At 65.4% G+C, this 45798-nt stretch carries 40 protein-coding genes, 1 tRNA gene and 1 pseudogene; 20 read left to right on the top strand and 22 right to left on the bottom strand.

Features of this window, described 5'->3' with window-relative positions:
• Both BHE01S_RS37245 and maiA read left to right on the top strand, forming a co-directional pair.
• Positions 1–103, top strand: a pseudogene (locus BHE01S_RS37245) (fumarylacetoacetate hydrolase family protein); the annotation flags it as partial.
• A gap of 44 nt (positions 104–147) precedes the next feature.
• On the top strand, positions 148–795 hold the full coding sequence (gene maiA, locus BHE01S_RS28965; protein WP_042270017.1) for a maleylacetoacetate isomerase: 648 nt from the start codon (positions 148–150) through the stop codon (positions 793–795).
• 98 nt (positions 796–893) lie between these two features.
• Here the strand turns inward: maiA and ftsY are convergent, their stop codons facing one another.
• A complete protein-coding gene (gene ftsY / locus BHE01S_RS28960; protein WP_042270015.1) occupies positions 894–2066 on the bottom strand; it encodes a signal recognition particle-docking protein FtsY in 1173 nt (390 codons plus the stop codon).
• 285 nt (positions 2067–2351) lie between these two features.
• Here ftsY and rsmD point away from each other — a divergent pair, with 285 nt between their 5' ends.
• The 3 genes from rsmD to BHE01S_RS28945 all read left to right on the top strand — a co-directional run bounded on the left by rsmD (position 2352) and on the right by BHE01S_RS28945 (position 3946).
• Positions 2352–2993 (top strand): 16S rRNA (guanine(966)-N(2))-methyltransferase RsmD, encoded by a 642-nt coding sequence (gene rsmD, locus BHE01S_RS28955; RefSeq protein WP_042270013.1) that lies wholly within the window; start codon positions 2352–2354, stop codon positions 2991–2993.
• Between the two features lie 108 nt (positions 2994–3101).
• Positions 3102–3605: a pantetheine-phosphate adenylyltransferase gene (gene coaD, locus BHE01S_RS28950; protein ID WP_042270011.1), complete on the top strand. Its 504-nt coding sequence runs from the start codon at positions 3102–3104 to the stop codon at positions 3603–3605.
• Positions 3606–3685: 80 nt separating this feature from the next.
• A complete protein-coding gene (locus BHE01S_RS28945; protein ID WP_042270009.1) occupies positions 3686–3946 on the top strand; it encodes a YfhL family 4Fe-4S dicluster ferredoxin in 261 nt (86 codons plus the stop codon).
• A 69-nt stretch (positions 3947–4015) separates the two neighbouring features.
• On the opposite strand, the gene hisC is transcribed toward BHE01S_RS28945, so the two are convergent.
• The 8 genes from hisC to BHE01S_RS28905 form a co-directional block, all read right to left on the bottom strand.
• Positions 4016–5083: a histidinol-phosphate transaminase gene (gene hisC / locus BHE01S_RS28940; RefSeq protein ID WP_042270007.1), complete on the bottom strand. Its 1068-nt coding sequence runs from the start codon at positions 5081–5083 to the stop codon at positions 4016–4018.
• Between the two features lie 15 nt (positions 5084–5098).
• Positions 5099–5701, bottom strand: a complete 603-nt coding sequence (gene pth / locus BHE01S_RS28935) for an aminoacyl-tRNA hydrolase (protein ID WP_042270005.1) — start codon at positions 5699–5701, stop codon at positions 5099–5101.
• A gap of 149 nt (positions 5702–5850) precedes the next feature.
• A complete protein-coding gene (locus BHE01S_RS28930; RefSeq protein ID WP_042270004.1) occupies positions 5851–6459 on the bottom strand; it encodes a 50S ribosomal protein L25/general stress protein Ctc in 609 nt (202 codons plus the stop codon).
• Positions 6460–6628: 169 nt separating this feature from the next.
• Positions 6629–7585: a ribose-phosphate pyrophosphokinase gene (locus BHE01S_RS28925; RefSeq protein ID WP_042270022.1), complete on the bottom strand. Its 957-nt coding sequence runs from the start codon at positions 7583–7585 to the stop codon at positions 6629–6631.
• Between the two features lie 90 nt (positions 7586–7675).
• A tRNA-Gln gene (locus BHE01S_RS28920) sits at positions 7676–7752 on the bottom strand.
• A 50-nt stretch (positions 7753–7802) separates the two neighbouring features.
• Positions 7803–8705, bottom strand: coding sequence for a 4-(cytidine 5'-diphospho)-2-C-methyl-D-erythritol kinase (gene ispE, locus BHE01S_RS28915; protein WP_042270001.1), 903 nt, complete (start codon positions 8703–8705; stop codon positions 7803–7805).
• Positions 8706–8797: 92 nt separating this feature from the next.
• Positions 8798–9457, bottom strand: coding sequence for a lipoprotein insertase outer membrane protein LolB (gene lolB / locus BHE01S_RS28910; RefSeq protein WP_042269998.1), 660 nt, complete (start codon positions 9455–9457; stop codon positions 8798–8800).
• A complete protein-coding gene (locus BHE01S_RS28905; RefSeq protein WP_042269996.1) occupies positions 9457–11292 on the bottom strand; it encodes a tetratricopeptide repeat protein in 1836 nt (611 codons plus the stop codon). The genes lolB and BHE01S_RS28905 overlap by 1 nt, the downstream gene beginning before the upstream one ends.
• Positions 11293–11413: 121 nt before the next feature.
• On the opposite strand from BHE01S_RS28905, the gene mutM reads away from it, so the two are divergent.
• Positions 11414–12244: a bifunctional DNA-formamidopyrimidine glycosylase/DNA-(apurinic or apyrimidinic site) lyase gene (gene mutM, locus BHE01S_RS28900; protein WP_042269994.1), complete on the top strand. Its 831-nt coding sequence runs from the start codon at positions 11414–11416 to the stop codon at positions 12242–12244.
• 15 nt (positions 12245–12259) lie between these two features.
• Entirely contained in the window at positions 12260–13393 is a 1134-nt protein-coding gene (gene mutY, locus BHE01S_RS28895) for an A/G-specific adenine glycosylase (protein WP_052406177.1), read from the top strand.
• A 29-nt stretch (positions 13394–13422) separates the two neighbouring features.
• Here mutY and BHE01S_RS28890 read toward each other — a convergent pair whose 3' ends face one another.
• From BHE01S_RS28890 to kdsD, 11 genes are all read right to left on the bottom strand, one after another.
• Complete coding sequence (locus tag BHE01S_RS28890; RefSeq protein WP_042269992.1) at positions 13423–14061, bottom strand: LON peptidase substrate-binding domain-containing protein; 639 nt, start codon at positions 14059–14061, stop codon at positions 13423–13425.
• 42 nt (positions 14062–14103) lie between these two features.
• On the bottom strand, positions 14104–14997 hold the full coding sequence (gene rapZ, locus BHE01S_RS28885) for an RNase adapter RapZ (RefSeq protein WP_042269990.1): 894 nt from the start codon (positions 14995–14997) through the stop codon (positions 14104–14106).
• 152 nt (positions 14998–15149) lie between these two features.
• The gene (gene hprK, locus BHE01S_RS28880; protein WP_028201859.1) at positions 15150–16118 is read right to left on the bottom strand and encodes an HPr(Ser) kinase/phosphatase; all 969 of its coding nucleotides are present in this window, start codon (positions 16116–16118) and stop codon (positions 15150–15152) included.
• A 182-nt stretch (positions 16119–16300) separates the two neighbouring features.
• Entirely contained in the window at positions 16301–16756 is a 456-nt protein-coding gene (gene ptsN, locus BHE01S_RS28875) for a PTS IIA-like nitrogen regulatory protein PtsN (protein WP_028201860.1), read from the bottom strand.
• Between the two features lie 353 nt (positions 16757–17109).
• The gene (gene hpf / locus BHE01S_RS28870) at positions 17110–17466 is read right to left on the bottom strand and encodes a ribosome hibernation-promoting factor, HPF/YfiA family (protein WP_028201861.1); all 357 of its coding nucleotides are present in this window, start codon (positions 17464–17466) and stop codon (positions 17110–17112) included.
• A 174-nt stretch (positions 17467–17640) separates the two neighbouring features.
• Positions 17641–19158: an RNA polymerase factor sigma-54 gene (locus BHE01S_RS28865; RefSeq protein ID WP_042269986.1), complete on the bottom strand. Its 1518-nt coding sequence runs from the start codon at positions 19156–19158 to the stop codon at positions 17641–17643.
• Between the two features lie 280 nt (positions 19159–19438).
• Positions 19439–20230, bottom strand: coding sequence for an LPS export ABC transporter ATP-binding protein (gene lptB, locus BHE01S_RS28860; protein WP_042269983.1), 792 nt, complete (start codon positions 20228–20230; stop codon positions 19439–19441).
• The gene (lptA, locus tag BHE01S_RS28855; RefSeq protein ID WP_042269981.1) at positions 20227–20919 is read right to left on the bottom strand and encodes a lipopolysaccharide transport periplasmic protein LptA; all 693 of its coding nucleotides are present in this window, start codon (positions 20917–20919) and stop codon (positions 20227–20229) included. The genes lptB and lptA overlap by 4 nt, the downstream gene beginning before the upstream one ends.
• A 31-nt stretch (positions 20920–20950) precedes the next feature.
• Complete coding sequence (gene lptC, locus BHE01S_RS28850; RefSeq protein ID WP_042269979.1) at positions 20951–21550, bottom strand: LPS export ABC transporter periplasmic protein LptC; 600 nt, start codon at positions 21548–21550, stop codon at positions 20951–20953.
• Positions 21547–22101: a KdsC family phosphatase gene (locus BHE01S_RS28845; RefSeq protein WP_042269977.1), complete on the bottom strand. Its 555-nt coding sequence runs from the start codon at positions 22099–22101 to the stop codon at positions 21547–21549. Before BHE01S_RS28845 ends, lptC begins: the two co-directional genes overlap by 4 nt.
• Positions 22101–23087, bottom strand: a complete 987-nt coding sequence (kdsD, locus tag BHE01S_RS28840; protein ID WP_042269975.1) for an arabinose 5-phosphate isomerase KdsD — start codon at positions 23085–23087, stop codon at positions 22101–22103. The genes BHE01S_RS28845 and kdsD overlap by 1 nt, the downstream gene beginning before the upstream one ends.
• A 234-nt stretch (positions 23088–23321) precedes the next feature.
• Here kdsD and BHE01S_RS28835 point away from each other — a divergent pair, with 234 nt between their 5' ends.
• The 13 genes from BHE01S_RS28835 to BHE01S_RS28775 all read left to right on the top strand — a co-directional run bounded on the left by BHE01S_RS28835 (position 23322) and on the right by BHE01S_RS28775 (position 41462).
• Complete coding sequence (locus BHE01S_RS28835) at positions 23322–25337, top strand: cation:proton antiporter domain-containing protein (RefSeq protein WP_042269973.1); 2016 nt, start codon at positions 23322–23324, stop codon at positions 25335–25337.
• Positions 25338–25448: 111 nt separating this feature from the next.
• On the top strand, positions 25449–26015 hold the full coding sequence (locus BHE01S_RS28830) for an adenine phosphoribosyltransferase (protein ID WP_042269971.1): 567 nt from the start codon (positions 25449–25451) through the stop codon (positions 26013–26015).
• 33 nt (positions 26016–26048) lie between these two features.
• Complete coding sequence (locus BHE01S_RS28825; RefSeq protein ID WP_042269969.1) at positions 26049–26663, top strand: LysE family translocator; 615 nt, start codon at positions 26049–26051, stop codon at positions 26661–26663.
• Positions 26664–26681: 18 nt separating this feature from the next.
• Entirely contained in the window at positions 26682–27551 is an 870-nt protein-coding gene (locus BHE01S_RS28820) for an NUDIX hydrolase (protein WP_042269967.1), read from the top strand.
• 74 nt (positions 27552–27625) lie between these two features.
• The gene (gene purU / locus BHE01S_RS28815) at positions 27626–28495 is read left to right on the top strand and encodes a formyltetrahydrofolate deformylase (RefSeq protein WP_042269966.1); all 870 of its coding nucleotides are present in this window, start codon (positions 27626–27628) and stop codon (positions 28493–28495) included.
• A 245-nt stretch (positions 28496–28740) separates the two neighbouring features.
• Positions 28741–30066 (top strand): MFS transporter, encoded by a 1326-nt coding sequence (locus BHE01S_RS28810; RefSeq protein WP_042269964.1) that lies wholly within the window; start codon positions 28741–28743, stop codon positions 30064–30066.
• A 45-nt stretch (positions 30067–30111) separates the two neighbouring features.
• Complete coding sequence (locus BHE01S_RS28805) at positions 30112–31506, top strand: NarK family nitrate/nitrite MFS transporter (protein ID WP_042269962.1); 1395 nt, start codon at positions 30112–30114, stop codon at positions 31504–31506.
• A 169-nt stretch (positions 31507–31675) separates the two neighbouring features.
• Positions 31676–35401 (top strand): nitrate reductase subunit alpha, encoded by a 3726-nt coding sequence (locus BHE01S_RS28800; protein WP_042269960.1) that lies wholly within the window; start codon positions 31676–31678, stop codon positions 35399–35401.
• Positions 35398–36951, top strand: a complete 1554-nt coding sequence (gene narH / locus BHE01S_RS28795) for a nitrate reductase subunit beta (protein WP_042269958.1) — start codon at positions 35398–35400, stop codon at positions 36949–36951. Before BHE01S_RS28800 ends, narH begins: the two co-directional genes overlap by 4 nt.
• 16 nt (positions 36952–36967) lie before the next feature.
• Positions 36968–37717: a nitrate reductase molybdenum cofactor assembly chaperone gene (gene narJ / locus BHE01S_RS28790; RefSeq protein WP_063769111.1), complete on the top strand. Its 750-nt coding sequence runs from the start codon at positions 36968–36970 to the stop codon at positions 37715–37717.
• Positions 37714–38397, top strand: a complete 684-nt coding sequence (gene narI / locus BHE01S_RS28785) for a respiratory nitrate reductase subunit gamma (protein ID WP_042269956.1) — start codon at positions 37714–37716, stop codon at positions 38395–38397. The genes narJ and narI overlap by 4 nt, the downstream gene beginning before the upstream one ends.
• 293 nt (positions 38398–38690) lie before the next feature.
• Positions 38691–40694 carry a type IV pili methyl-accepting chemotaxis transducer N-terminal domain-containing protein gene (locus BHE01S_RS28780; RefSeq protein WP_042269954.1) on the top strand — a complete coding sequence of 668 codons (2004 nt, stop codon included), beginning with the start codon at positions 38691–38693 and terminating at the stop codon, positions 40692–40694.
• Between the two features lie 72 nt (positions 40695–40766).
• Positions 40767–41462 (top strand): response regulator, encoded by a 696-nt coding sequence (locus BHE01S_RS28775; RefSeq protein WP_042269952.1) that lies wholly within the window; start codon positions 40767–40769, stop codon positions 41460–41462.
• 30 nt (positions 41463–41492) lie between these two features.
• On the opposite strand, the gene BHE01S_RS28770 is transcribed toward BHE01S_RS28775, so the two are convergent.
• Positions 41493–42578, bottom strand: a complete 1086-nt coding sequence (locus tag BHE01S_RS28770; RefSeq protein WP_042269950.1) for an AI-2E family transporter — start codon at positions 42576–42578, stop codon at positions 41493–41495.
• Positions 42579–42691: 113 nt separating this feature from the next.
• Entirely contained in the window at positions 42692–45583 is a 2892-nt protein-coding gene (gene uvrA, locus BHE01S_RS28765) for an excinuclease ABC subunit UvrA (RefSeq protein ID WP_042269948.1), read from the bottom strand.
• Between the last annotated feature and the right edge of the window lie 215 nt (positions 45584–45798).

Raw genomic sequence — 45798 nt, 5'->3', positions numbered from 1 at the left:
GATCTACACGGGCACGCCCGAAGGCGTGGGCGCCGTGGTCAAGGGCGACCTGATGACGGGCGGCGTGGCGGGGATCGGCGAATTCGCCGTGCGGGTCGTCTGAGCGGCGCGCGCCGCATCACGATTCAAGAGGAGCAAGAGAGGAGCATGAAGCTTTACAGTTATTTCCGCAGTTCGGCGTCGTATCGGGTGCGAATTGCGCTGAATCTGAAGAACCTGTCGTACGAGTATGTTCCGGTCCACCTCGTGCGCGACGGCGGCGAGCAGCTCAAGCCCGCCTACCGTCAGGTGAATCCCGACGCGATCGTGCCGTCGTTCGTCGATGACGAAGGGCACACGCTTCAGCAGTCGCTCGCGATCATCGAGTATCTGGAAGAGACGCATCCCGAGCCGCCGCTGCTGCCGACGTCGCCCGTCGATCGCGCTCACGTGCGCTCGCTCGCGTTGCAGGTGGCTTGCGAGATCCACCCGGTGGACAACCTGCGCGTGCTCAAATACCTCAAGCACACCGTGGGCGCGGACGACGCGACGAAAGACGCGTGGTATCACCACTGGATCGAGACGGGGTTCGCGACGCTCGAACAGCGGCTCGCCAGCGATCCGCGCACCGGCAAGCTCGCTTTCGGCGACACGCCGACCGTCGCCGATCTTTGCATCGTGCCGCAGGTCTACAACGCGAACCGCTTCAAGATCGACACGTCGCGTTATCCGACCATTCAGCGCATCAACGACTACGCGCTCACGCTCGACGCGTTCGCGCGCGCCGCACCGGGCGTGCAGCCGGATACGGAGTGAGCGTCTGATCGGCCAACGCCGGCCGCGCCAATGAAAAAAGGGCGTCGTTCGCGAGAACGACGCCCTTCGTGCATCCAGGTCCTGTTAAAAGCTGGCTTTCAGCTGCCGAGCAGCGCGTCGGCGAATTCTTCGGCCACGAACGGCTGCAGATCTTCGACCTTTTCACCGACACCGATGAAATAGACGGGAATCGGGCGCTGCCGCGCGATGGCGGCGAGAATGCCGCCCTTGGCGGTGCCGTCGAGCTTCGTGACGATCAGGCCGGTGAGGCCGAGCGCGTCGTCGAAGGCCTTGACTTGCGCGAGCGCGTTCTGGCCCGTGTTCGCGTCGATCACGAGCAGCACCTCGTGCGGCGCGCCGTCGAACGCCTTGCCGATCACGCGCTTGACCTTCTTCAACTCGTCCATCAGGTGCAATTGCGTGGGCAGGCGGCCCGCGGTGTCGGCCATCACCACGTCGATACGGCGCGCGCGCGCGGCGCTCACGGCGTCGAAGATCACCGCTGCCGGGTCGCCGCTTTCCTGCTGGACGACCGTCACGTTGTTGCGCTGACCCCAGATGGCGAGCTGTTCGCGCGCGGCGGCGCGGAACGTGTCGCCGGCGGCGAGCAGCACGCTTTGGTCGAAGCTTTGCAGATGCTTGGCGAGCTTGCCGATGCTCGTGGTCTTGCCCGCGCCATTCACGCCGGCGATCATCATCACGAGCGGCTGCGCACGGCCGAGCATGAGCGACTTCTCGAGCGGCTTGAGCAGGCCGATGAGCAGCTCGCGCAGGGCGTTCTTGACCTGCTGCGCGTCGGTCAGGCGCTCGGCGCGCACCTTCTGGCGCAGCGTTTCGAGCAGATATTCGGTCGCGTCGACGCCCGCATCCGACATCAGCAGCGCGGTTTCGAGCTCTTCGTAGAGGTCGTCGTCGATCTTTGCATTGACGAAGATGCTCTGGATGTTCGAGCCGGTTTTCGAAAGCCCCGACCTCAGACGCTTGAGCCACGACTGCTTTGCGGCGGGCTCGAGCGCCGGCGGCGGGACGATTTCGACGGCTTCCGGTTCGTCGTCGCTGTTGGCGGCGTCGGCCTGCTGCGGCTTGACCGGTGCAGTCGCGGCCAGTGGAGCGGACGGCGCGGGTGACGCAGGCGACGGTTCGTGCGCCGCGCCGGCGGGCGCTTCAACGGCCTCGTCGGGCGCCTCGAGGGTGGCTTCGTTCTGCGCGTTCTCGGCCGGCGCGTTCTCGGCGTCCTTCGAGCCGCGGAATCGTTTGAAGAAACTGAACATGGTCTGGGGTGGGTCAGGCGCGCTGCGGGTCGGACCGAGGGGCGGTCAACGACAGCATGGGAAGCGGTAACGCGCGGAAAACATGGCATTTTATCAGGCGCGCCCCCTGGAGTCGCTGCGGCATCGCCGTAGGGGCGTGGCGGCGCGCGCGAGGCACCTGCGCGCCCCTGTGGTAACGTGCGCGCATTGGAGGGGCGCGATGCGAAAGCGTCGAGTTCCCCAGTCGAGTTCCGCCGGCAAGTTGACTGCCGACGGTCAAATGCACGCAGCCGTACGACCCAACGCATGACCCGTTCCTCACCTTCACGTGGCCAAGGCGGCCGCGCCCATCAGTCCGATCCGCGCGCACGCAGCGGTGGCGGCGCACACACGATCCGCATCATTGGCGGCGACTGGAAGCGCACGCCGCTGCCGGTGCTCGACCTCGACGGTCTGCGCCCGACCCCAGACCGCGTGCGCGAAACGCTCTTCAACTGGCTCGGCCAGCGTCTCGACGGCCTGCGCTGCCTCGACCTCTTCGCGGGCAGCGGCGGTCTCGGCTTCGAGGCGGCCTCGCGCGGCGCCGCGCGCGTCGTGATGGTGGAGCGCAGCGCGCGCGCGGCCGCGCAGCTGCGCGCGAACCAGGCGCGCCTTGGCGCACGCATGGTCGAAATCGCGGAAGCCGATGCACTGCGCCTCGCGGCCAATCTCGCGCCAGGCTCGTTCGATGTGGTGTTCCTCGATCCCCCGTTCGGCGACACTGCGTTGCTCGAGCGTTCGCTCGAACTGGCCGCGCCGCTCGTCGCCCGGGACGGCCGGCTTTACGTGGAGTCGGGCGAGCCCGTCGATCCGGCCGCGCGGCCCGCGCTGGCAGGCTGGAGCGTGGTGCGCGAGGGCCGGGCGGGTGCGGTTCACTATCATTTGCTGCAGCGCGAAAATGAGGAATAATGCGCGTTCGATAAGAAGCGGCGGGCGGCCTGGCCGTCACGCACGCACGTGTGCATGCGTCGCCACGGGACTGCATTGCGCCCCATTTCCGTTGAGAGGAGAAGCCTCATGGTAGTCGCCGTGTACCCCGGTACCTTCGATCCGCTCACGCGCGGCCACGAAGATCTCGTGCGGCGCGCGTCGAGCATTTTCGACACGCTGGTAGTCGGCGTTGCGGACAGCCGCAACAAGAAGCCTTTCTTCTCGCTCACCGAGCGGCTCGAGATTGCCCACGAGGTGCTCGGCCACTATCCGAACGTGCAGGTCATGAGCTTCAAGGGGCTGCTGAAAGACTTCGTGCGCACCAACAACGCACGCGTGATCGTGCGGGGCCTGCGCGCCGTGTCGGACTTCGAGTACGAATTTCAGATGGCCGGCATGAACCGCTACCTGCTGCCCGACGTCGAGACGATGTTCATGACGCCTTCGGACCAGTATCAGTTCATTTCGGGCACCATCGTGCGCGAAATTGCCCAATTGGGCGGCGATGTGAGCAAGTTCGTGTTTCCGTCCGTGGAGAAGCGCCTGCAGGACAAGGTCACCTCGATGGGCGGCCCGGTTACGAACGTGTGAAGGCGCGGCGAAAGCAGCGTAAACTATGAGGCTCAGCAACGTATGAGCCGGCCTTCGCGCCGGCAGGAAGTGAGAACAGCATGGCCCTGATGATTACCGACGAGTGCATCAATTGCGACGTGTGCGAGCCCGAGTGCCCGAACGACGCGATCTCGATGGGCCCGGAAATCTACGTGATCGACCCGAACAAGTGCACCGAATGTGTCGGCCATTTCGATGAGCCGCAGTGCATCCAGGTGTGCCCGGTGGAATGCATTCCCAAGGACCCGGAGCACGTCGAGTCCCCCGAGCAATTGATGCAGAAGTATCACGCGCTGACGGCGGCGAAGAACAACGCCTGAACCGCTGGATCCTTCGGAAATAAAAAAACGCGCCAACTGGCGCGTTTTTTATTCCATCTTGCCGTCTTCTTACGCGAGGATCGCCTTCAACGCATCGACAAGCGTGTCGCACTCGGCATCGGTGCCGATCGAAATGCGCAGATGCTGGTTCACGCGCGGCGCGTTGAAATGGCGCACGAAGATCTCTTTTTCGCGCAATCCGGCCGCAATGGCTGCCGCGTCGTGCGCGGGATGCTTCGCAAACACGAAGTTCGCCGCCGAAGGCACCACGTCGAAGCCAAGCGCCGTGAGCGCGGCCGTCAGGCGCTCGCGGCTCGCAATCACGCGCTCGCTGGTGGTCCTGAGCCACTCGCCGTCTTCGTAAGCGGCGGTCGCGGCGGCTTGCGCGAGGCGGTCGAGCGGGTACGAGTTGAAGCTGTCCTTGACGCGGTTGAGCGCGTCGATGAGATCGGGGTGGCCGAACGCAAAGCCCACGCGCATACCGGCGAGCGAGCGCGATTTCGAGGTCGTGTGCACGACCAGCAGGTTCGGATAGCGGTCGATCAGCGCGATCGCCGATTCGGCGCCGAAATCCACATACGCTTCGTCGATCACCACCACGGATTCCATGTTCGCCGCGACGAGCCGCTCGATTTCCGCGAGCGGCAGCGCGTGGCCCGTGGGCGCATTCGGATTCGGGAAGATCACGCCGCCATTGGGCTGGCGGTAATCGTCGACGCGAATCGTGAACTGCCCGGTGAGGGGCACAGTGCGGTACTCGACTTCGTAGAGCCGCGCGTAGGTCGGGTAGAAGCTGTAGGTAATGTCGGGAAAGAGGATCGGCTTGTCGTGCTTGAGCAACGCATGGAACGCGTGAGCGAGCACCTCGTCCGAGCCGTTGCCGACGAACACCTGCTCCGCGCGGATGCCGTGATGCGCAGCCACGGCCGCGCGCAGACGCTTCGCGACGGGGTCGGGATAGCGGCGCAGCGACTCGCCCGTCTCGCCCAGCTCGTGGCGGATCGCCTCGAGCACGCGCGGGGAGGGCGCATACGGATTCTCGTTGGTGTTGAGCTTGACCGGCTTCGCGAGCGCGGGCTGTTCGCCCGGCACATAGGGCACGAGGCGGTTGACGATGTCACTCCAGTAACGACTCAAGACGCTCTCCTTGTTTCAACCATTGCGATGCAGCTGCATCACCGCACGTTCGGCCTCGCCCTTCACGAACGTCGGCATCACCGCGAGCGCGCGTTCGATCGAGGCGTCGATCGCCTCCTGCTCCTCGCGGCGCGGCGGCTTGAGCACGAAGTTCGCGACGTCGGGCTTCGCACCGGCGCGCGCGCCCTCGGGAATCAGGTCGCGCGGATGGCCGATGCCGATGCGCAGCCGCCAGTACTGCTGCGTCGACAAATGCGCGGAGATGTCCTTCAAACCGTTGTGGCCGCCACTGCCGCCGCCGAGCTTGAGCTTGATGGTGCCGGGCGGCAGATCGAGCTCGTCGTGCGCGACGAGGATCTCATCGGGCAGGATCTTGAAGAAGGCCGCGAGTGCGACGACCGATTGCCCCGAGCGGTTCATATAGGTCTGCGGTTCGAGCAGATGCACTTCCTCGCCGTAGAGGCGCGCCTTTGCATAGTGGCCGTGGAAGCGCCGCTCGTCGCGCAGCGTCGTGCCGGCTTCGCGCGCGAGCTGGTCCACGAGCCAGAAGCCCGCGTTGTGGCGCGTCGCCGTGTATTCGGCGCCCGGATTGCCGAGCCCGACGATCAACCTGATCATTGTGGTGTTCCGCTTGCGTAAACCGATGAACTGACCCGCAAGTGTACGAAAAAGTGCGAAAAAAAACCCGCCGGGGCGAACCGCGGCGGGTCACGTCGTCCGTTTCAGGGAAACGGATCGAGAGGATCGGCTCGTTGAAGCCGCTGCGCTTACTCAGCAGCCGGTGCTTCTTCGCCTTCGGCTGCCGCCTGGGCGCCAGCCGGCACGGGTGCCGACGCAACGACCGGGTTTTCCGCTTCCACGTGCGGGACGAGCGTCACGCCGGCGGGCAGCGTGATGTCCTTGGCGTGCAGCGACTGGCCAGCTTCGATCCTGGCGAGGTCGACTTCGAGGAATTCCGGCAGTTGGCCCGGCAGGCACTGGACTTCGATTTCAGCCAGAACGTGCGAGATGATCGCGCCGCCCAGCTTCACAGCCGGGTTGGTTTCCTGGTTCATGAAGTGCAGGGGCACCTTCGTGTGGATCTTCTTGCTCGGATCCACGCGCTGGAAGTCCACGTGCAGCACGAGCTGACGGAACGGGTGATATTGCACGTCGCGCAGCAGCACTTGCTGCGACTTGCCGGCCACTTCGAGGTCGAGGATCGACGAGTGGAAGGCTTCCTTCTTGAGGGCGTGCCACAGCGCGTTGTGATCGATTTCGATCAGTTGCGGCTCGGCGCCGACACCGTACACGATGCCAGGGGTCTTGCCGGCATTGCGCAGGCGGCGGCTCGCACCCGTACCTTGCAGGTTACGCTCGAAAGCGATGACTTTCATTTGATTCTCCAATGCACTGCCCGCGACCAGGCAGTAAAACGGGGCCTTTTCAGCAGAATGCCCGCCTTCGGGCCCCCGGCGATGCAGCGCGAACCATCGTCCGTTCGCGCCGATTACGTGCAAAAGCGCGGCGTCCTTGCGAACACCGCGCCTTGCGCGTCAATTCTTGTCAGCTTTCCGCGAAGAGCGACATGACCGAGTCGCCGCGACGGATCCGCGAGAACGTTTCGGCGAGAAGTCCTGCGCTCGTGAGCGAGCGGATCTTCGGGCACGAACGCGCTTCGGCGCCCAGTGGAATCGTGTCGGTTACGACGAGTTCGTCCAGAGCCGAGCCGGCGATACGCTCGCCCGCGCCACCCGAGAGAACCGGGTGCGTGGCGTAAGCGAAAACCTTCTTCGCGCCGCGTTCCTTCAGCACTTGCGCTGCCTTGCAGAGCGTGCCGGCGGTGTCGACCATGTCGTCCATGATCACGCAGGTGCGGCCTTCGACTTCACCGATGATGTTCATCACTTCGGCGACGTTCGCCTTCGGACGACGCTTGTCGATGATGGCGAGATCGCAGTTCAGCTGCTTGGCGAGCGCGCGGGCGCGCACCACGCCGCCGACGTCCGGCGAAACGACCAGCAGGTTCTCGTAATTCTGCTTGCGCAGATCGCCGAGCAGCACGGGCGTGGCGTAGATGTTGTCGACGGGAATATCGAAGAAGCCCTGAATCTGGTCGGCGTGCAGATCCATCGTGATGATCCGCTCGACGCCGGCGATTTCCAGCATGTTCGCCACGACCTTCGCCGAGATGGCGACGCGCGCCGAACGGGGGCGGCGGTCTTGACGGGCATAGCCGAAATAGGGAATGGCTGCGGTGATCCGGCCTGCGGATGCGCGCTTGAGCGCATCGACCATGATCATCAGTTCCATCAGGTTGTCGTTGGTCGGCGCGCAAGTCGACTGAAGGACGAAGACGTCCTTGCCGCGCACGTTTTCCTGGATTTCGACCTGGATTTCACCGTCGGAAAAGCGGCTAACCATAGCCTTGCCGAGGGGAATACCGAGGATCTTGACGACTTCCTGGGCAAGCGCGGGATTTGCGTTGCCAGTAAAAACCATCAGGCCGTCATGGCTGCTCATCATGCACCTGCTGCGGACTTTGAGGGGGCGAGAGGAACTACTTGGGCGAACTGCCCTGGGTAACCCACAGAGCGAACTGCCTTGAATTTTTGGCAGGGGAGGAAGGACTCGAACCCTCGCATGCCGGAATCAAAATCCGGTGCCTTAACCAACTTGGCGACTCCCCTACACTCAACTTTGAGCCTGGCTGACCGGTAGGTCGATCAACCACGCAAAACTATGCCGCGAAAGCGAAGAGTGGATGCGTATCCAGACTCGAGGCTACCGCGCTCCTCCAGTCCGGTTGTTCCGCAAGCAGTCTGGCTTGTGCCGATTCTGCTTCGTACCGACTGGCGAATGCTGCAAAAACGCTGGCACCCGATCCGGTCATCCGCGCGGGTGCGATGCTGTTCGAGACACCCTCGAACCATCGAAGCACCTGCGCTACTTCCGTGTATTTTCCTGCGACAACCGCCTGCATATCGTTATGACCGAAGCTGTCTGGCCATCCGATTAGCGCTGCTTGCTGTGCAAGAAAGACTGCTATTTTGCAGGTCTTTGTGTCCCTTGTCAATGACCTTTCCGAAAAAATCTCGGCAGTCGGAACATGAACCCGCGGCGTCACGACCAAAAAATGACGCGGGGGCAATTGTACAGCCTCGAGGGCTTCGCCAACACCCTCCGCGAACGCATTTTTTCCGAACACGAAGAAGGGCACATCCGCGCCCAGCTTGAGCGCGAGCGCCTGCAATTCCTCGCGCTGCAGGTGGAGCTTCCAGAGGCGGTTGAGCGCGAGCAGCGTCGTGGCTGCGTCGGAGCTGCCGCCGCCGAGACCCGCGCCCATCGGCAGACGCTTTTCGATATCGATCTCGACGCCCTCGCTCGTGCCCGTATGTTGCTTGAGCAGCGTCGCGGCACGCACGGTGAGGTCGTGCTCGGCCGGCACGCCTTCCACTTCCACGGTGCGCGTGATACGGCCGTCGTGGCGGCGCGTGAAATGCAGCGTGTCGCCCCAGTCGAGCAACTGGAACACGGTCTGCAGATCGTGATAGCCATTGGGACGGCGGCCCGTGATGTGCAGGAAGAGATTGAGTTTCGCGGGCGCTAGGCAGTCGCGCAGCGAGTCCTGGGTTTCGATCATGATGCTCTTGGGGCGATGCCCTGGATTCCGGCCGGCGCCTGCCGGCCGGATATTGCCGATGAGAGGCGGGAGTTGAACAGTCCGCGGCCCGCTTACTGGTCAAGCACGAGCTTGATCTGGAGCGGCGGGACTTCACGCGTGAGATTGACGCGCTTCACGCCAGTGGCCGGCGCGTCCGCGTAGGCGACGTAATCGATGGTCCAGCCGTCCTGCTCGATCTGCGAAAGCCGCTGCGGATTCTGCGGGTCGGGCGTGGTGCGCGCGTGCGACGTGGGCGCGACCGAAGGCTGCAGCCAGTAGCGCAGCCCTTCCACGGGCAGCGCGAAGCCGAGCGCCTGCTGCATGAGCGTGCTCACGTTGTCGGCCGTGAGCGGCTGGCGGTTAGGCAGTTCCAGCGTGGCTTGCGACGGTGCGGAGGTGACGAGCGCGAGTGTCTGGCCGAGCGGATTGAGCAGTTGCAGCGTCACCGTCGAATCGGTCTCGTGCCAGTCGAAGTTGCCGTATGCATTGCGCTGCTGGCCGTTCTGGTCGACGTACTGCACGGCGAAGCGGCCATGATAGGCGCGGTTCGTCTGCGTAGTGAGCGAGGTCGTGGCGTTCGAGGTGGACGGCTCGCGCGGCGGTTGCGTCGCGCAGCCCGCGAGTACGAGGAGCGCAGCCGCCGCTGCGCTGAGCGACGCGCGCCGTACGAGGCGGGCGGCGCGCGCAGCGGGGAGGGCCTTGGGGGAAAACGAAGTGAAAAAATCTGCCATCAGAGATCGTTGACCTGGAGGCGCTTGAGCGTCTTCAGGAGCGTGTCGTTGTCGGGTTCGAGCTTGCGGGCCTCGCGCCACGCGGCGCGCGCGCCGTCCTGGTCGCCGTTTTTCCAGAGCACTTCGCCAAGGTGCGCGCCAATTTCCGCGTTCGGCTGGAGACTGTAGGCCTTGCGCAGGAGCTTGATCGCGTCGGCATTGTCGCCCAGGCGGTATTTCACCCAGCCCACGCTGTCCATGATGAACGCGTCGTCCGGTGCGAGCGACGAGGCTTTTTCCACCAGCTTGTCGGCTTCCTGCAGGCGCTGATTGCGGTCCGCGAGCGAGTATCCGAGGGCGTTGTAGGCCTGCGGATTGTCGGGCTGCGTCTTGATCAGCTTGCGCAGCTGCGCTTCCATGACGTCATATTGGCCGGTCTTTTCCGCAGCCATGGCGTAGTCATAGGTGAGGTCCGGGTCGTCCGGGAAGTCGGAGGTCGCCTTCGCAAGGCGTGCCTCGGCCTCCGGGTAGCGCTTCGCGTCGAACAGGATCGCGGCGTCGGTGCGCGCGATCAGCGCCTGGTCGCGCGGATCGTCGGCCTGAATGCTCGCGAGCTGACGGCGCGCGTCGTCGGTTTTGCCTTCCTTGTCCAGGATCTGCGCGCGCGTGATCTGGGCCGGCACGTACTGCTGGCTGTTCGGCTGGATCTTGTCGAGCCACTTTTGCGCGCCGGCGTCGTCCTTCTGCTCGACCGACAGTTGCGCGAGATAGATATAGGCCTGACCGGGGTCGGCGGCCGGATTCTTCTCGGCAATCTGTGCGTATTGCGTCAGATACTTCTGTGCCGCGTCGAACTTCTTTTGCTGCACGCTGATGAGCGCGAGCGCCATGAGCGGCATCAGGTCGTTCGAGTTGTCCTTGTGCAGGATCTCGAACTGCTTCTGCGCGTCGTCGAGGCGGTCGGCGGCGAGATAGGTCTGTGCGAGCGCGAGACGGCCTTCGCGCGACTTCGGGTTCTGCTGGACGTACTTTTCGATCGACGCAATGCCTTCGGCGCGCTCCTCCGGCCCCATCTGGGCGAGCATCAGCGCAGCGGGAAGGTAGTCGGGCTTGAGCGTGAGCGCCTGTTCGAACGACTTGCGCGCGCCGGGCACGTCGTCGGCGAGCAGTTGCTGGCGGCCGATCGCGAGCTGTGCCTCGGGACGGTTCAGGTCGTCCTTGAGCAGCGCTTTGAGCACATTCAGGCCGCCCACGCGATTGGGGCCGCGCGAAAGCAGAAGCTGCAGCGAGAGGATGGCCTGGCCGCGGCTGTCGGCGGGTACTTTCGCCAGTTCGCGCGCGAGCAGCGGCTGGGCGTCGTCGGGCTTGCCGGCGAGCACGAGCAGCGAAGCGTCGAGTTGCGCCGCGCGTTCGGAGTCGGGCGCGTACTGCTGCCAGAGCTGGACCGCGGTCAAGGCGTCGGACGGGCTTTGCGCCGCGAGCGCGATTTCGGTCGCGCGCTGCGCCATGCGCGGGTCGTGCGTGTCGCGCGCGAGCGCGAGATACGTTTGAAAGGCGGGGGCAGGCTGGTCGCGCTGCAGCGCGATTTCCGCGGCGAGCACCTGGAAGACGATCTGGCTCGACAGCGCAACGCCCGGCAGGTCCTTCTTCTCGTCAGGCGAGGCGGGGCCGAAAGCGTCCGGCATGGTGACGGAAGTGTCGTCCGTGTCGGGGGACGGATCCTGCGCATACGCGCTCGACGTGGTCAACGCCCAGGCGGCGAGAACCGCGGCGCCGACGAGGCGGCGCGCGAAGGCGGCAGGCACGCGCGGCGTCGCGGGACGCTTCGCGAACAGCTTAACGAAAGACAGTTCCATGGAATTCCGTCGAATGTTTCGGTCGATTGTAACGCGCTGGCTACAATACGCGCACAACGCGCACACACGTTACGCAAGTTGCAGACCAACCCGGACCAGCATCCGAACCAGGCCGCCAGACATGCCAGAGTTGCCAGAAGTCGAGGTTACCCGAAGGGGGATCGAACCGTGGGTCGCGGGCCGCCGCGTCGAGCGTGTGGAGGTGCGCAACCCCGCATTGCGCTGGCCCGTGCCTGCCACGCTCGCCCGTACGCTGCGCGGCCGCACGATACGTTCGGTCGGCCGGCGCGGCAAATATTTGCTGTTCGAGGTCGACGAGGGCTGGTTCATCGTGCACCTCGGCATGACCGGCACGCTGCGCGTGCTGCGCAATCTGCCGAAGCCGCCTGCCGCGCAGAAGCACGATCACGTCGACTGGTTCTTCGACGACTTCACGCTGCGCTTTCGCGACCCGCGCCGTTTCGGCGCCGTGCTCTGGCACCCGCGCGAGGCCGGCGACGTGCTCGGCCATCCGCTGCTGGCGGGGCTCGGCATCGAGCCGTTCGCGCCGGCCTTCGACGGCGCGCTGCTCTTTCGCGAGACCCGCGGCCGCAAGGTCGCCGTCAAGCAGGCGCTTCTCGCGGGCGATATCGTGGTGGGCGTTGGCAATATCTACGCTTCGGAGAGCTTGTTTCGCGCCGGCATCCGGCCGACGACACCGGCGGGCCGCGTCTCGCTCGCGCGTTACGAACTGCTCGCGGATGCCGTGCGCGCCGTGCTCGCCTCGGCCATCGAGAAGGGCGGCAGCACGCTGCGCGACTTCGTCGGCAGTAACGGCGAAAGCGGCTATTTCCAGCTCGAATATTTCGTTTATGACCGCGCAGGCCAACCCTGCCGCGTGTGCGGCACGCCGATCAAACAGATCGTGCAGGGCCAGCGTTCCACTTATTTCTGTCCGCGCTGCCAGCGTTGAGCGCCAGGCTTATCCATGTACCGAACTTCGCCCACTTCCGCGCCGCTGCCGGCTGGCGCGTATCCCGCCGAGCTGCTCACCGGTTTCGCGCCGCGCCTGATCGCGTGGCAGCGCGAGCATGGCCGTCACGACCTGCCGTGGCAGAACACGCGCGACCCGTACCGCATCTGGCTCTCGGAAATCATGCTGCAGCAGACCCAGGTCTCGACCGTGATTCCGTACTACGCGCGTTTTCTCGAGCGCTTTCCCACGGTCGAGGCGCTCGCCGCCGCGCCCGACGACGACGTGATGGCGCTCTGGGCCGGCCTCGGCTATTACTCGCGCGCGCGCAATCTGCACCGCTGCGCGCAGGTCGTGGCCGATACCTGCGGCGGCAAGTTTCCTTCGACGGTCGAGGCGCTCGCGGAGTTGCCCGGTATCGGCCGTTCGACGGCGGCGGCGATCGCGTCGTTCGCGTTCGGCGCGCGCGAGACGATTCTCGACGGCAACGTGAAACGCGTGCTCGCGCGCGTGTTCGGCGTGGAAGGCTTTCCTGGCGAAAAGCGCATCGAGAACGCGATGTGGACGCTCGCCGAAACGCTCGTGCCGGGTCCCGAAGCGAGCGACGCCGACGTGAGCGCATACACGCAAGGCTTGATGGATCTTGGCGCGACGCTGTGCGGGCGCGGCAAGCCCGACTGCGAGCGCTGCCCGTTCTCCGACGACTGCGTGGCGAAGACGACGGGACGTCAGCGCTCACTGCCCGCCGCGCGCCCGAAGAAGGCCGTGCCTACGCGGCGCACGTGGATGCTCGTGCTGCTCGACGGCGATGCCGTCATGCTGGAGAAGCGCCCGCCGTCGGGCATCTGGGGCGGATTGTGGAGCTTGCCCGAAGCCGCGGACGAACCCGCGCTCGCCGAGCGCGCGCGAGACTTCGGCGTGACGCGGGAGGGCGCGGCGTCGAGCTCCGCGCTCATGCCGCTCACGCATACGTTCACGCACTTCAAGCTCGACATCGAGCCGCGCGTGATCGAACTCAAGCCCAATGCCGCGCCGCCCGAAGCCAACGATGGGCAGACTGCATGGGTGCCGCTCGGCAAGATCGACGCGTATGGCGTGCCCGCGCCGGTGCGCAAGCTGCTCGACGGTTTGCGTGGACCGCTGATCTGAGTCGGCGGGCAAGCGGCATCAACGCTGCATCAAAGCAGCTGATGCTGCTGCATGTAGTGATGCACGATTTCGATACGTGCGCCCGCGTCGTTCAACTCCATGAGCTTCTGACGCGCGCGCAGCGCGATCGGCAGCACCTCGGCCAGACGGTTCGATACCCACGAGGGATCGTCGAAGCGGAACGGCTCGGCGAACGGCAGGCTCGCGGGGTCGCGCTCGCGGATCGTCGCGATGATGCGCTCGAGCACTTCCGCACACGCGCCGAATTGCGCGAGCTGTTTGCCGCCTTCCAGCGGAATGTCTTCGGGGATCAGCTCGGCCATGCCTACGAGCAGGCCGTCGGCTTCCACGCGATGCGAGAGCAGGTGAAAGCGCTGCGTGCCGTGAGCCCGGATGTGCAGCATGCCGACGGTCTCGACATCGCATTGCTCGATGAGCGCGAGGCAGCCGACGGATTCGGGTACGGCAGTCGTCTCGTCGGGCTGGGCGACTTCCGCGCCGCTTTTGAGCAGGCACACGCCGAACGGCGTGTGCTCGCGCAGGCACTCGCTCGCCATGTCCAGGTATCGCGCTTCGAAGATCTTGAGCGGCAGCAGGCCGCCCGGAAACAGCACCGTATGCAGCGGGAACAACGGCAAATCGGCAAGCACGGCAGGAGACGAGGACATGGCGCAACGCTTTCGGTTAAGGGCCGCGCGATGCGCAGCCGGTTAGGCGATCAGCCGTGACGACTCTCCGACATCGAGAGGCGCGTCGCGGTGACGCACGATAACGTTCGACTCGCCGGCAAAGCGCGTGGCGAGTGTCTGGGCGATGTACACCGATCGATGCTGTCCGCCCGTGCAGCCAATCGCAACGGTGAGATAGCTGCGGTTGTCGGCACGAAAATGCGGCAGCCACTTCGCGACGAACGCGTAGACATCGTCGATCATTGCATGGACGGCCGGCTGCGCATCCAGAAAGTCGATGACAGGCTGATCGAGCCCGGTGAGCGGCCGCAGGCGGGCGTCGTAATGCGGGTTCGGCAGCGTGCGCACGTCGAACACGAGGTCTGCGTCGAGCGGCACCCCGCGCTTGAAGCCGAACGATTCGAAGGTGAGCATGAGCGAGCCGCGCTCGCCTTCGACGAACACCTTCACCCACTGGCGCAGCGCATTGGCGCTGAGATTGCTCGTGTCGACCTGATGGCCGAATTCGGCGAGGTTCGAAACGAGTTCGCGCTCGTGCTCGATCGCTTCTTCGAGCGACTTGAGCATGCCAACGTTTGCGTCGTGCGCGGCGGAGCCCGAAAGGGGATGGCGGCGCCGCGTTTCCGAGAAGCGCTGGATGAGCGACTGCGTGCTCGCATTGAGAAAGAGCACGCGCACGTCGTGGCGAAGCGCCAGGTCGCGGATCATCTCCGGCATGTCGTCGAACGACGAACTCGAGCGCGCATCGATCGCGACGGCGAGGCGTTCGTAGCCGTCGTCGCTGAGATATTGGGCGAGTTGCGGTAGAAAGCGCGGCGGCAGATTGTCGACGCAATAGTAGCCGACGTCTTCGAGCGCATTGAGCGCCACTGACTTGCCGGAGCCCGAAATGCCGGTGATCAGGATGATACGCATGGGAGAGTCGATGAACCCGTTTGGGTCATCATAGCATCCGGGCCGCGCGCCTGTACTGGCTCTCCGGGCCGCAGGCGCTCGTTTCGAAGGCGCGCGCGCCGTGCTGCGCGCGCCTCGCCGGCCGCGCCTCGCCGGCCGCGCCGCTTCGGGCGTCAGATCAGCTTGCCGGGAAACTGGCTGTCGGGGTCCTGCATGGCGAGACGCTGGCGGTCCATGAAGTCGCGCAGGGTGTCGATGCCGCGCAACTGCAGGATCGTGTTGCGCACGGCGGCCTCGACCAGCACGGCGAGGTTGCGGCCCGCGGCCACCTGGATCGTGACCTTGCTGATGGGCAGGCCGAGCACGTCGACGGTCTGGCTCTCCAGCGGCAGACGCTGGAACTCGCCGTCCGGGCGTCGCACGAGCTGCACGATGAGCTTGAGCTTCATCTTCCGGCGCACGGCCGTTTCACCGAAGATCGTCTTGATGTCGAGCAGGCCGAGGCCGCGCACTTCTAGCAGGTTCTGCAAGAGCGGCGGGCAGCGACCCTCGACGAAATCGGGGCCGAGGCGCACGAAATCCACGGCATCGTCGGCCACGAGGCCATGGCCGCGGCTGATCAGCTCCAGACCGAGCTCGCTCTTGCCGAGACCCGAGTCGCCCGTGAGCAGCACGCCCATGCCGAGAATGTCGAGAAACACGCCGTGCAGCGTCGCGCGCGGCGCGAGAATGCGCGACATGTAGAGGCGCAGGCTGTCGATGACGGTGGCGGCCGACATCGGCGTGGTGAAGAGCGGCGTGGAAGAACGCGTACAACGCAGCACCAGTTCGGGGGGCGCGGTCATGCCGTCGGCAACCACGAGGAACGGCGGTTCGAGCGCGATCAGCTCGGCCATGTGGCGCGAGCGGTCTTCGTCGGTCTGGCGCTGGTAGTAGTGGATTTCGGCGTCGCCGAGCACCTGGATGCGGTTCGGGTGGATCAGGTTCAGGTGGCCGACGAGGTCCGCGCTCGCCGTGGCCGTGGCCACCGTCTCGGTCGAAAAGCCGCGTTCCCAGCCTTCGTGCCCCGTCAGCCAGCTGAGTTTCAGCGTGGTGGCGTTGTCGTCGAAGATGCTTTGGGCGTTGATGCTGGAAGTGTCCATGAGTCGGTGACTCCGCGAGATGACTCGCTTAACGACTGACTGAATTGCTGGCTAAATAAACCACGCGACCTGGATGATTAACGGTTGCCGGCGCCCCGCGCTTCACCCTCCGCAACGAGCGTCGAGCGCGCTGTTGGGCCGTGCTTCGCGCGACCGGGCTCCGCAAGACGCCGCACGTTACATCAAGGTTGCCACTGGGTGAGCAGGCGATGCAACGTTTCGCGGTCTTCTTCCGTATGGAGCCGCTCACGCGTTTCGCGATCCGACAGCAGTTGTGCGATCTCGGACAGGATTTCAAGATGCTGCTGCGTCGCCTGTTCGGGCACGAGCAGGAAGATCAGGAGCGAGACGGGCTGACCGTCCGGCGCTTCGAAGGCGATTGGCTCGGCGAGGCGCACGAAGGCGGCCTGCGGCTGCTTCAGGCCCTTGATGCGGCCGTGCGGGATCGCGACGCCTTCGCCGAGGCCCGTGGAGCCGAGACGCTCGCGCGCGAAAAGATTATCGGTAACCGTGCTGCGGGCGATGCCGTTCTGGTTTTCGAAGATCAGGCCAGCCTGTTCGAAGACGCGTTTCTTGCTGGTGACGGACAGGCCGACGACGACGTTCTCGATGGGAAGTATTTTGGCTAAACGATTCATGTTGGCAGGCGAAAACGTGGCCTGAATGCTCCACACCCCGACAGCTGACCGCTTTGGCGGAAGCTTTGGATCTGGCGACGAAGCCCGGTACCGGGACCGTGGGGACCTGTTGGCGCGTTAGACCCCGTAATACGACTGGACCATTATAGAACAAGCGTCCACCCCGATGGTGCGATGCGCCACGCATGAGCGCAACCCTCGTTGCCCGGTTGCACCCAGCGGTAAAACCCTGCATTGGACCTGCTCACGAAAAAGCCGCCCGGTTCGGGCGGCTTCGCTTCGAGGGGCGGAGGATCAACTATCGACTCCAGCCCCGGTTCATGGCGTGAATCGCCACAGACGACATTGTGGGATCACTGCGGCGGGATTTCGATGATGGGCGCAGGCTGGTGCTTGATCGCCTCATGTTGATGTCCCTGCACGCGGTCCTTGTGACGTACGACCTGGCGGTCGAGCTTGTCGACCACGAGATCGATGGCGGCGTACATGTCGCCGTTCGCGCTCTCCACAAATATGTCCTTGCCTTTCAGATGAAGGTTCACTTCGACCTTCTGTCTCTTATCCTTTTCCTTATGGTTGTCGACCGAGAGGACCACATTGCCATCGATTACCTGATCGAAATGTCTTAGCACCCTGTCCAGTTTGGTGATCACGTATTCTCGCAACGCTGGCGTTACTTCGAGATGGTGTCCACTGATCTTCAGATTCATAGTGCTTCTCCAGGCTAATGGCCGCGTAACGCGTGAAGTGCGGCAATGCCGGTCGACTGTCTGCCTGTGCGCGGCTCCCCGAAAAGGCCTGCGACGGCGGGCTAACTCGGCCGGCCATGTCCGCCAACGGGCGTAGCGGCCGGAAAACGCCTGCTCCGTAAAAGCCGGAACAGGCTAAAGAGACTTGCGCAGATTGACCGCTGGAATCTTCAGTGCCTCGCGATACTTCGCAACGGTGCGTCGCGCGACCACGAAACCCTGTTCCGCCAGCAGTTCGGCGATGCGGCTGTCTGAAAGAGGGGATTTGGTGTTCTCGGCTCCTATGAGTTGCTTGATGAGGGCGCGGATGGCGGTGGACGATGCAGCGCCGCCGGTGTCCGTCGATACATGCGATCCGAAGAAGTACTTAAATTCAAGTGTCCCGAATGGAGTCAGCATGTATTTACCGGTTGTCACACGCGAGACAGTAGATTCGTGTAGGCCCAGCGTATCAGCAATCTCCCTCAAAACCAAGGGGCGCATGGCGATTTCGCCGTGCACGAAAAAGTTCTTCTGGCGCTCGACGATAGCCTGCGCGACACGCAGGATCGTCTCGAAGCGCTGCTGGATGTTCTTGATGAGCCAGCGCGCTTCCTGCAGTTGCTGGCGCAGCGAACCGCTGCCCGGATCGCCGCGGTTGTTGCGCAGGATATTCGCGTACAGGTGGTTGATGCGCAGCTTCGGCACCACCTCGGGGTTCAGTTCCGCATGCCAGTTCTGGCCGGTCTTCTTCACGATGATGTCCGGCACCACGTAATCGGCTTCGGCCTTGCCATACGACGCACCCGGGAACGGTTCGAGCGAACGGATCAGCGCATGCGCCTCACGCAGCTCGTCGTCGCCGGTCTTCAGTTGCTTGCGCAACCGCGTGAAGTCGCGCGCGGCGAGCAGTTCGAGATGGTTCGACACGATCTCGAGCGCGAGCGTGCGCGTGGGCGACGACTTGACGCGCAGCAACTGTAGCTTGAGGCACTCGGAGGCCGAGCGCGCGCCCACGCCCGCGGGGTCGAAGCTGTGCAGCAGCGCTAGCGCCGCATTGAGTTCGTCGGCGTCGACTTCGAGTTCTTCGGGAATGTCGGCAAGAATTTCCTCGCACGTCGCGCTGAGGTAGCCGTCTTCGTCGAGCGATTCGATCAGGAAGGTGATCAGCGCGCGGTCGCGCTGGCTCGCGTTCGTTTCGCGCAGCTGCGCCATGAGATGGTCGCGCAGCGTCGTGGTCGATTCGTGGATCTGCAGCGGCGGCAGGTCGTCGTCGTCGGAGGCGTTGCCCGAGCGGCCGTAGTCGTCCAGGTTCCACTGGCTTGCGTCGCCGTTCGCGTCGCCGCCGAGGCCGTCGTATTCATCCACGCCTCGCGGCTCGCTCTCGCTGTTCTCGCCGCTGCCGTTGGACGCCGAGGTGGCGCTGTTCGCGCCCTGCATCGGCTCGGCGCCCGAGGGCGTGGGCGGCTGCGCGATGACCGAGCCGTCCGCGGCCACGCGCAGCGGGCTCGCGATCCAGTCGTCCTCGTTCTCGAGCAGCGGGTTCTGCGAGATCGCAGTCGCGACCTCCTGCTGCAGTTCGAGCGTCGACAGCTGCAGCAGCCGGATCGACTGTTGCAGTTGTGGCGTGAGCGCAAGATGCTGCGAGAGGCGGAGTTGGAGGCTGGCTTTCATGGCGGTGTGCGGACCATTGTAAAGAGTTTGCCACGCGGACGAAACCACGGGGCATTCGCAAAAACGAGCGTGCGCCGCGCCGGTGCGTGCCCGGAATTTGGTGCGCAAACAGGGACGCTGCCCGGCCTGCCATGCACCGTTTTGGGGGCAAGGTCGATACCGCGGAGTTACACGGGAAAACGCGAAAGATGAGGCCGGAAAAACGCGAAAGCGGATCGCGTGCGCCCGGGTGGGCGCTGCGGGACTGCGGTGAACGGGCGCGCGAGGCGCGCCCGGGGGCTTACATGCGGAAGTGCTCGCCGAGATAAACGCGGCGCACGTTCTCGTTCTCGATGATCTCGCCGGGTGCGCCGGCCGCAAGCACGGTGCCGTCGCTGATGATGTACGCGTGATCGCAGATGCCGAGCGTCTCCCGCACGTTGTGGTCGGTGATCAGCACGCCGATGTTGCGCTGCTTGAGGAACTTCACGATCTTCTGGATTTCCAGCACGGCGATCGGGTCGACGCCCGCGAACGGCTCGTCGAGCAGGATGAAGCTCGGATCCGTTGCGAGCGCGCGCGCGATTTCGACGCGCCGGCGCTCGCCGCCCGAGAGCGACAGCGCCGGATTCTCGCGCAGATGCGCGATTTGAAGCTCTTCGAGCAGCGCTTCGGTGCGCTCGGTGATGATGTCTTTCGACAGACGTTTGCCGTTGCCGTCCACCTGTAGCTCGAGGACCGCGCGGATGTTCTCCTCGACGGTGAGCTTGCGGAACACCGAAGCTTCCTGGGGCAGATACGAGAGCCCGAGCGCCGCGCGCTTGTGGATGGGCAGAAGGCTGATGGACTGGCCGTCGAGGTCGATCTCGCCGGCGTCGAGCGGCACGAGGCCCACGATCATGTAGAACGACGTGGTCTTGCCCGCGCCGTTGGGGCCGAGCAGCCCGACCACTTCGCCGCTTTTTACGTCGAGCGACACGTCCTTGACGACGGTGCGCGAGCCGTAGCGCTTCTTCAGGTTGCGCACGACGAGCGTGCTAGTCTTGCCGGCCAGCTGGCGGCCGTAGCTTTGGGGGGCGGTGACGGTATTCACTGTGGCGGCGCTTCCTGCAGCTTGGTGGACGGCGTAAGTGCGGCCGGGGCGCCGGCGGGCGGCTGTGCGCCAGTGGTGGTGTTGCGCGGCGAAAGCATCGCGCGAACGCGGCCGCCGGGGTTGCCGGGACCTGCGACGTCCTTTCCGGAGCGCGCCGTATAGAAGTCGTTCTGGCCGTCGTACGTGACGACGCTGCCATGCACCTGATCCATTACCGTCGACAGACCCTGCAGGCGGCGCACCGTGGCGCGCGTCGTGAGCGTGGTGAGGTCCTGCTTGCCGTCGTAGTCGATGCGCTCGGCCGTGCCGTCGACGTACTCGTCGAGGCCTTCGCGCTTCTGGCGGAAGTAGGCGAGCCGGTCGGCGGGCGTGCCCGGCGCGACGGTGCCGGTCGCGAACTGGTAGCCCTGCGGGTCCTGCGTGACGACGAGCTTGTCGGCCTTGATGAGGATCGTGCCCTTGGTGGCGACCACGTGGCCGGTGAAGACGGTCTGCTGCTTCAGATCGTCATAGGTCATGTTGTCCGCTTCGATATTGAGCGGCTTGTCCTTGTCGGCGCGCTCGGCGTGGGCCGCGGGCGTGAGGCCGGCGAACAGCAGCGCGCTGGCGAGCGCCATCAGCGCCGCGCAGCGTGTGCGGCGCGCGTCGGGCGAACGGCCGTTCAGTGGACGGGGAAGCGAATCGTTCATGCAATCGTGCCTTGCGTGGACGGCCCGGCGTTCAGGACGAGCCGCCGGAGTCGGCCGGGGCGATGGCTCCCCGGACGTTGCCGAAGAGCTGGATGACCCGGGAGACATTGTTGTAGTTCATGCCGCTGGTGGCCGTCATGACCGACTGGCCGCGTCGAAGTTTAACCGGCTTTTCGGTCAGGATCACATCGTCGTTCACGAGCACTTTGAAATGCTCGGAATCAGCCTGCATTTCGGGGTCGCCGGCGCCGGCCGCGCGCAGAATGCGCGCGTTGTCGTACAGGTTGACGATCGAGGCGTCGGCGTTGACCGTGCCGCGCAGCCCGGTGGCCGTGACGATCGGCTTGCCGGGCTGGAATGCGCGCACGGCCGGGTTCGTGAGGTCGCTATTCTCGTCGTCCTCGTAGTGAACCATGTGCGTGGCCGTGAGCCGATACTGCGTGGCGCCCGACTGGTCGAGCTCGGACACCGAGAAGTTGTCGGCGAAATAGTCGGGCGTATGCGTGAGCGGACGCGGCGCCGCCTCCTTCTCGCGCGGCTGGACGGCCTGCAGCAGCCACCACGTGAAACCGGCGAGCGCGGCGACGCACACGAGCGGTACGAGCGAAGTGAGGCGGAACTTCTGGTTCATCGCGGCATCCCGGCGAGCGGCGCGCAGGCCGCGGCGAGCATGGCGTCGTAACGGTTCTGCGCGCGCAGGATCAGGTCGGTGACTTCGCGCACGGCGCCGTGGCCGCCCACCTTGTCGGACACCCAGTGGGCGCGCGAGAGCACGTCGGGATGGGCGTTCGCGGGCGCGGCAGCGAAGCCGCACTGGAGCATGACGCCGAGGTCGGGCCAGTCGTCGCCCATGTAGCCGCACGCTTCGGGCGCAATGCCGGTTTGCGAGAGCAGTTCGGCGAACGCGACGCGCTTGTCTTCTACGCCTTGCCACAGATGCGTGATCTTCAGTTCCTTCGCGCGCACGGCGACGGTCTCCGAGCGGCGCCCCGTGATGATGGCCGTGTCGATGCCGGCTTCGCGCAGCAGCTTCGCGCCGTGGCCGTCGAGCGAGTTGAACGCCTTCATCGTGTCGCCCGCGCCGGTGAAGAGCAGGCCGCCATCGGTGAGCACACCGTCGATGTCGAAAATCATGAGACGCACGCGCGCGGCGCGCGCGGTTGCGTCGAGTGGGCTAGCCATCAGATCACCTTCTTGGAGAACAGGTCGTGCATGTTGAGGGCGCCGATCAGCGAGCCCTCGGCATCGACAACCAGCATCTGATTGATGCGATGGCGCTCCATCAGTTCCACGGCTTCGACGGCAAGCTGGTCCGGGCCGATGGTGCGCGGGGCTTTCGTCATGACCTGCGCGATCGGCAGTTCGCGGAAATCGCCCACGCGCTCGAGCACGCGGCGCAGGTCGCCGTCCGTGAAAATGCCCTGCACATGGTCGTCGGCGTTGACGATCGCCGTCATGCCCATGCGTTTGGCCGTGAGCTGGAAAAGGGCGTCGCGCACGGTGACGTCGTCGCGCACCTTCGGAATTTCGTCGCCCGTGCGCATCACGTCGCGCACGTAGGTCAAGAGGCGCCGGCCGAGCGCGCCGCCCGGATGCGAGCGCGCGAAGTCGTCGGCGCCGAAGCCGCGTGCGTCGAGCACCGCGACCGCGAGCGCGTCGGAGAGCGCGAGCGCCGCTGTCGTGCTGGCGGTGGGCGCGAGGTTCAGCGAGCAGGCTTCCTTCTCCACGCCGGCGTCCAGATGCACATCGGAGAGCTGGCCGAGCGTCGACTGCGGCCGACTGCCCGTCATGCCGATGAGTTTCGCGCCAATGCGTTTGACGAGCGGCAGGATCGCCACGAGTTCTTCGGATTCACCGGAGTTCGACAGCCCGATGAAGACGTCGTCGGCAGTGACCATGCCGAGGTCGCCATGGCTCGCTTCCGCAGGATGCACGAAGAACGCGGGGGTGCCCGTGGAGGCCAGCGTGGCCGCGAGCTTGCGGGCAATGTGGCCCGATTTGCCGATGCCGGAGACGACCACGCGTCCGCGGCAGCTGAGGATGAGGTCGACCGCGCCGACGAAGTTGTCGTCGAGCCGGTCGCGAAGCCCGCGCACGGCGTCCGCTTCGATGTCGAGCACGTTGCGAGCGAGCTTCAGCGCCCGGTCGCCATTGATTTTCGCTATCATCCGCGGAGTATAGCAAAGGCGTCTGCGCGCCGCGCCAGCGCCCCCAGCGCCCAAACCCCGTGCGTGCGCCGCCGGACTTGCCGACACGCGTGTCTCCGTAGCCCTTCCCATTTAGCCCGTTATTCATGTAAACAGGCCCTAGCCGCCTTTGCGTCGATCATCGGCACGGCGCGGGGCAGAATTTGCATCGCCGCGCATGCAGACCGCGGCCGACGAACGAGGACGCTTCACACGATGATCTCCCCGCTGGAAATGACGTTGTTCCTGTTGCTCGCCTCGGTGGTTGGCGTCGTGTTGTTTCGTTATCTGAATCTGCCGCCGATGCTCGGCTACCTCACGGTGGGCATTCTGGTGGGCCCGCGCTCGCTCGGCATCGTGCCGGACACGCATGGCGCACAGAACCTGGCCGAGTTCGGCGTGGTGTTCCTGATGTTCTCCATCGGCCTCGAGTTCTCGCTCTCGAAGCTGCGCGCCATGCGCCACGCCGTGTTCGGCCTCGGGCTCTCGCAGGTGCTCGGCACGATCGTGGTGGCGCTCCTGCTCGGTCTCGTGCTGGAGCCGTGGGTGCATATCACGTGGCAGGGCTGCGTGGCGCTGGGCGGCGCGCTCGCCATGTCGTCCACGGCCATTGTCAGCAAGATGCTCTCCGAGCGGCTCGAGATCGAATCGGAGCATGGCCGCAATATTCTGGGCGTGCTGCTGTTCCAGGATCTGGCCGTGGTGCCCCTTCTCATCGTGATCGCGGCGTTCGGCGGCTCGGGGGCGTCGCTCGTCGAGTCGCTCGGCACCGCCGCCGTGAAGATCGTGCTCGCGCTCGGCATTCTGCTCATCGTCGGGCAGAAGTTCATGACGCGCTGGTTCAACGTGGTCGCGCGCCGCCGCTCGCAGGAGCTGTTCGTGCTCAACGTGCTGCTCGTCACGCTGGGGGCCGCGTTCATCACCGACAAGTTCGGCCTCTCGCTCGCGCTCGGCGCCTTCATCGCGGGCATGCTGATCGCCGAAACGCCTTATAGGCACCAGGTGGAAGAGGACATCAAGCCGTTTCGCGACGTGCTGCTCGGCCTCTTCTTCGTGACCACGGGCATGCTGCTCAACCCGCACGTGATCTGGCAGCACCCCTTCATGGTGGCGGCGTTCTTCCTCGGGCCGGTCGTGCTCAAGGCCGTGCTCATCACCGCGCTCACGCGCATCTTCGGCGCGTCGCCGGGCGTGGCCATGCGCACGGGTCTCGGCCTCGCGCAGGCCGGCGAATTCGGCTTCGTCCTGCTGAACCTCATTCTCGACAAGCATCTGGTCGACGCCACGCTGCTCCAGGCGATCCTCGCGGCGATGCTGCTGTCGATGCTCGCCGCGCCGTTCCTGATCCAGAACGCCGACCGCATCGTGCTGCGCCTGTCCTCGACGGAATGGATGCAGCAGTCGCTGATGATGACGCGCATCGCCACGCAAAGCATCAAGCAAAGCGGCCATGTGATCGTGTGCGGATACGGCCGCGCGGGGCAGAACCTCGCGCGCATGCTCGAATACGAAGGCCTTTCGTACGTCGCGCTCGACCTCGACCCCGACCGCGTCGCGGCGGCTGCGGCGGCGGGCGAGTCGGTGGTGTTCGGCGACGCGGCGCGGCGCGAATCGCTCGTCGCGGCGGGCATCCACCGCGCGGCCGCGGTGGCGATCACGTATGCCAACACGCAATCGGCGTTTCGCGTGCTCCATCACATTCACGAGCTGGAGCCTACCTTGCCCGTGATCGTGCGCACGGTGGACGACGCCGATCTCGAACGCCTGCTCGCCGCGGGCGCGACCGAAGTGATTCCGGAGATCGTGGAAGGCAGCCTGATGCTCGCCTCGCACATGCTGGTGCTGATGGGCGTGCCGATGCGGCGCGTGGTGCGCCGCGTGGAGGAACTGCGCGACGAGCGCTACAGCCTCCTGCGCGGCTACTTCCACGGCACCGACGATGTGGGCGAGGACGGTCACGAGCAGGTGCGGCTACAATCCGTTCCGGTCGACGAGCGCGCCGACGCCGTGGGCCGCACGCTCGCTGAGCTGGGCCTGTACGAGCTCGGCGTCGAGGTGACGGCGATCCGCCGCCACGGCATTCGCGGCGTGGAGCCGGACCCATCGACCAGGCTGCGCGAGGCCGACATCGTCGTGCTGCGCGGTTTGCCCGAGCAGCTCGCGCAGGCCGAGGAGCGGCTTTCGCGGCATCGCAAGCCGGGCGCGGCCGGCGCGGGCGCGGCGGCGGCCTGATACGCCGTTGTTGTTGGCGCGATTCGTTGGCGCGATCGCGAGACCGCGCCGAGGGTCCCGCCCCGTTTAAGCAGTTCTGCTGTTCTTATCGAGTCACTACCCGGAGAAACCATGTCCCACGCACCTGCGAACCCGAGCGCTGAATCCGCCCAGTTCGTGAACAGCCTGATCCGCACGGTGTCCGACTGGCCTCAGCCGGGAGTGCAGTTCCGCGATATCACGCCGCTCATCGGCGATCCGAAGGGCCTGCGCGTGCTGATCGACCTGTTCGTCGAGCGCTATGTCGACGCGAAGCTCGACTACGTGGCAGGGCTCGACGCGCGCGGGTTCATCATCGGGCCGATCGTCGCGTATGAGCTGAACGTGGGCTTCATTCCGATCCGCAAGATCGGCAAGCTGCCGTACAGGACCGTTTCCGAGACCTACAAGCTCGAATATGGCGAAGCGACCGTCGAGGTTCACGAGGACGCCTGCGGCAAGGGCGACCGCGTCGTGATCGTCGACGACCTGATCGCCACCGGCGGCACCATGATGGCCGGCAAGCTGCTGCTCGAGCGCCTCGGCGCGAGCGTGGTGGAAGGCGCCGCCATCATCGACCTCCCGGATCTGGGCGGCTCGAAGCTGCTCACCGATGCCGGCTTGCCGCTCTTCACCGTGACCGCCTTCGGCGGGCACTGAAACCCGCAACGCACACCGCCACGAGTCGATCTCATGCCCAATTTCGCGCTCTTTCTCGCCACCTCCATTGCCATCACGTTCGCGCCCGGCCCCGACAATCTCCAGGTGCTCGCGCGCGGCATTTCGCAAGGCCGCGCCGCCGGTCTCGTCGCCGCGCTCGGTTTTGCCGCGGGTGTGACGTTCCACACCACGCTCGCTGCGCTCGGCGTGGCCGCCGTGCTGCGCTCGTCGCCGCTCGCGTTCCAGATCCTCAAGCTCGCCGGCGCCGCGTACCTCGTGTGGATCGGCGTGAAGGCGCTGCGCAGCCAGGGTCTCGCGGCTGCCGGCGACAGGCCGCGTCAGCCGCTCTCCGCGATCTTTCGTCAGAGCGTGCTCGGCAACATCATGAACCCGAAGGTGACGCTGTTCTTCGTCGTGTTCCTGCCGCAGTTCGTCGACCCGCATGGCGCGCAGCACGTCACGCTGCAGATGCTCGAGCTCGGCCTCGTATTCATGGCGCAGACGGTCGTGGTGTTCTCCCTCTTCGGGCTGTGCGCGGGCACGATCGGCGGCTGGCTCAAGCGCCGCCCGCGCGCGGGCGTGTGGCTCGACCGCCTCGCCGGCGTCACCTTCATCGCCATCGGCATTCGCGTCGCCTTGCGCGACTGATTTACGGAGTCCTGATCGATGACCTTGCCTTGCATTACCGACGCGCGGCGTTTCGATGTCGGCGCGCATCTGCCGTTTCATATCGGCGACGAGCGCGTGGGCTGGATACGCGAGAACGACGTGGCGCTTCTCGCACGCTGGCCCGACGTGTTCGAGATCGACGGCGATGCGCAGAGCGCACGCGTGACGCTCGCCCCGCATTTCGATAGTGTCGATGCACGCAGCGCGGCGCTCAGCTCGGTGATCGGCGCACTCGCGGCGGAAGGGCACATTCCGGGCTGGCGCAACGAAACCTACGCGATCCGCAATGCGTTCGACGCGCCGCCGCTCGCCTTTATCGAACGCGCGGCCTCGCGCTTCTTCGGCACCATGACGTACGCGGTGCATCTGAACGGCGTCGTAGAATACGCGGATCCGGCGGCGCCCGGCGCGCCGCAACTATGGATCGCGCGGCGCAGCGACACCAAGGCCACCGACCCCGGCATGCTGGACAACGTCGTGGCGGGCGGGATCGGCTGGGGCTTCGGCATCGAGGCCACGCTCGTGAAGGAGTGCTGGGAAGAGGCGGGCATTGCGGAAGAGCTGGCGCGCGAGGCGCGCGCGGGCCGTACCGTGCATGTGCTGCAGTCGCTGCCGGAAGGCACGCAGGCCGAGCAGATCTTCGTCTACGATCTCGCGCTCCCGGCCGACTTCGTGCCGCACAACCAGGACGGCGAAGTGGGCGAGCATCGCCTCGCGCGCATCGACGAGGCCGCGCGCTGGATCGAGGAGGGCGCAATGACGGTGGACGCGAGCCTCGCGACGCTCGACTGCCTGCTGCGCCGCCGATGGATAGACGAAGACGCGTGCGAGGGCATTGCCGTGATCTTTGAACCGCCGACGCTGTGAAAGGGCGCCGGTTTTTTGGGCAAAGCCCAAAGCCCTTTTAGAAACACCAGGTATTGACGGGAGTTACCAGGGTCATGTCGACCGATCACAGCTTCATCCTCAAACTGTCGTGCGCCGACCGGCCCGGTATCGTGCACGCCGTGTCGGGCTTTCTGTTCGAGCGCGGCAGCAATATTCTCGACTCGGCCCAGTTCGGCGACAGCCATACGGGCGAGTTCTTCATGCGCGTGCACTTCCAGCAAGTGGGCGGCGACCCCGGCCTCGACGGCCTGCGCAGCGCGTTCGATCCGCTCGCCCAGGAGTTCGGCATGCGCTGGGAACTGCATGACGCGAACGTGAAGCCGCGCGTCGTCATCATGGTCTCGAAGATCGGCCATTGCCTGAACGACCTGCTGTTCCGTTATCGCACCGGCCAATTGCCTATCGAGATTCCCGCGATCATCTCGAATCACAAGGACTTCTATCAGCTCGCCGCGAGCTACAATGTTCCGTTCCATCACTTCCCGCTGCTCGGCGGTACCGAGGCCGACAAGACCGCGCAGGAAGCGCGCGTGCTCGAAGTGGTGAACCGCGAAAGCGCCGATCTCGTGGTGCTCGCGCGCTACATGCAGATCCTCTCGCCGCAGCTTTGCAAAGCGCTCGAAGGCCGCGCGATCAACATCCATCATTCGTTCCTGCCGAGCTTTAAGGGCGCGAAGCCGTATTACCAGGCATTCGATCGCGGCGTGAAGCTGATTGGCGCAACCGCGCACTATGTGACGTCCGATCTCGACGAAGGCCCGATCATCGAGCAGGAAGTCGAGCGCGTGGATCACAACATGACGCCGGACCAGCTCACCGCCATTGGCCGCGACGTGGAGTGCGTGACGCTCGCGCGCGCGGTGAAGTGGCACGTGGAGCATCGCATCGTGCTCAACGGGCACAAGACGGTCGTGTTCCGCTGATCGCTTGTTGGTCGAATGCGACATCATGCCGTAGCGTGTTTCAAAACACGCTACGGCTTTTCGAACTAATCTTATTGTTCTCCGGCACATTCGCATACATGCGATTTTTTTCGCGCCAACTCATTCCTGCGGTACTACTCCTTAAGTTCTAGCGGCGCATCGTCGCGCACTCCCTGTGGAGAATAGTCCGCCCCTTTCGTCTTTCCTACTCTTGTCACGTCAACTAAACGACAAGAGGGAAATTCATGAAAGCCGCCCTATCCCCGCAGGCGGAACCTGTCGCCGATAGCCGTGCCTGGCGCGTGCTGGGTTCGAGCACCTTCGCGTTCACGATCTGCTTTGCCGTCTGGATGATGTTCGCGATCCTCGGCATTCCGCTCAAAAAACAGCTTCACCTCACCGATACCGAATTCGGCCTGATTGCCGCGATGCCCGTGCTCACCGGCTCGCTCGCCCGCGTGCCGCTCGGCATCTGGACCGACCGCTTCGGCGGGCGCATCGTCTTCTTCATCACGATGCTCGTGACCGTCGTGCCGATCTGGCTCGTCTCGTACGCGACGCAACTGTGGCAATTCCTCGCGCTCGGCCTGTTCGTGGGGTTCGCCGGCGCATCGTTCTCGGTCGGCACGCCCTATGTCGCGCGCTGGTTTCCGAAGTCGCGCCAGGGGTTCGCCATGGGCATCTTCGGCGCGGGCAATTCGGGCGCCGCGCTCAACAAGTTCGTGGCGCCGGTGCTGATCGTCGCGGCCGGCACGTGGACCATCGTGCCGAAGGTCTACGCGGTCGCCATGCTCGCCACCGCGCTGCTGTTCTGGATCTTCTCCGCGAGCAACCCGGCGCACCGCGTGCCCGGCAAGGGGAGCGTAGCGGACCCGATGCGCGTGCTCGCCGACCCGCGCGTGCTGCGCTATGCGCAGTACTACTCGGTGGTGTTCGGCGGCTATGTCGGTCTGTCGCTGTGGATGCCGCAGTACTACGTGAACCAGTACGGCTTCGGCATCGAGCAGGCCGCGTTTCTCGCCGCGTGCTTCTCGCTGCCCGGCGGCGTGCTGCGTGCGGCAGGCGGCTGGCTCTCCGACCGCTACGGCGCCTATCGCACGACGTGGGCGGTGATGTGGGTCGCGCTCGCGTGCTTCTTCCTGCTGAGCTACCCGCCGACCGACTTCACGATCCACAGCGCGCATGGCCCGCTCGGGCTGCATATCAGCACGGGACCGGTGTTCTACACGGTTCTGATGTTCGTCGTCGGCATTGCGATGGCGGTGGGCAAGGCCTCGGTCTTCAAGTTCATCGGCGACGAGTACACCGACAACATCGGCGCCGTCTCCGGCGTCGTGGGGCTGGCGGGCGGTCTCGCCGGCTTCGTGCTGCCGATCCTGTTCGGCCTGCTCGTCGACCTCACGGGCGTGCGCACCACCTGCTTCATGCTGATGTTCGGCGCCACCGCGGTGAGCCTGCTGTTCATGCATTTCTCGTTCCGCCCCGAAGCCCTTGCGTATGGCAGCGCGAGGCTTGCGCGCAAGCCAGGCGGCGCGACGCCGGCTTTGAAGGAAACCACGTACTCCGAATGATTCAGCTCGCGCCGCGCGTGCGGCGCCTAACCTGCGAACACAATCATGTCCAAATATCTCCTGACCCAATGGGAGCCCGAGAACACCGGGTTCTGGCAGGCTTCCGGCGAGCAGATCGCCACCCGTAACCTGTGGATTTCGATTCCCGCGCTGATGCTGGCGTTCGTGGTGTGGTCGCTATGGAGCGTCACGGTCGTCAATCTCGACAAGGGCGGCTTTCACTTCACAAAGAACGAACTCTTCTGGCTCACGGCGCTGCCCGCGCTTTCGGGCGCCACGCTGCGCATCTTCTATTCGTTTCTCGTGCCGATCTTCGGCGGACGACGCTTCACGGCGATCTCCACGGCGAGCCTCCTGATCCCGGCCTTCGGCATGGGCTTCGCACTGCGCGATCCGTCCACCCCGTATTCCACGCTGCTCGTGCTCGCCCTGCTGTGCGGTCTTGGCGGCGCGAACTTCAGCTCGTCGATGGCGAACATCAGCTTCTTCTTCCCGAAGGCGCGCAAGGGTTTCGCCACCGGCCTCAACGCGGGCATCGGCAACCTCGGTGTTTCGCTCGTGCAGTTCGTCACGCCGATCGTCATCTCGACGGCCGTGTTCGCGGGCCTGCTCGGCGACGGCCAGACTTACGTGAAGGACGGCGTCGAGCACAGCATCTGGCTGCAGAATGCAGGCTTCGTGTGGATTCCGCTCATCGTCGTCTCTTCGTTTGCCGCATGGTTCGGCATGAACGACATCGCCGATGCGAAGGCTTCGTTCCGCGAGCAGGCCGTGATATTCCGCCGCGCGCACAACTGGATCATGTGCTTTCTCTATGTCGGCACGTTCGGCTCGTTCATCGGTTTCTCGGCCGGCCTCGCGCTTCTCACGAAGGCGGAGTTTCCCGCCATCAATCCGACTGCCTGGGCCTTCCTCGGGCCGCTCGCCGGCGCGCTCACGCGCCCCGTCGGCGGCTGGATCTCGGACAAGCTCGGCGGCGCGCGCGTCACGCTCTGGACCTTCCTCGCGATGATCGTCGCGGTGACGGGCGTGATCGCGTTCCTGCCGGGCGGCGCGCTGGGCGGCGCACAGGGCAGCTTCGCCGGCTTCCTCGCGATGTTCGTCGTGCTGTTCGCGCTCACCGGCATCGGCAACGGCTCGACTTTCCGCATGATTCCCGTGATCTTCCTGACGCACCATCAACGCGCCGCGAAGGGCGAGGGCGAGGGCTCGCAGCGCGGCGCGCTCGCAGAAGCGGGCAAGGAGTCGGCGGCGGTGCTCGGCTTCGCAGGCGCAATGGGTGCGTACGGCGGCTTCTTCATTCCGAAGAGCTTTGGCTCGTCGCTCGAAATGACCGGCTCGCCGGTCGGCGCGCTCGTGTGCTTCATCGGCTTCTATGTGGTGTGCGCGGCGGTGACGTGGTTCTTCTATGCGCGCCGCAACGCGTCCACCCCTTGCTGAACCGGATTAGTCCTTTGGGAGTAGTGCGAACTCTCCCGTTGATGAATGGGCAGACATGCGTCTGCCCGCCATACTCGGAACGACACGAGCGCCAGGCGCCCCGCTTGCAACGCAAGCGGGCGGCGACCGGCGCGATCGATCGATTCCAGCAGCAGTCCCGGAGAACCTGATGAGTTATTTTCTGGACCGGTTGAAGTTCATGTCGCGCGTGAAGTCGACGTTTTCGAAGGGTCACGGCGCGGTGGTGAACGAGGACCGCAAGTGGGAAGACGGCTATCGCAGCCGCTGGCAGCACGACAAGATCGTGCGCTCGACCCACGGCGTGAACTGCACGGGCTCGTGCTCGTGGAAGGTTTACGTGAAGAACGGCCTGATCACGTGGGAAACGCAACAGACCGACTATCCGCGCACACGCGCCGACCTGCCCAATCACGAACCGCGCGGCTGCCCGCGTGGCGCGTCGTATAGCTGGTACGTGTATTCGGCGCAGCGCGTGAAGTACCCGATGATCCGAGGACGCCTGATCGAGATGTGGCGCGAGGCGCGCAAGACGCTCGAGCCGGTCGAGGCATGGGCTTCGATCGTCGAGGATCCGAACAAGGCGGCACACTACAAGCGCGCGCGCGGCCAGGGCGGCTTCGTGCGCGCCGGCTGGGACACGGCCACCGAGATGATCGCGGCGGCCAACGCCTACACCATCGGCAAGTACGGTCCCGACCGCGTGGTGGGCTTCTCGCCCATTCCGGCCATGTCGATGGTCTCGTACGCCGCGGGCGCGCGTTATCTGAGCCTGATCGGCGGCGCGTGTCTCTCGTTCTACGACTGGTATTGCGACTTGCCGCCTTCCTCGCCGCAGGTGTGGGGCGAGCAGACCGACGTGCCCGAATCGGCCGACTGGTACAACGCCACGTATCTCATGGTGTGGGGCTCGAACGTGCCGCAAACGCGCACGCCCGACGCCCACTTCTACACCGAGGTCCGCTACAAGGGCACGAAGACGGTTGCGGTGTCGTCGGACTTCGGCGAGATGGTGAAGTTCGGCGATATCTGGCTCGCGCCGAAGCAGGGCACCGACGCGGCGCTCGCGCTCGCGATGGGTCACGTGGTGCTCAAGGAGTTTCACGCCACCGCCAGGTCCACGTACTTCCGCGATTACGTGAAGCAGTACACCGACATGCCGATGCTCGTCACGCTTGCGAGGCGCGATGGCGCGCTCGTGCCGGACCAGTTCCTGCGCGCGTCGCAACTCGCCGCGAATCTCGACGAAGCGAACAACCCGCAGTGGAAGACGCTCGCCATCGATTCGGCCACGGGCGACATCGTTGCGCCGAACGGCTCGATCGGCTTCCGCTGGGGCGAGGGCGAGCACGACGGCGGCAAGAAGGTGGGCCGCTGGAACCTCGAAATGAAGGACGGCGGCAGCGGCCGCCCAATCGATCCGCGCCTTTCGCTCGTCGATCAGCACGACGAAGTGGTCGAGGTGGGCTTCCCGTACTTCGGCGGCGAACATGGCGCGCTGCTCGCGCGCCGCGTGCCCGCGAAGCGCGTGGCGCTGGCGGACGGCACGCACGTGCTGGTCGCCACCGTCTACGACCTGCAGATGGCCAACTATGGTGTCGACCAGGGCCTGGGCGGCCCGAACGTCGCGTCCTCGTATGACGACGACGTGCCCGGCACGCCCGCATGGCAGGAGAAGCACACCACGGTGCCGCGCAAGCTCGTGATCCAGGTGGCGCGCGAATTTGCCGACAACGCCGACCGCACGCGCGGCAAGAGCATGGTGATCGTGGGCGCGGCGCTCAATCACTGGTACCACAACGACATGATCTACCGCGGCATCATCAATCTGCTGATGATGTGCGGCTGTGTCGGCCAGAGCGGCGGCGGCTGGGCGCACTACGTGGGCCAGGAAAAGCTGCGTCCGCAATTCGGCTGGGCGCCGCTCGCGTTCGCGCTCGACTGGTCGCGCCCGCCGCGCCAGATGAACGGCACGTCGTTCTTCTACAACCACACGAGCCAGTGGCGTCACGAGAAGGTCGGCCTGGACGAGATTCTCGGCCCGGGCGCGGACCGCGAACGCTACAGGAACTTGTCGATGCTCGACCTCAATGCGAAGTCCGAGCGCATGGGCTGGCTGCCTTCGGCGCCGCAACTGGGCGCCAATCCGCTCGACGTGGTGGACGCCGCGCAGCGCGCGGGCGTGCCGCCGGTGCAATACACCGTCGATCAGCTGAAGTCGGGCGCATTGAATTTCGCCTGCGACGACCCCGACAATCCCGCGAACTTCCCGCGCAACATGTTCGTGTGGCGCTCGAACATCCTCGGTAGCTCGGGCAAGGGTCACGAGTACTTCCTGAAGTATCTGCTCGGCACGCAGAACGCGCTCTTCGGCGACGAAGCCGACGCGATCAAGCCTTCCGAAGTGAACGTGCGCGAAGCGGCCGAAGGCAAGCTCGACCTGCTTACGGTGCTCGACTTCCGCATGAGCACGACGTGCCTTTACGGCGACATCGTGCTGCCCTCGGCCACGTGGTACGAGAAGGACGATCTCAACACGTCGGACATGCACCCGTTCATCCACCCGCTTTCGGAGGCGGTGCAGCCGCTGTGGGAAAGCAAGACCGACTGGGAGATCTACAAGGCCATCGCGAAGAAGTTTGCGGAGATCGGCGGCGCGCATCTGGGCAAGCGCACGGACCTCGTGTGCACGCCGCTCATGCACGACACGCCGGGCGAACTCGGCCAGGCGTTCGAGCCAAAGGACTGGCGTCTTGGCGAATGCGATCTCGTCCCGGGCAAGACCGCGCCCTCGATGACGCTCGTGGAGCGCGATTATCGCGAGATCTACAACAAGTTCACCTCCGTCGGGCCGCTGCTCGAAAAGCTGGGCAACGGCGGCAAGGGCATCAACTGGAACACCGTGCACGAGGTGGGCGAGTTCGCGCAGCTCACGGGCATCCAGCAGAACCGCGGCGCGGCCGAAGGACGCCCGCGTCTGGAAACGGCCATCGACGCCGCCGAGATGATCCTCACCTTCGCGCCGGAAACCAACGGCCACGTAGCGGTGAAGGCGTGGGACGCGCTCTCGAAGATCACGGGCCGCGATCACGCGCATCTGGCCGAAGGTCGCGAGCACGACAAGATCCGCTTTCGCGACGTGCAGGCGCAGCCGCGCAAGATCATCTCCGCGCCTACGTGGTCGGGGCTCGAATCGGAGGAGGTGAGCTACAACGCCGGCTACACGAACGTGCACGAGCTGATTCCCTGGCGCACGCTCACGGGCCGTCAGCAGTTCTATCAGGATCACCGCTGGATGCTCGACTTCGGTGAGGGCTTCTGTAACTACAAGCCCGCCATCGACACGAAGACGACCTCGCCGATGCTCGGCGCGAAACCCAACGGCGAGCACGAACTCGTGCTGAACTGGATCACGCCGCACCAGAAGTGGGGCATCCACTCCACCTACACGGACAACCTGCGCATGCTCACGCTTTCGCGTGGCGGCCCGCACGTCTGGGTGTCGGAAGCCGAGGCGAAGGAAGCGGGGCTCGTCGATAACGACTGGGTCGAAGTGTTCAACGTGAACGGCACGCTCACCGCGCGCGTCGTGGTGAGCCAGCGCGTGCCGCGCGGCATGTGCCTCATGTATCACGCACAGGAAAAGATCATCAACGTGCCGGGCGCCGAAACGAGCGGCATGCGCGGCGGCATTCACAACTCGGTCACCCGCACGGTGCTCAAGCCCACGCACATGATCGGCGGCTACGCGCAACTGGCGTATGGCTTCAACTACTACGGCACCGTCGGCAGCAATCGCGACGAGTACGTGATCGTGCGCAAGATGAGGAAGGTCGAGTGGCTGGAAGGCCCGATGAAGGAAGGAGCCGCATCATGAAAATCCGCGCCCAGGTGGCGATGGTCCTGAACCTCGACAAGTGCATCGGCTGCCATACGTGCTCCGTCACGTGCAAGAACGTGTGGACGTCGCGCGACGGCGTCGAGTACGCGTGGTTCAACAACGTCGAGACGAAGCCCGGCATCGGCTATCCGAAGGAATGGGAGAACCAGGAGAAGTGGAACGGCGGCTGGGTCCGCAACCCGAACGGCAAGATCGAACCGCGCCAGGGCCCGAAGCTCAAGGTGCTGGCCAACCTGTTCGCGAACCCGAACCTGCCTGGCATCGACGACTACTACGAACCGTTTACGTACGACTACGAGCATTTGCAGAAGGCGCGCCTCTCGCAGACGCCGCCCACCGCGCGCCCCGTGTCGGTCATCACCGGCAAGAAGATGGAGAAGATCCATTGGGGGCCCAACTGGGAGGACGACCTGGGCGGCGAGTTCGCCTCGCGCAGCCGCGACAAGCTGTTCGAGAACGTGCAGAAGGAGATGTACTCGAGCTTCGAGAACACTTTCATGATGTATCTGCCGCGCCTGTGCGAGCACTGCCTGAATCCCGCGTGCGTCGCGTCGTGCCCCTCGGGCTCGGTGTACAAGCGCGAAGACGACGGCATCGTGCTCGTCGACCAGGACAAGTGCCGTGGCTGGCGCATGTGCATCTCGGGTTGCCCGTACAAGAAGATGTACTTCAACTGGAAGAGCGGCAAGGCCGAGAAGTGCATCTTCTGCTATCCGCGCATCGAGGCGGGGCAGCCTACCGTCTGCTCGGAAACGTGCGTGGGCCGCATCCGCTATCTGGGCGTGATGCTGTACGACGCGGACCGCATCAGCGAGGCGGCCTCGGTTGAATCGACGCAGGACCTGTATCAGTCCCAGCTCGACGTGTTCCTCGATCCGCACGACCCGGAGGTGCGGCGCGAGGCACTCAAGCAGGGCGTGCCTCAGAGCTGGCTCGACGCCGCCGTGCGTTCGCCCGTGTACCGCATGGCGGTCGAGTGGAAGATCGCGTTCCCGCTGCACCCCGAGTACCGCACGCTGCCGATGGTCTGGTACGTGCCGCCGCTTTCGCCGATCCAGTCGGCCGCGGACGCGGGCCATATCGGCATGGACGGCGTGATTCCCGACGTGGCGAGCCTGCGCATTCCCATGCGCTATCTCGCCAACCTGCTCACCGCCGGCGACGAAAAGCCCGTGATTTCGGCGCTCAACCGCATGCTGGCGATGCGCGCCTACAAGCGCACCCAGACCGTGGACGGCGTGAACGACGACGCGCTTCTCGCGCGCGCGGGCCTTACGCCCGGGCAGGTCGAGGACATGTACCGCACCATGGCGATCGCGAACTACGAGGACCGCTTCGTCGTGCCGTCGTCGCACAAGGAAATGGTCGAAGACTCGTTCAACGAGAAGGGCAGTTGCGGCTTCTCGTTCGGCAACGGGTGTTCGGGCGGCGTCTCCGAGGGGTCGCTGTTCGGCTCGAAGGTCGAAGGCAGCGTGGTGTATGTCGATATGCCGAAGTCGCGTCGCAAGACGCCGTCCGAAGCCTGAGCGGGAGGACACCATCATGTCGATTTATCCGGTCCTCTCTGCGCTGCTCGATTATCCCGAGCAGCCCTTGCGCGACGCACTCGACGAGATCGAAGCCGCGCTCGCAGCCCTGCCGAACGGCGCATTCGCGGTGCGCGAACTGGCACCGCTCATCGCGGCGCTGCGCGAGCGCTCGCTCGTCGAGTCGCAGGAAACGTACGTGGCCACCTTCGACCGCAATCCGCGCCACTCGCTGCATCTGTTCGAGCACGTGCACGGCGAGAGCCGCGCGCGCGGCCAGGCGATGGTCGATCTGCTCGACGAGTACCGCAATCATGGCCTCGACGTCGCGACGAGCGAACTGCCCGACTACGTGCCGCTCTTTCTCGAAGTGCTCGGCCTGATTGGCGAGGAAGAGGCGGCCGTACTGCTCGGCGAGGCGATTCACGTACTCGCGGCGCTCGGCAATCAGCTCGAGAAGAGTGAAAGTCCTTACGCGGGCATTTTCACGGTGCTGTGCGGGCTGACCGATGTCGAGCCGCTGCCGCTCGTGGGCGCGCCCGTGCGCGACATGGACGAGGCGCTCGAACGCTTCGGCACCGGCGCGGACGGGGTGGAGCCGCTCATCCACGCGTTCGGCGCGAGCCATTCGCCGCAGGTCGTGCAGTTCCACCCGCGAGCGCAGTTTGCCGCGGCCACCGCGACTGCTTCGGCTACCCACGCGGCCAACTACGCGGCCAACTACGCGGCTGCCTGCGCGGCTGCCCGCGCAAAGGAATCGCCATGAACACGTTCAATCAGTTTCTGTTCGGCATCTATCCGTATATTGCCGCCGCCATTTTCCTGTTCGGCAGTCTCGCGCGCTTCGAGCGCGAGCAGTACACGTGGAAGGCGGACAGTTCGCAGTTGCTCTATCGCGGCCATTTGCGGCTCGGCAATATTCTTTTCCACCTCGGCGTGCTCGGGCTTTTCTTCGGGCATCTGTTCGGTCTGCTCACGCCCGTCGCCGTGTGGGACTGGCTTGGCGTGCCGCACGCGGTCAAGCAGGTCGTGGCGATGGTCGCGGGCGGCGTGATGGGCTCGATGTGCCTGGTGGGCCTTGCGATCCTGCTGCACCGGCGGCTTTCGAACGCGCGCGTGTCGGCCGTGACGCGCGTGGGCGACAAGGTGCTGCTGTTGTGGCTGCTCGTCACGCTGCTGCTCGGGCTTGCCACCATCGGCGAATCGGCGACACATATGGACGGCGCGATGATGGTGCGGCTGATGACCTGGGCGCAGCACATCGTCACGTTCCGCGGCGACGCCGCGAGCTACGTGGCAGACGCACCGCTCATCTTCCGCATGCACCTCTTCATGGGCATGACGCTGTTCGTGATCTTCCCGTTCACGCGGCTCGTGCACGTGTGGAGCGGGTTCGCCTCGATCGCCTATCTCTCGCGCGCCTGGCAGCTCGTGCGCAGCCGCTAGCGGCCAGCGTTCGCCGCTTGCCTCTGAAGTTTGCCTCCGGACGGTCGTGGGGATGGCCGTCCTTCGCGGGGAGCGAGCACACTCGCATTCCCCGCTTTTTTCCCATGCGCACAGGGCAGGGGGCGGTGCAACGGGGTTCGCCGGGACTCGCCCCCGGGGGAGGCAGGTGAACTGGCGCATAGTGTCACAGTTGGCTGTGCAGACCGCGACATAGTGCGCAATCGGCTGCGCTCCGTCAGATAATGTCGATATAGGCGCCGTCGTTTCGGCGCAGCCGATTCCCGGTCCCGGCCATGACTCCGTCTTCCGATTCCGCAACCGCATCTGCCGCATCTGCCGGCGCGCAGGAAGCGCCGTTCCCGAAGCGCCTCTCCACGCGCATCGTCGTGCTCTCTACGGTCGCGCTCGCGCTCGTGCTCGCGATGATCAGCGGCACGCTCTGGCTCTCCTGGCAGCTCGAAGGCGGCGGCGCCGCGATCAACGACGCGGGCAGCCTGCGCATGCGCGCGAACGCCGTGGCGATCGCGCTGTGGGAAGCCCGCACCGGCCAGCCCTCGCAAGTCGAGGCCCAGATGCGCCAGCTCGACGAGACGCTGCGCGAACTGCGCGACGGCGATTCGGCGCGGCCGCTCTTTCTTCCCGCCGACGCCGGCATCCACGCCCAGTTCGAACGCGTCGCGGCAGCCTGGAACGAAACGCTCAGGCCCGCTGCGCTGAGCGAACTCGCCGCCAGCGGGGGCGAGCCCTCGAGGTACATCGGCCTGCTGCCCGGCTTCGTCGACGAGGCCAACAGCCTCGTTAGCCTGATCGAGCGCGAGAACGCGCGCAAGACCGCGTGGCTGCGCATTTCGCAGGTCGCGCTTGCGGCGCTGTCGTGCGTCGGCACGATGGCGATCGTCTATCTGCTTTACCAGTGGTTCGTGGCGCCCGTGCAGCGCTTGCAGGACGGGCTCGCGCGCATCGAGGCGCGCGAGTTCGACACACGCTTGCCGGTCGAAACGTACGACGAGTTCGGTCATCTCACGCAAGGGTTCAACCGCATGGTCGCGGAGCTGCAGGCGCTGTACCAGGACCTTGCCGAGCGCGTGGACGCCAAGACCGCGCAGCTGGCGGCGCAAAACCGCGAACTCGCCACGCTCTACGAGATGGCGGCGTTTCTCAACACGCCGGGATCGGCGGAAAGCCTGTGCCACGATTTCCTCACGCGTGTCATGCGTGAATTCGACGCCGACGGCGGCACGGTGCGCGTCGTTTCGCCCGATGACGGCAATCTGCATCTGCTCGTCTCGGCAGGCATGCCCGAATCGATCACGCGCGCGGAACAGTGCATGCCGGCGGCGGACTGTGCATGCGGCAGCGCCACGGCCGAGGCGCCGGTCGTATTCGGCCTGATGGCGCAGCCAGGCGCGCGCGCGGCCGGAAGCGGCCACAGTGGCGAATGCAGCCATGGCGGCGCTTTCACGCAGCGCTGCCTGAAGGCGGGTTTCGTGAGCGTCGCGGTGTCGGCCATCGTCGCGCAGAACGAGACGCTCGGCACGTTCTCGCTGCACTTCCGGCGCGAGCGGGAGGTGCCGCCGTCGGGCGTCCAGCTGCTCCAGACGCTCGGCCGCCATCTCGGCGTCGCGCTCATGAACCGGCGGCTCGTGGCGCTCGGGCGCCAGCTCGCCGTGTCCGAGGAGCGCAATCTCGTCGCTCAGGGGCTGCACGACAGCATCGCGCAAGGCTTGAGCTTTCTGAAGATGCAGGTGCACCTGCTGGATGGGGCGGCGCAGCAAGGCGACCTCGACGAGATTCGCGAGATCGTGCCGCTTCTCGCGGGCGGCGTGGAGGAAAGCTACGACGACGTGCGCGAACTGCTGCTGAATTTCCGCACGAAGCTCGGCCCGGGCAAGCTGCGGCTCGCCGTGGAGGACACCGTGGCGCGCTTTCGCCGCCAGTCGGACGCGGAGCTGACGCTCGACTATCGCGACGAAGACGGGCCGCCGCTGCCGCCCGACCAGCAGCTGCAGGTGCTCTTCGTGCTGCAGGAGGCGCTCTCGAATGCGCGCAAGCATGCGGAGGCGCTGCACGTGCAGGTGAGCGTCGTGAACGCCCGCGACTTCCGCCTGACGATCGAAGACGACGGCGTGGGCTACGATCCCGCCGATATCGCATCGCGCGGCGAATCGCATGTAGGCTTTCACATCATGCATGAGCGCGCGCGGCGCCTTGCCGCCGTGCTCACGCTGCAGAGCACGCCGGGTCGCGGCGCGCGCGTCGAACTCGTGTTGCCCGCCGCGAGCCGCATGGCCGCGTGAATGCGGCCAATGAACCTCGCCGATGGCGTTACGACCAGAATCAGAAGACATCGCGACAAGACAACGATCCTCATGACCATCCGCATCCTGCTCATCGACGACCACACGCTCTTTCGCTCGGGCGTCAGCGCGCTCCTGCAGCGCCAGCCCGACCTGGAAGTGGTGGGCGAGGCGTCGGACGGCGTGGAAGGCGTCAAGCGCGCGAAGCAGCATTTGCCCGACGTCATCCTGCTCGACCTGAACATGCCGGGCCTTTCCGGGCTCGAAACGCTGCAGCTGCTGGTGGAAGACTTGCCGGACACGGCGGTCGTGATGCTCACCGTCTCCGAGGAGGCCGACGAACTCACCGCCGCGATGCGCGCGGGCGCGCGTGGCTTCCTGCTCAAGAGCATCGACGCCGACGCGCTCGTGGCGGCGATCCGCAAGGCCGCGAGCGGCCAGCCGGTCATTACCGAGCACATGACGGCTAAGCTCGTGGAGCAGATGCGCAAGCCCGTACAGTCGACCAGCGCGACCGGCACGACCGGTGCCGCGCGCGCGAGCGCAGAGACGCTCACGGCGCGCGAGCGCGACATCGTGCGCGAACTGGCGCGCGGCGCGAGCAACAAGGAGATCGCACGCGCGCTCGACCTGGCGGAGAGCACGGTGAAGATTCACGTGCGCAACATTCTGCGCAAGCTGGGTCTCACGAGCCGCGTGCAGGTGGCGATCTATGCCATGGGGCACGACGGCATGGCCGACGAGCCCGGCGAGCCGCGCGGGCGCTGAGGGCCGCGCGCGGGCTCGGAAGAAAGCGGGTCAGACGAGCCGCAGATAGATCAGTTCGCGCTTGATATACGCGTAGAAAATCGGCGCGGCGATCACGCCTTGAATGCCGAACGCGGCTTCCATCACGAGCATGGCGACGAGCAGCTCCCACGTGCGCGCCTCGATCTGGCCGCCCACGATGCGCGCGTTCAGGAAGTATTCGAGCTTGTGGATCAGGATGAGGAACACGAGCGCCGTGACCGCCGCGGGCAGGCTCACGGTGAGCGCGATGGCGACGATCAGCGTGTTCGAGATCAGGTTGCCGATCACGGGCAGCAGGCCCACCACGAAGGTCACCACGACCAGCATCTTCGCGAGCGGCAGCGGCGCGTGAAACAGCGGCAGCGCGAGCAGGAGGAAGAGGCCGGTGAACACCGTGTTGATGGCCGAAATCTTTACCTGCGCGAACACGATGCGGCGGAACGCGTCGGCGAAACGGGACACGCGCGCGACGAACGCCGTGGAAAGCGGCAGCCGCGTGGCGTTCTTCTGCGCACCAATGGCGATGATCGCGCCGATGATCATGCCGATCACGATATGCCCCAGGATGCGCGCCGCGTTCTTGCCGCCCTGGCCGAGCTGTGTGGCGTGCTCGTGCATGAGCGCGAGCGCCTTGAGCTTCATCTGGGCGACGTCCACGGGCAGATAGGCGGCGATCGACTCGGGAATGCGCCCGCGCGCCTGGTCGACGAACGCCATCATCTGCGCCATGACCTTCTGCACGCTCGGCACGTCGCTTTCGAACTGCTCGATGACGCCCACGGTGAGCCCCGTGAGCACGCCCACGATCACGATGGAAACCAGCACCACGGAGAGCCAGCGTGCGCGGCTGCTCGACATGCGCCGCTCGATGAGCGGCGAAATGGTATGAACGAGCTGGAAGACGAGCATGCCCGCCAGCAGGGCACCCAGCAGATTCAGGCGCAGCACCGCCAGCATGCCGGCGAGCGCGGCCACATAGCTGCCGATTTCCACCGCCGAAAGCTTCGGCAGGCTCATGTCGCTCGTGAGCCTGACCGGCCGTGGCCGCAGGTCGCGCACCTGTTTATCTTCGGTCGCTTCGTTGCGCTTGACCATGTTGGGTGTATCCCGTCTCCAGACTTCAGGGGGCGCACGCGCCCCCGACCCGTTGTTGCTGCAGCTATTTCTACTGCTAAATTTCCTGCCCGGTCGTCAGCGCGCCTGGCGGGTCATTTGCCCGAGGCCGTGTCCAGCGCGGCGATCTGGCGCTTGAGCAGCGGCGCGAGATAGCGCCCCGTGAAGCTTGCCTTCGACCTGGCCACCTGTTCGGGCGTCCCCTGGGCCACGATCTGGCCGCCGCCCGCGCCGCCTTCCGGTCCCATGTCCACGACCCAGTCGGCGGTTTTGATGACATCGAGATTATGCTCGATGATGACCACCGTGTTGCCCTGATCTCGAAGCCGGTGAATCACTTCCAGCAAAAGCGCGATGTCGTGGAAGTGCAGGCCCGTGGTCGGCTCGTCGAGTATATACAGCGTGCGGCCCGTGTCCCGCTTGGAAAGTTCGAGCGAAAGCTTCACGCGCTGCGCCTCGCCGCCCGAGAGCGTGGTGGCCGACTGGCCGAGGCGGATGTAGCCGAGGCCCACGTCCAGCAGCGTCTTGAGCTTGCGCGCCACCACCGGCACCGCCTTGAAGAACTCGTAGGCGGCTTCCACCGTCATGTCGAGCACCTCGCTGATGTTCCGGCCCTTGTATTGAATCTCCAGCGTTTCGCGGTTGTAGCGCTTGCCGTGGCAGACGTCGCAGGGCACGTACACGTCGGGCAGGAAGTGCATTTCCACCTTGAGCACGCCGTCGCCCTGGCAGCTTTCGCAGCGCCCGCCCTTCACGTTGAACGAGAAGCGGCCCGATTCGTAGCCGCGCTCCTTGGCGGCCGGCACGCCCGCGAACAGCTCGCGGATGGGCGTGAAGAGGCCCGTGTAGGTGGCCGGGTTCGAGCGCGGCGTGCGCCCGATCGGCGACTGGTCGACGTTGATGACCTTGTCGAAGTGCTCGAGGCCCTCGATCGCCTCGAACGGCGCCGGTTCGGCCGACGATCCATACAGATGCTGCGACACGGCGTGATAAAGCGTGTCGTTGATGAGCGTGGACTTGCCCGAGCCCGAGACGCCCGTCACGCAGGTCAAAAGACCGACGGGCAGGTCGAGCGTCACATGCTTGAGGTTGTTGCCGTGGGCCTCGACGATGCGCAGGCGGCGCTCGCCGGGCTCGATGCGCTCGTCGGGGTAGTCGATGCGGCGCGCGCCCGAGAGGTACTGGCCCGTCATCGAGGCCGGGTCGCGCTCGACTTCGCCGGGCGTGCCCTGCGAGATCACCATGCCGCCGTGCTCGCCCGCGCCCGGGCCCATGTCGACCACGTAGTCGGCCATGCGGATCATGTCCTCGTCGTGCTCGACGACGATCACCGAATTGCCGAGGTCGCGCAGATGCTTGAGCGTGGCGATGAGGCGGTCGTTGTCGCGCTGGTGCAGGCCGATGGACGGCTCGTCGAGCACGTACATCACCCCTGTCAGGCCCGAGCCGATCTGCGAGGCGAGGCGGATGCGCTGCGCCTCGCCGCCGGAAAGCGTCTCGGCGCTGCGCTCGAGCGAGAGATAGTCGAGCCCGACGTTGTTGAGGAACATGAGGCGCGCGACGATCTCCTTGACCACCTTGTCGGCGATCTCGCGCTTGGCGCCTTCGAGACGCAGTGTCTGGAAGTAGCCGAGCGTGTCGCGCAGCGGCCAGCCGCTCACTTCATAGATGGCGCGCGCCTCTTCCCCCGCGCCGATGCGCACGAAGCGCGCTTCGCGGCGCAGGCGCGTGCCTTCGCAGTGGGGGCAGGCCTGGTTGTTCTGGTACTTCGAAAGCTCCTCGCGCACGGCGGCCGAGTCGGTCTCGCGGTAGCGGCGCTCCAGGTTCGGGATGATCCCTTCAAAGACATGCTCGCGCACCGAAGTGCGGCCGCGCTCGTTGATGTACGAGAACGGAATTTCCTGCTTGCCCGAGCCGTAGAGCAGGATCTTGCGCACTTTCTCGGGCAGGTCCTCGAACGCGGTGTCGATGTCGAAGTCGTAGAACGCCGCGAGGCTCTGCAGCATCTGGAAGTAGAACTGGTTGCGCCGGTCCCAGCCCTTCACGGCGCCCGCCGCGAGCGAGAGTGACGGGTGCGCGACCACGCGCTTCGGATCGAAGAACGTGATCTGGCCCAAACCGTCGCACTCGGGGCACGCACCCATCGGGTTGTTGAACGAGAAGAGGCGCGGCTCCAGCTCCGGCAGCGAATACGAGCAGATCGGGCAGGCGAACTTCGAGCTGAAGAGATGCTCGCGGTTCGTGTCCATTTCGAGCGCGACGGCGCGGCCGTCGGCCAGACGCAGCGCGGTTTCGAACGACTCCGCGAGGCGCTGCTTCATGTCGGGGCGCACCTTCAGGCGGTCCACCACGACGTCGATCGTGTGGCGCTCGCTCTTCTTGAGCTTGGGCAGCGACTCCACCTCGTAGATTTTCGCTTCCCCTTCGTTGGCCGTGCCGCCGCCCGAGCGCACCCGAAAACGCACGAAACCCTGTGCCTGCATGTCGTCGAAGAGCTCGGCGTGTTCGCCCTTGCGGTCCGCGATCACGGGCGCGAGGATCATCAGCTTCGTTTCTTCGGGCAGGGCGAGCGCGGCGTCCACCATCTGCGAGACGCTTTGCGACTCCAGCGGAATCTCGTGATCCGGGCAGTAGGGCGTGCCGATGCGCGCGTAAAGCAGCCGCAGGTAGTCGTGGATCTCGGTGACGGTGCCGACGGTAGAGCGCGGATTGTGCGACGTGGCCTTCTGCTCGATGGAAATAGCGGGCGACAGACCCTCGATCAGGTCGACGTCGGGCTTCTCCATGAGCTGCAGGAACTGGCGCGCGTAGGCCGAGAGGCTTTCCACGTAGCGGCGCTGGCCTTCCGCGTAGAGCGTGTCGAATGCCAGCGAGGACTTGCCCGAGCCCGACAGCCCGGTGATCACCACGAGCTGGTGGCGCGGCAGGTCCAGATTGACGTTCTTCAGGTTGTGGGTTCGGGCCCCACGGATACGGATCTGTTCCATGAACCTGCGGGAGAAAGGAAAACCAAACCTGCTACTATAACGACTTTTCCAGACCGCCGTTACGGCTTGCTGACGGTCTTTGAAAGGGCCCGGAGCGGCAAGTGCAAGGGCCTCGAAAGAGGCGCGTCAGGGAGCGTCCCGGTCAACGAACGTGCGGGCACTTGCGGTCCAAACACATAACGCTCCGATGTCCTCCAATTCACCCGCTACCTCCT

The organism is Paraburkholderia heleia NBRC 101817 (assembly GCF_000739775.1).
GTDB lineage: Bacteria > Pseudomonadota > Gammaproteobacteria > Burkholderiales > Burkholderiaceae > Paraburkholderia > Paraburkholderia heleia.
This window is presented reverse-complemented; position numbering and strand designations above follow the sequence as displayed.

Coding starts and splice junctions, on each gene's coding strand:
- lptC (WP_042269979.1), bottom strand. CDS start 21,550: ATGAACCAGAAGTTCCGCCTCACTTCGCTCGTACCGCTCGTGTGCGTC.
- BHE01S_RS28770 (WP_042269950.1), bottom strand. CDS start 42,578: ATGGTCAAGCGCAACGAAGCGACCGAAGATAAACAGGTGCGCGACCTG.
- BHE01S_RS28930 (WP_042270004.1), bottom strand. CDS start 6,459: ATGAAAGTCATCGCTTTCGAGCGTAACCTGCAAGGTACGGGTGCGAGC.
- maiA (WP_042270017.1), top strand. CDS start 148: ATGAAGCTTTACAGTTATTTCCGCAGTTCGGCGTCGTATCGGGTGCGA.
- kdsD (WP_042269975.1), bottom strand. CDS start 23,087: ATGATAGCGAAAATCAATGGCGACCGGGCGCTGAAGCTCGCTCGCAAC.
- hprK (WP_028201859.1), bottom strand. CDS start 16,118: ATGGACACTTCCAGCATCAACGCCCAAAGCATCTTCGACGACAACGCC.
- BHE01S_RS28835 (WP_042269973.1), top strand. CDS start 23,322: ATGATCTCCCCGCTGGAAATGACGTTGTTCCTGTTGCTCGCCTCGGTG.
- BHE01S_RS28890 (WP_042269992.1), bottom strand. CDS start 14,061: ATGTCCTCGTCTCCTGCCGTGCTTGCCGATTTGCCGTTGTTCCCGCTG.
- BHE01S_RS28925 (WP_042270022.1), bottom strand. CDS start 7,585: ATGAGCAGCCATGACGGCCTGATGGTTTTTACTGGCAACGCAAATCCC.
- BHE01S_RS28805 (WP_042269962.1), top strand. CDS start 30,112: ATGTCCAAATATCTCCTGACCCAATGGGAGCCCGAGAACACCGGGTTC.
- BHE01S_RS28865 (WP_042269986.1), bottom strand. CDS start 19,158: ATGAAAGCCAGCCTCCAACTCCGCCTCTCGCAGCATCTTGCGCTCACG.
- ispE (WP_042270001.1), bottom strand. CDS start 8,705: ATGATCGAAACCCAGGACTCGCTGCGCGACTGCCTAGCGCCCGCGAAA.
- BHE01S_RS28830 (WP_042269971.1), top strand. CDS start 25,449: ATGTCCCACGCACCTGCGAACCCGAGCGCTGAATCCGCCCAGTTCGTG.
- BHE01S_RS28905 (WP_042269996.1), bottom strand. CDS start 11,292: ATGGAACTGTCTTTCGTTAAGCTGTTCGCGAAGCGTCCCGCGACGCCG.
- rapZ (WP_042269990.1), bottom strand. CDS start 14,997: ATGCGTATCATCCTGATCACCGGCATTTCGGGCTCCGGCAAGTCAGTG.
- rsmD (WP_042270013.1), top strand. CDS start 2,352: ATGACCCGTTCCTCACCTTCACGTGGCCAAGGCGGCCGCGCCCATCAG.
- ftsY (WP_042270015.1), bottom strand. CDS start 2,066: ATGTTCAGTTTCTTCAAACGATTCCGCGGCTCGAAGGACGCCGAGAAC.
- BHE01S_RS28810 (WP_042269964.1), top strand. CDS start 28,741: ATGAAAGCCGCCCTATCCCCGCAGGCGGAACCTGTCGCCGATAGCCGT.
- lptA (WP_042269981.1), bottom strand. CDS start 20,919: ATGAACGATTCGCTTCCCCGTCCACTGAACGGCCGTTCGCCCGACGCG.
- pth (WP_042270005.1), bottom strand. CDS start 5,701: ATGATCAGGTTGATCGTCGGGCTCGGCAATCCGGGCGCCGAATACACG.
- ptsN (WP_028201860.1), bottom strand. CDS start 16,756: ATGAATCGTTTAGCCAAAATACTTCCCATCGAGAACGTCGTCGTCGGC.
- BHE01S_RS28775 (WP_042269952.1), top strand. CDS start 40,767: ATGACCATCCGCATCCTGCTCATCGACGACCACACGCTCTTTCGCTCG.
- BHE01S_RS28800 (WP_042269960.1), top strand. CDS start 31,676: ATGAGTTATTTTCTGGACCGGTTGAAGTTCATGTCGCGCGTGAAGTCG.
- narH (WP_042269958.1), top strand. CDS start 35,398: ATGAAAATCCGCGCCCAGGTGGCGATGGTCCTGAACCTCGACAAGTGC.
- lolB (WP_042269998.1), bottom strand. CDS start 9,457: ATGGCAGATTTTTTCACTTCGTTTTCCCCCAAGGCCCTCCCCGCTGCG.
- BHE01S_RS28945 (WP_042270009.1), top strand. CDS start 3,686: ATGGCCCTGATGATTACCGACGAGTGCATCAATTGCGACGTGTGCGAG.
- mutM (WP_042269994.1), top strand. CDS start 11,414: ATGCCAGAGTTGCCAGAAGTCGAGGTTACCCGAAGGGGGATCGAACCG.
- purU (WP_042269966.1), top strand. CDS start 27,626: ATGTCGACCGATCACAGCTTCATCCTCAAACTGTCGTGCGCCGACCGG.
- hpf (WP_028201861.1), bottom strand. CDS start 17,466: ATGAATCTGAAGATCAGTGGACACCATCTCGAAGTAACGCCAGCGTTG.
- BHE01S_RS28780 (WP_042269954.1), top strand. CDS start 38,691: ATGACTCCGTCTTCCGATTCCGCAACCGCATCTGCCGCATCTGCCGGC.
- BHE01S_RS28825 (WP_042269969.1), top strand. CDS start 26,049: ATGCCCAATTTCGCGCTCTTTCTCGCCACCTCCATTGCCATCACGTTC.
- BHE01S_RS28845 (WP_042269977.1), bottom strand. CDS start 22,101: ATGGCTAGCCCACTCGACGCAACCGCGCGCGCCGCGCGCGTGCGTCTC.
- BHE01S_RS28820 (WP_042269967.1), top strand. CDS start 26,682: ATGACCTTGCCTTGCATTACCGACGCGCGGCGTTTCGATGTCGGCGCG.
- narJ (WP_063769111.1), top strand. CDS start 36,968: ATGTCGATTTATCCGGTCCTCTCTGCGCTGCTCGATTATCCCGAGCAG.
- uvrA (WP_042269948.1), bottom strand. CDS start 45,583: ATGGAACAGATCCGTATCCGTGGGGCCCGAACCCACAACCTGAAGAAC.
- narI (WP_042269956.1), top strand. CDS start 37,714: ATGAACACGTTCAATCAGTTTCTGTTCGGCATCTATCCGTATATTGCC.
- coaD (WP_042270011.1), top strand. CDS start 3,102: ATGGTAGTCGCCGTGTACCCCGGTACCTTCGATCCGCTCACGCGCGGC.
- mutY (WP_052406177.1), top strand. CDS start 12,260: ATGTACCGAACTTCGCCCACTTCCGCGCCGCTGCCGGCTGGCGCGTAT.